Origin of the sequence: Streptomyces sp. NPDC048516, from assembly GCF_043199875.1 — a bacterium.
In the GTDB taxonomy this organism is placed as follows: Bacteria; Actinomycetota; Actinomycetes; order Streptomycetales; family Streptomycetaceae; genus Streptomyces.
On sequence record NZ_JBICWS010000028.1, the window covers coordinates 12,065 to 61,203 of the forward strand.

Annotated in this window: 32 protein-coding genes and 1 pseudogene; 18 read left to right on the top strand and 15 right to left on the bottom strand. The window is 71.4% G+C overall.

Features of this window, described 5'->3' with window-relative positions; genetic code table 11:
* Nucleotides 1-851 precede the first annotated feature (851 nt).
* The 3 genes from ACGFR7_RS34205 (at nucleotide 852) to ACGFR7_RS34215 (ending at nucleotide 4,285) form a co-directional block, all read left to right on the top strand.
* Complete coding sequence (locus ACGFR7_RS34205) at nucleotides 852-2,702, top strand: beta-galactosidase family protein (protein ID WP_393326978.1); 1,851 nt, start codon at nucleotides 852-854, stop codon at nucleotides 2,700-2,702.
* A gap of 498 nt (nucleotides 2,703-3,200) precedes the next feature.
* Complete coding sequence (locus tag ACGFR7_RS34210; RefSeq protein ID WP_393326981.1) at nucleotides 3,201-3,716, top strand: hypothetical protein; 516 nt, start codon at nucleotides 3,201-3,203, stop codon at nucleotides 3,714-3,716.
* Between the two features lie 197 nt (nucleotides 3,717-3,913).
* Entirely contained in the window at nucleotides 3,914-4,285 is a 372-nt protein-coding gene (locus ACGFR7_RS34215) for a DUF1254 domain-containing protein (RefSeq protein WP_393327056.1), read from the top strand.
* Here the strand turns inward: ACGFR7_RS34215 and ACGFR7_RS34220 are convergent.
* From ACGFR7_RS34220 to ACGFR7_RS34240, 5 genes are all read right to left on the bottom strand, one after another.
* Nucleotides 4,231-4,566, bottom strand: coding sequence for an STAS domain-containing protein (locus ACGFR7_RS34220; RefSeq protein WP_393327059.1), 336 nt, complete (start codon nucleotides 4,564-4,566; stop codon nucleotides 4,231-4,233). The two genes, ACGFR7_RS34215 and ACGFR7_RS34220, sit on opposite strands and share 55 nt — an antisense overlap.
* A gap of 65 nt (nucleotides 4,567-4,631) precedes the next feature.
* Nucleotides 4,632-5,567, bottom strand: a complete 936-nt coding sequence (locus ACGFR7_RS34225) for an oxidoreductase (RefSeq protein WP_393326984.1) — start codon at nucleotides 5,565-5,567, stop codon at nucleotides 4,632-4,634.
* Between the two features lie 289 nt (nucleotides 5,568-5,856).
* Nucleotides 5,857-6,942 carry an ABC transporter substrate-binding protein gene (locus tag ACGFR7_RS34230; protein ID WP_393327061.1) on the bottom strand — a complete coding sequence of 362 codons (1,086 nt, stop codon included), beginning with the start codon at nucleotides 6,940-6,942 and terminating at the stop codon, nucleotides 5,857-5,859.
* A gap of 454 nt (nucleotides 6,943-7,396) precedes the next feature.
* Complete coding sequence (locus tag ACGFR7_RS34235) at nucleotides 7,397-10,087, bottom strand: SpoIIE family protein phosphatase (RefSeq protein ID WP_393326987.1); 2,691 nt, start codon at nucleotides 10,085-10,087, stop codon at nucleotides 7,397-7,399.
* Between the two features lie 353 nt (nucleotides 10,088-10,440).
* The gene (locus ACGFR7_RS34240) at nucleotides 10,441-10,698 is read right to left on the bottom strand and encodes a hypothetical protein (protein ID WP_393326990.1); all 258 of its coding nucleotides are present in this window, start codon (nucleotides 10,696-10,698) and stop codon (nucleotides 10,441-10,443) included.
* Nucleotides 10,699-10,867: 169 nt separating this feature from the next.
* Here ACGFR7_RS34240 and ACGFR7_RS34245 point away from each other — a divergent pair, with 169 nt between their 5' ends.
* Nucleotides 10,868-11,722 carry an alpha/beta fold hydrolase gene (locus ACGFR7_RS34245; protein ID WP_393326994.1) on the top strand — a complete coding sequence of 285 codons (855 nt, stop codon included), beginning with the start codon at nucleotides 10,868-10,870 and terminating at the stop codon, nucleotides 11,720-11,722.
* A gap of 240 nt (nucleotides 11,723-11,962) precedes the next feature.
* On the opposite strand, the gene ACGFR7_RS34250 is transcribed toward ACGFR7_RS34245, so the two are convergent.
* Complete coding sequence (locus tag ACGFR7_RS34250; RefSeq protein WP_393326997.1) at nucleotides 11,963-12,253, bottom strand: hypothetical protein; 291 nt, start codon at nucleotides 12,251-12,253, stop codon at nucleotides 11,963-11,965.
* Between the two features lie 246 nt (nucleotides 12,254-12,499).
* Between ACGFR7_RS34250 and ACGFR7_RS34255 the strand changes: the two are divergent.
* Nucleotides 12,500-12,586: pseudogene (locus ACGFR7_RS34255) on the top strand (pyridoxamine 5'-phosphate oxidase family protein); the annotation flags it as partial.
* A gap of 47 nt (nucleotides 12,587-12,633) precedes the next feature.
* Here ACGFR7_RS34255 and ACGFR7_RS34260 read toward each other — a convergent pair.
* Nucleotides 12,634-13,227, bottom strand: a complete 594-nt coding sequence (locus ACGFR7_RS34260; protein ID WP_393327000.1) for an HAD family hydrolase — start codon at nucleotides 13,225-13,227, stop codon at nucleotides 12,634-12,636.
* Nucleotides 13,215-14,309, bottom strand: coding sequence for a zinc-binding dehydrogenase (locus ACGFR7_RS34265; RefSeq protein WP_393327003.1), 1,095 nt, complete (start codon nucleotides 14,307-14,309; stop codon nucleotides 13,215-13,217). The genes ACGFR7_RS34260 and ACGFR7_RS34265 overlap by 13 nt, the downstream gene beginning before the upstream one ends.
* 147 nt (nucleotides 14,310-14,456) lie before the next feature.
* On the opposite strand from ACGFR7_RS34265, the gene ACGFR7_RS34270 reads away from it, so the two are divergent.
* From ACGFR7_RS34270 to ACGFR7_RS34310, 9 genes are all read left to right on the top strand, one after another.
* On the top strand, nucleotides 14,457-15,302 hold the full coding sequence (locus ACGFR7_RS34270; RefSeq protein ID WP_393327006.1) for an SDR family oxidoreductase: 846 nt from the start codon (nucleotides 14,457-14,459) through the stop codon (nucleotides 15,300-15,302).
* 377 nt (nucleotides 15,303-15,679) lie between these two features.
* Nucleotides 15,680-16,459: an HAD family hydrolase gene (locus ACGFR7_RS34275; protein WP_393327009.1), complete on the top strand. Its 780-nt coding sequence runs from the start codon at nucleotides 15,680-15,682 to the stop codon at nucleotides 16,457-16,459.
* A gap of 36 nt (nucleotides 16,460-16,495) precedes the next feature.
* A complete protein-coding gene (locus tag ACGFR7_RS34280; RefSeq protein ID WP_393327011.1) occupies nucleotides 16,496-17,791 on the top strand; it encodes an aspartate aminotransferase family protein in 1,296 nt (431 codons plus the stop codon).
* Entirely contained in the window at nucleotides 17,788-18,696 is a 909-nt protein-coding gene (locus ACGFR7_RS34285) for an inositol monophosphatase family protein (RefSeq protein ID WP_393327014.1), read from the top strand. Before ACGFR7_RS34280 ends, ACGFR7_RS34285 begins: the two co-directional genes overlap by 4 nt.
* 20 nt (nucleotides 18,697-18,716) lie before the next feature.
* Nucleotides 18,717-20,018: a hypothetical protein gene (locus tag ACGFR7_RS34290; protein ID WP_393327016.1), complete on the top strand. Its 1,302-nt coding sequence runs from the start codon at nucleotides 18,717-18,719 to the stop codon at nucleotides 20,016-20,018.
* On the top strand, nucleotides 20,015-20,986 hold the full coding sequence (locus tag ACGFR7_RS34295) for a PfkB family carbohydrate kinase (protein WP_393327019.1): 972 nt from the start codon (nucleotides 20,015-20,017) through the stop codon (nucleotides 20,984-20,986). Before ACGFR7_RS34290 ends, ACGFR7_RS34295 begins: the two co-directional genes overlap by 4 nt.
* On the top strand, nucleotides 20,944-21,804 hold the full coding sequence (locus ACGFR7_RS34300; protein WP_393327021.1) for an HAD family hydrolase: 861 nt from the start codon (nucleotides 20,944-20,946) through the stop codon (nucleotides 21,802-21,804). The genes ACGFR7_RS34295 and ACGFR7_RS34300 overlap by 43 nt, the downstream gene beginning before the upstream one ends.
* A complete protein-coding gene (locus ACGFR7_RS34305; RefSeq protein WP_393327025.1) occupies nucleotides 21,801-22,775 on the top strand; it encodes a glycosyltransferase in 975 nt (324 codons plus the stop codon). The genes ACGFR7_RS34300 and ACGFR7_RS34305 overlap by 4 nt, the downstream gene beginning before the upstream one ends.
* 95 nt (nucleotides 22,776-22,870) lie before the next feature.
* Complete coding sequence (locus ACGFR7_RS34310) at nucleotides 22,871-24,046, top strand: ROK family protein (protein WP_393327028.1); 1,176 nt, start codon at nucleotides 22,871-22,873, stop codon at nucleotides 24,044-24,046.
* Nucleotides 24,047-24,213: 167 nt separating this feature from the next.
* On the opposite strand, the gene rph is transcribed toward ACGFR7_RS34310, so the two are convergent.
* Entirely contained in the window at nucleotides 24,214-26,817 is a 2,604-nt protein-coding gene (rph, locus tag ACGFR7_RS34315) for a rifamycin-inactivating phosphotransferase (RefSeq protein ID WP_393327063.1), read from the bottom strand.
* A 901-nt stretch (nucleotides 26,818-27,718) separates the two neighbouring features.
* Here rph and ACGFR7_RS34320 point away from each other — a divergent pair.
* Nucleotides 27,719-30,676 (top strand): AAA family ATPase, encoded by a 2,958-nt coding sequence (locus ACGFR7_RS34320; RefSeq protein ID WP_393327031.1) that lies wholly within the window; start codon nucleotides 27,719-27,721, stop codon nucleotides 30,674-30,676.
* 43 nt (nucleotides 30,677-30,719) lie between these two features.
* On the opposite strand, the gene ACGFR7_RS34325 is transcribed toward ACGFR7_RS34320, so the two are convergent.
* Nucleotides 30,720-31,682, bottom strand: coding sequence for a helix-turn-helix transcriptional regulator (locus ACGFR7_RS34325; RefSeq protein WP_393327033.1), 963 nt, complete (start codon nucleotides 31,680-31,682; stop codon nucleotides 30,720-30,722).
* Nucleotides 31,683-31,777: 95 nt separating this feature from the next.
* On the opposite strand from ACGFR7_RS34325, the gene ACGFR7_RS34330 reads away from it, so the two are divergent.
* Complete coding sequence (locus ACGFR7_RS34330) at nucleotides 31,778-32,521, top strand: alpha/beta hydrolase (RefSeq protein ID WP_393327035.1); 744 nt, start codon at nucleotides 31,778-31,780, stop codon at nucleotides 32,519-32,521.
* A gap of 138 nt (nucleotides 32,522-32,659) precedes the next feature.
* On the opposite strand, the gene ACGFR7_RS34335 is transcribed toward ACGFR7_RS34330, so the two are convergent.
* The 3 genes from ACGFR7_RS34335 to ACGFR7_RS34345 form a co-directional block, all read right to left on the bottom strand.
* The gene (locus ACGFR7_RS34335; protein WP_393327038.1) at nucleotides 32,660-33,832 is read right to left on the bottom strand and encodes an FAD-dependent oxidoreductase; all 1,173 of its coding nucleotides are present in this window, start codon (nucleotides 33,830-33,832) and stop codon (nucleotides 32,660-32,662) included.
* 143 nt (nucleotides 33,833-33,975) lie between these two features.
* Nucleotides 33,976-35,670 carry an APC family permease gene (locus ACGFR7_RS34340; RefSeq protein ID WP_393327041.1) on the bottom strand — a complete coding sequence of 565 codons (1,695 nt, stop codon included), beginning with the start codon at nucleotides 35,668-35,670 and terminating at the stop codon, nucleotides 33,976-33,978.
* Between the two features lie 366 nt (nucleotides 35,671-36,036).
* Nucleotides 36,037-45,762: an Ig-like domain repeat protein gene (locus ACGFR7_RS34345; protein ID WP_393327044.1), complete on the bottom strand. Its 9,726-nt coding sequence runs from the start codon at nucleotides 45,760-45,762 to the stop codon at nucleotides 36,037-36,039.
* A 651-nt stretch (nucleotides 45,763-46,413) separates the two neighbouring features.
* Here ACGFR7_RS34345 and ACGFR7_RS34350 point away from each other — a divergent pair.
* Together ACGFR7_RS34350 and ACGFR7_RS34355 are read left to right on the top strand one after the other, a co-directional pair.
* Nucleotides 46,414-47,178, top strand: coding sequence for a restriction endonuclease (locus tag ACGFR7_RS34350; protein ID WP_393327045.1), 765 nt, complete (start codon nucleotides 46,414-46,416; stop codon nucleotides 47,176-47,178).
* Nucleotides 47,179-47,494: 316 nt separating this feature from the next.
* Nucleotides 47,495-48,046, top strand: a complete 552-nt coding sequence (locus ACGFR7_RS34355) for an HAD domain-containing protein (RefSeq protein ID WP_393327048.1) — start codon at nucleotides 47,495-47,497, stop codon at nucleotides 48,044-48,046.
* Between the two features lie 297 nt (nucleotides 48,047-48,343).
* On the opposite strand, the gene ACGFR7_RS34360 is transcribed toward ACGFR7_RS34355, so the two are convergent.
* Both ACGFR7_RS34360 and ACGFR7_RS34365 read right to left on the bottom strand, forming a co-directional pair.
* Complete coding sequence (locus ACGFR7_RS34360) at nucleotides 48,344-48,859, bottom strand: NUDIX hydrolase (RefSeq protein WP_393327051.1); 516 nt, start codon at nucleotides 48,857-48,859, stop codon at nucleotides 48,344-48,346.
* On the bottom strand, nucleotides 48,856-49,023 hold the full coding sequence (locus tag ACGFR7_RS34365) for a hypothetical protein (RefSeq protein ID WP_393327054.1): 168 nt from the start codon (nucleotides 49,021-49,023) through the stop codon (nucleotides 48,856-48,858). Before ACGFR7_RS34365 ends, ACGFR7_RS34360 begins: the two co-directional genes overlap by 4 nt.
* Between the last annotated feature and the right edge of the window lie 116 nt (nucleotides 49,024-49,139).

Genomic DNA, 49,139 nt, shown 5'->3' on the forward strand with positions numbered 1-49,139 from the left:
GCGCGCGGCTGATGGCGTGGGAGGCGGGGGGCGCGCCGGCGCGCGCCGTCGCGCGACGTCGCGCACCGCCTCGCACCGCCTCGCACCGCCTCGCACCGCCTCGCACCGCCTCGCACCGCCTCGCACCGCCTCGCACCGCCTCGCACCGCCGGGTAACGCTTCGCACGGCCGCGCACCGTTGTGTGTCACTCCCGACCGCGAAGCCGGATGCTCTCCACGGCCGGAAGAGCGGTAGGCACGTCATCCGTCACCCATGCGTACTCCAGCGCAGCGAGAGTCCCCTCGTGCAGCCAGACGGGCAGTTCACCGACGTACTGGCCGGCCTCGTGCACCACCTCGGCGTGCACAGGCAGGTGGCCCGTTCGCCGAGTGGATGGTGAAGCAGTCCGTCCTCGCAGACGGAAGTCGACGCTCACGGAGCCGAGCCCCCACACTGGGACAACTTCCATCAGGCTGATCTGTGTTCTGAGCTCGGGTGCCCCTTCGAACTCTGCCTAGAGGATGCGGCGGAGCACCGCCGCTTCCTGGTCGTTCAGCGGTCGAGGGCTCACGGGCAGGGGCGTCACCCCCGCATTTTCCCGCTCCCTGGTCACTGCGGGCAACCGTCATCTTCACCGGCCAACGAGCACAGGGATGCCGTCACCATGAACAGTTCGCCCGATTGCGCCGACACCGGGGTCGGCGCAGCCGGCGGTGCGCGCATTCGTGCCCCGCCCGCCGGGTTCACCATGCTGTGTCACGAACCCTTGTGCTCGTTTCTGTTCTACATAACACTCTCAATGCACAGAACCGCGCACCATTGAACATGTTCGAACCTTGAGTGACGGTCGGTCGAGCCGAGGAGAGCAGACATGACGCAGTTCAGCCGACGTAGATTTCTGAGCGCGGCCGTGGTGGGGGGCGCATCCGTGGGTATCGCCCTCGGCGGCGGGCGTACGACCCTCGCCCAGGCCGACAGCCCGCGGGGGCTGACCATCCGCGGGGAAGAATTCCTCCTGGACGGCAAGCCGTTCCGGATCCTCTCGGGTGCCTTTCACTACTTCCGTACGCACCCCAAGGACTGGCGCGACCGGTTGCTGCGGATGCGGGCCATGGGCCTGAACACGGTCGAGACCTACGTCGCCTGGAACTTCCACCAACCGTACGAGAAGAAAGCCGACTTCAGCGGTTGGCGCGATGTCGCCGCCTTCGTACGGACCGCGGACGAGGTCGGGCTCAAGGTGATCGTGCGACCCGGACCGTACATCTGCGCGGAATGGGACTTCGGAGGCCTGCCGGCCTGGCTCCTCAAGGACAAGGACGCGCCGCTGCGCCGCTCCGACCCCGCCTACGAGCGGGCGGTCGACGCCTGGTTCGCCGAACTGCTGCCCCGGTTCGTGGACCTGCAGGCCACCCGCGGCGGGCCCATCATCGCCATGCAGGTCGAGAACGAATACGGCAGCTACGGCGACGACCATGCCCACCTGGAACATCTGCGGGAAACGATGCGGGCCCAAGGCGTGGACAGCCTGCTGTTCTGCTCCAACGGGGCCACTCAGGAGGCGCTGAAGGCCGGCAGCCTTCCCGATCTCCTGTCCACCGTCAACTTCGCCGGGGACCCCACCGGGCCGTTCGCTGAGCTGCGCAGATTCCAGCCGGACAAGCCGTTGTTCTGCACGGAGTTCTGGGACGGCTGGTTCGACCACTGGGGAGAGCCGCACCACACCACCGACCCGGCGCAGACCGCCGCCGACGTGGAGAAGCTTCTCGAAGCGGGAGCGTCCATCAACTTCTACATGGCTGTGGGCGGCACGAACTTCGGCTGGTCCGCGGGCGCCAACCTGACCGGCAGCGCCTACCAGCCCACCGTCACCAGCTACGACTACGACTCCCCGATCAGCGAGTCCGGTGAACTCACCGAGAAGTTCCACACAGTGCGGGAGGTGCTGGCCAAGTACACCACCGTGCCGAGCACGCCCCTGCCGGCCACGCCGCGCCGCCTGCCGTCCCGGAGTGTGTCCGTCCGCGGGTCGGTGCCGTTGATGGACGCGCTCGATGTGCTGGGCACTCCGCTGCGGCGTACCACTCCCGTCCACATGGAGGCCCTCGGGCAGTCGTACGGACTGATCCACTACCGCACTCGGGTGCGGGGGCCGCAGGAGACCAAGGGCTTGAGGATCACGGGCCTGGGCGACCGTGCGCTGGTGTTCGGCGACGGCAAACGCATCGGCACCTTCGACCGCAATCAGCCGGACCACACCGTCGGCTTCGCCGTGGCCGGCGCGTCCAGCACCCTCGACCTCATGGTCGATCCCACCGGGCGGGTCAACTTCGGCCAGGGACTCAACGACCCCAAGGGCATCAGCGGCAAGGTTCTGCTCGGCGACGAGGAACTGACCGACTGGGAGATCCGCCGACTGCCTCTCGACAACCTCTCGGCCCTGAAGTTCGGCAGCACGGACACACCGACCGGCCCCGCGTTCCACCGGGCCCGGATCCATGTCGACACCCCCGCGGACGGCTTCCTCGCCTTCCCGGGCTGGGACAAGGGCATGGTGTGGCTCAACGGATTCGCGCTCGGCCGGTACTGGTCCCTCGGGCCGCAGATCACCCTGTACGCGCCGAGCCATCTGTGGCGGCGGGGGCGGAACGAGCTCGTCGTCCTGGAAATGGAGCGGACGGGGGACCGGATCGAGCTACGGTCCGAGCCGGACATCGGTTAGGTTCCGCCTCGGTTGTGTTCCGCCTCTTTGATCGGTGGTCGGTGGTCGGTGGTGGGTGGTCAGTAGCGGGTGGTGACGGCGGCCCAGGCGGGAAGGCGGGGAGTCTCGCTGTCAATCCACCACCGGACGCCCTGATAGACGAACGGGGCCGAAGGCGCCGGCGGTCTGGTCCGGGTACTCGCGGGAGGGCGGAACCAGATGGTCCGGGGCGGCGGGAAACATACGTTCAGCCTGCCGCTGGAGGCCGCTGAGCTTCATGTCATTGACGGGCTTGCACGGGTACCCTCGAACATCGCCCCGTAGACCGAAGACATCGGCAGCTCGGTGAGCTCGATGGAACGGCCGGACGCGAGGGGTATGTGGCTCAGCGACATGCCGGCACCCTATGCGCACGATTCACTCCCGACTCATGGTCCAGGTCTCCTGGTCCAGTCCAAAGGAGATGACGTCTAACGATGCAGCTCAGAGCCCCTGGGCTGCCCGGCCGCAGGAGCCTTGATGAATGACCTCGATCGTCTGCAGCGGCTCTGCTCCCCACCGGAGCAGGGGCAGTCACCTTGCGAATGGACAACTGTCGAGTACGCGTTGGGCACGCAATTGCCCAGGGACTACAAAGAACTCGTCGAACGCTATGGAGCCGGCAGCTTCAAGGACTTCCTCAGTGTCCTCCAGCCCCACGCCGCGCACGAAGCCCTCGACATCGTGAAGGTGACACCAAGTGCACGCAGCGCGGTAGCGGAGATCAGCCAGTGGGCCGAACCGCCCTGCCCGCCTCGTATGCTCCAGCCCGTTGCTGTCACGAGTAATGGCGACGACATCTTCTGGCTGATGGATCCTCCGGAGGACCCTGACAGCTGGAAGGTCACGGTGAATGACATGGACGGTGACGGGTGGTTCCTTTTCGATGGTCGCGTCACTGCGTTCGTGCTCAGCTTTTGCACCAACGAGGTCAGCGTCCCGGGCTTTCCCGACGACCTACAGGGAAAGCCGGCTTCCTTCACCCCCGCCCCCTGACGGCAGGAAAACGAGCTCGGGGCGGGCGTGGGGGAGTGGGTGCGCCGGACTGCGAGAGCCGGATGCAGCAGGGTCTCAGCCGCGGGTCGGACAGCGGCGAGCAGTAGGCCGAGCCTCTGGCGGCGGGGTTCCGGTGGTCCGGAGAGCGGCGCGCCAGGTGCTGGGGCTGGTTCCGAACCGGGTGTGGAACCAGAACTCTGTACTCGCTCGCCTGGCTGGATCTGTCGGCCGGTCCTGTCACACTCGCCGTGCCCGAGACGCGCGGCCGCTACTACCCGCTGCCGCTGTACGACGCGTGGACCAATGTCTTCGCTGTTCCGGGAACGAGGACGACGGGTAGTGGCGCCGGCGAGTTCGTGATCGTAGGACCGGGAGCGCACGGCGAGGTGGCGGACGGTGTGGAGCGCATCGACGCCCCCACCAACCTCGTTGCCCTCATGGGCCGCACCCAGGTGAACGGCCGGGACGACTACCCCGCGGTACACGCCGTGCAGGCCGGCTCCGTCTCAGGCGGCTACTCCTCGATGGTCACGACGGTGTCGAGACCGGCATGCCGCAGGGTGCGCTGAACCGCGCGGCGGGCACCGCGGACGGTGACGGTGACGGTTTCGGGCGCATGGGTGACAGCGCGGAGCAGGGCGTAGGCGCATGCGAGGCCGAGCCGCTCAAGGCCGGTCATGTTCCATGCCCAGGTGGCTGCCTGCCGCAGGCGCCGGTCGCTCAGGAGCTCTTCGAGTTCGGGCAGAGCCTGTGCGTCCAGGATGCCGGAAAACGTCAGGACGGCGTGTTGCCCGTCAGCCTCGGTGAGCGCTACGGGGGCGCGCTCCGGCTGGGCGGACTGAGGGGGCATGGCTGGCACGTCGACCTCCTGGCAGCACGTCAAGGACGTTCCTCCATAGTCTCGACGAATGCGCTTCATTCGCCAAGCAGCTGCCCGCCGGCGCGTGCCGCCCCGGGAGCCGGGCCCCCCACGCCGATGAGTGCGGCGAGGTCTTCCTCTGTGAGATGCAGTGCGCCTGCCGCCAGATTGTCGATGAGGTGGTCCGGGTTGCCCGTTCCTGGGATGGCCAGGACGTGCTTGCCCTGCCGCAGGGTCCAGGCCAGGCGTACCTGCGACGGCGACACTCCATGCGCACGGGCAACCGTGAGTATCTGTGGGTGCTCGGCGCGGACGGCACCTTCCTCGCGTCCCTCACCGGCGATGGAGAAGAAGGGCACGAACGCGATGCCGTGTGCGGCGCAGGCGTGGAGCATCTCTTTGCCGGCGCGCGCGTCGATGCCGTAGCGGTTCTGGACGCACACCACGGGGGCGATCGCCTGGGCCTGCGCCAGGTGGGCGGGGCGGGCGTTGGAGATGCCGAGGTGGCGGACGAGTCCGGCAGCGCGCAGCTCGGCGAGGGCTCCGAAGTGCTCGCTGATTGAAGCCTGGCCCATGATGCGGAGATTGACCACGTCGAGGTGGTCGCGGCCGAGCTGGCGCAGGTTCTCCTCGACCTGTCCCCGCAGCTGGTCGGGCCGGGCCGGGGCGCTCCACTCACCGGACGCATCCCTCGCGGGGCCGACCTTGGTGGCGATGACCAGGTCGTCGGGGTAAGGGGCCAATGCCGAGTTGATCAGCTCGTTGGCGGAGCGCAGCCGGGAGAAGTAGAACGCCGCGGTGTCGAGGTGGTTGACGCCGCGGTCGACCGCCCGGCGCAGTACGCCGATCGCCTGGCTGCGGTCGCGCGGGGTGCCCTGGTGGAAGGCGGCGCTGCCGGTCAGGCGCATGGCCCCCAGACCGATCCGGTTGACCGTGAGGTCTCCGAGCAACCAGGTACCCGCGGCCCCGGCACGGACTGTCTCCCGCGACATCTCTTCCCTCAGCTCCCTCGGAACAGCCCTCGCCCCCATGACGGTCCGAGGCGAGGCGGCAGGCGTGGAGTATGCCCAGGTGAGGGCGGTGACGAGAAGGGATCCGGCGGCGGAGGAATGTCACAGTGAGATCGGGAATCTGTGCGGGGCGCACCGGGTTGTCAGTAGTGACGCCTTCTTCTCGATGTGGGTGGTCGAGGCGATGCCCATCCTCGGTGTCGATGCCACCCTCGGTGTCGGTATCGGTGTCGGTGTCGCCGGCGGCAGCGGTCCGGAAGGTGACGGCGAATCAGCTGCCGACGGCCTTGGCCCAGTTCTCATGGACGGTGCGCAGGGCCTTGTTCAGCTGGGCCCCGGTGGGGAACTGGGGTGTGCCCTCAACCGTCGGCAGCCGTGCCGCCAAAGCCTTGTTCAGGGTGCCGTTCTTCGCCATGACGGCCATCAGCACCGGGCGGGCGTAGTCCACGAGGCGGAGGTTCTGGCCTTCCGGACTGAAGAGGTATTCCTCCCACAGTCGCGCCGCGGCCGGATGGGGGGCGCCCTTGTTGATCGCCTGTGCGTAGTACTGGGAGAAGCTGCCGTCGAAGGGAATGGAGACCTTCCACTTCACGCCCGTACCGCGGAGCTGATCGATGTGCTGCAGGTTGAGGTAGTCCCACTCGATGCTGACCGGTGTCCTGCCCTTGGCGATCGCGGCCGGGCTGGGGTCGGCCCGGTTGTAGTTGCCGCTCTTGTCGAGCCGGGCGAAGAAGTCGATGCCCGGCCGGATGTTGTCGAACGAGCCTCCGTTGGCGAGCGCCGCCGCGTACACGGTGGCGAAGGCCGATCCCGCGGCCGTGGGCTCGCCGTGCATCGAGACCAGGCCCTTGTACTCCGGGCGGAGCAGATCCGCGAAGGACTCGGGGCAGGTCCGGACGCGGGCGGCATCGCAGCCGATGGAGATGTAGCCGCCGTAGTTGTTGTACCAGCGGGCTCCGGCGTCCTTCTGCTCCGGTGGGAGCTGGTCGAACTGCGCGACCCGGTAGGGGGACAACAGACTCTGCCGCGCCGCGGTCTGGGCGAAGGAATCCCCGAGGTCGACCACGTCGGGGGCGCGCTTTTGGCCACGGTAGCGCTGCATGGCATCGATCTCCTGGCGGCTGTGGCCGTACGGATTGTCGACGACGACCTTGATGCCGTACTTCTTCTCGAAGCCGTCGATCAGCCCGCCGTAGTTGGCCCACTGGCGCGGCAGCGCGATCGTGTTGAGCCTGCCCTCCTTCTTCGCCGCCTTGACCAGCGCCGCCATCCCGCCGACCTCCGCGGCGGACCCGGCCCGGGAGGGCTCGACCGGCCGGGTGGGTCCTGCTTCCTGGCACGCAACGAGACCGAGCATCGCAAGGCCGAGACAGCACAGGAGGGCGCCCGCGCGGACCCGATGATGTGTAGCCACGACGCCTCCAACAGGGCCGGGTGGGGGAAAGTCCGCCGGGGACCTCGAAGGCGCACCGGGCGGACGACGCCCTGGGGCACTCCCGCAGGCCGCCGATGCCTTGCGCGCGGGGGGTCCTGGCGCCACCCCGCCGCGACGGTCACCGCCGAAGCTTCTCTCTGCAGGGATGGTCCCAATCAGCCTACTCTGCCCCATTGTGTGTCCCCGTCAGGTGGGGATCGGTCCAGGTCATAGCGGCGAGTAGGCAGCACGGGCGTGGCGAGCGGGCGTCATGCCCGTGGGAGCGGCCCGCTCTTGCGCTGGCGCGACAAGGAGGCATCCCGCGCGGGGCGAGGAGGCACCCTGCACATCTGGCGGCATCCCGCTCTTCCGCCGGAGCGAGCGCGGCGCCACGGCCTCACCATCCCCCCTGCTGCTCCCAACGGCTGAGGAGGTGATCCGGTGACTCCTCCTCCGGAGGCAGGGCGTCGGGGGCGATCGCCTGGGAGGCCCAGATCGTCTTGCCCCTGGGGGAGTAGCGGGTGCCCCAGTGTTCGGCGAACTGTGCCACGAGGAAGAGGCCGCGGCCGTCTTCGTCGGTGGCCTTTGCCTGGCGGATGTGCGGGGAGGTGCTGCTGCCGTCGGAGACCTCGGAGATCAAGGTGCTGCGGGTGTGCAGGAGCCGCACGTGGATGGGCTCGGCGCCGTAGCGAATGGCGTTGGTGATCAGTTCGCTGAGGATGAGCTCGGTGCCGTAGGCGATGTGCTGCAGACCCCAGTCCTCCAATTGGCGGACACAGGTGTTGCGGACCGGACCCACCGCCGCCGGATCGCGGGGGACGTCCCACTCGGCGACGTCTGCCGGGGCCAGCCGCCGGGGCCGGGCCACCAGCAGCGCGACATCGTCGGTGGACCTGGCGGGCAGCAGCGATTGCATGACGGCGGCACAGGTGTCCTCCGGCGTACGGTCCGGTCCGGCGAGGGCCGCGCGCAGTGCCTCCAGCCCCGCGTCCAGGTCGCGGCTGCGGTTCTCGATCAGCCCGTCGGTGTAGAGCACCAGCCGCGCGCCCTCCGGCAGCGACAGCTCGGTGGCCTCGAAGGGCAGGCCGGTGCTCAGGCCCAACGGCGGGGAGACGGGAGGGTGCAGGAACTCCACCGTCCCGTCGGGGTAGGCCACGGCCGGCGGCAGATGACCGGCCGTGGCCGCGGTGACCCGCCCGGAGACGGAGTCATGGATGACGTACAGACAGGTGGCGCCGGTGATCGCCGGTCCCTCGTCGTTGTCCTCGTCCTGGATGTCGAGGCGGGTCACCAGCTCGTCCAGGTGGCCCAGCAGCTCGTCGGGGGAGAGGTCCAGGGCCGAGAAGTTGTGCACGGCGATGCGCAGCCGGCCCATGGTGGCCGCCGCATGCAGGCCGTGGCCGACCACGTCGCCGACGACCAGCGCCACCCGGGCGCCGGGCAGCGGGATGACGTCGAACCAGTCCCCGCCCACTCCCGCCTGGGCGGGAAGGTAGCGGTGCGCCACCTCCACGATGTCCTGGTCGGGCAGGCCGCGGGGCATCAGGCTGCGCTGGAGCGTCATCGCCATGGTGCGCTCGCGGGTGTAGCGCCGGGCGTTGTCGATCCCCACCGCGGCCCGCCCCGCCAGCTCCTCGGCGAAGGACAGGTCCTCGTCGTCGAAGGGCGGAGTGCTCCCCGACCGCCAGAAGTCCACCAGTCCCAGCACCACCCCCCGGGCGCGCAGCGGTACGACCGCCAGGGAATGCACCCCGTGCTCCAGGATGCGCCGGGTGCGCTCCGGGTCCTGGGCTCGCCAGGCGGACGAGTGGGCCAGGTCCGGCTCCACCATGGAGCGGACCTGGTCCAGATGTGCGCCCACCGGGGCGCCGGGGACGAACCGGATCAGCTCGCCGACGGGGTGGAGCGGATGGTCCGGCGCCAGGCCGGCGAGGGCCGCCCGGCGCAGCCCGGGTCCCGCCACGGCCGGCTCCTCGCCCTTCAGGACCGGGTCCAGCAGCTCGACGGTGACGATGTCGGCGAACCGGGGGACCGCCACCTGCGCCAGTTCCTCGGCCGTGCGCACGACATTGAGCGTGGAGCCGATCCGTACGCCGGCGTCGTAGAGGAGTCTCAGCCGCTCCCGCGCCACCTCGGCGCGCCCCGACAGCCACCTCAGTTCGGTGGTGTCGCGCAACGTCACCACGCTTCCCTGGTAGGCCCCGTGCGTGGCGGTGGACCGCTTGCTGAGAGCCAGCAGTCTGTCCTGGGCCAGGTGCACCTCGTCGGTGGCGCTGCGGTCCGACGCCAGGAGTTCGGCGGTGCGGTGGTCCAGCCCCAGGTCGCCGACGTGGCGACCCTCCGCTTCCGCCGGCAGGTTCAGCAGCCGCCGTGCCTCGTCGTTGGCCAGCAGCAGCCGACCGTCGCGCCCGACGATGAGTACACCCTCCCGCACCGCGTGCAGGACCGCATCGTGGTGCTCGTACATCCGGGTCATCTCGGCCGGTCCCAGGCCGTGGGTCTGACGGCGCAGCCGACGGCTCACCAGCCCCGCGCCGCCTCCGGCGAGAGCCAGTGCCACGACGGCGGTGCCCAGGAACATGGGTAGCTGCCGGTTGACCGACTTCTGCACCTTCTCCACCGTGACGGGTGCGGCGACGAGGGCGACGACCCTGCCCGAGGCGTCCTTGACGGGGGCCGCGGAGACCACGGAGAGGCCCAGAGCGCCCTGGAAGGTCCGGGTGAAGGGCTTGCCCCGGGCCGCCTCGGCATACGGGCCGATGACGTGCTTGCCGATCTGCCGCGGGTCGCTGTGGGTGAGGGTGATCCCGTCGAGCTTGTACACGATGAGGGCGTCGACGCCGGAGGCCTTCCGGGCCGCCTCGGCGAGCGGCTGGAGTTTGGCGGTCGGATTGTCGCTGTTCAGCGCCTCCTGGAGTCCCCAGGAGTGTGCGAAGGACTCGGCGGCGGCGAGCGTCCGGTGCCGGGCGTCGGTCATGGTGTCCCGCCGGGCCTGGACGACGAGGGCCACCACCGCCGCCGCGACCAGCAGCACCACGAGCACCAGCTGGAGGAGGAAGACTTCCCGGGCGACGCTGCGCGTGGTCATGGAGGGCCGTGCGTGCTGCGGACCTCCGGAAGCCGCGGGGCTTTCGTCCTGCGGAGGACCGCCGGTCTCCGAGGGGCCGCCGGTCTCCGCGGTACCGCCGTCCTCTCCCGTATCTCCGGCTCCCGCTGGGTGCTCCCCCTGCTGGTCGCCGGCGCTGCTCCCGGCAGGGGGCATGCCCGGAATAGCGGAATGGCCGGGCCCGCGGCTTAGCCAACGCCGGAATCGACCCGGATTTCCGCTCATGCTCACTATTTATCCTGCTTTGCCCGGATGCTGGCAAGGCACGCTACGGCAGTTGCCCACGGGGGGCGGAGGCCGCCAGGCCGTGGCCGCGACAGCCTTCGCCGTCCTGCTCAGGCTTCCGTGGGTTCGGTGTGCCGGGGCGGCGGCCCCATGCGAGATGGTGACTTGCGGGATGTCGATGAACGCAGGTCTTCGAGCAGGGTGGCGCACTCGGTCAGGTCGGCTTCGGTGATGAGGTCGTCGGCGAGGAGGGCGGGGGCCGTCTGGGTGATGAACACGGCGTCGGCCGGCGGATGGACGCCGACGCGGTCCGGCGTGGTCCGGCGTGGTCCGCCGCGGACCGCCGCGGTCACCTGCTCGTAGGACACCTCGCAGATCTCGTGGACGGAGCCGCCCGGGCCAGGGCCTCGGCGGGCGTTCCCGACCGGGGTCGGCCGCTCCCTCGCTCAGGGTGCCCTGCAGAGTGACCACTTCGCGTATGACGGGGACCCGCAATCCGGTGTTCGAACTGTTGTATGCCCTCTAGGGTGAAGCCCGATGACACTCCTACAAGTTCATGACTACGGGGGCGATGGCCCTCAACTGATTCTTCTGCACGGTTACGGAAGGTCGCTCACCGACTGGGACGCCTCGGCCGCCCTGCTTGCCTCCGGCCACCGTGTCCTCGCCGTCGACCTTCCCGGGCACGGCCGCTCTCCTGGTATCTCCCCCTGGACCATCCCCACCGTGGTGCGGCACATTGCGGACACGCTCGACGCGCATGGTGTGCCGGAGGCCGTAGTGGTGGGCCATTCCCTCGGCGGACTGGTCGCGGTCGAGTACGCCCGGGCGAACCCGGACCGTACCCGTGCCGCCGTGAATCTCGACGGCTTCTGGTGGGGACGCGACTACCCCGACGCTGACAAGGTGAGTGAGGGGCTGCTGGCGTCGGCCGGGGGCATCGCGCCACCCGAGTACATCGAGGAGCAGGTCCTCACCTCCGCCCGGTTCGGGATTCCCGCGGACCGCGCGGAGGCCGCTGCCCGCGCGGCCGCCCGCCCGTTGCCCGACGGCAGGTGGCAGACGCTGCCGGAACGGGCGGCGGGGCTGGAGATTGTCGACGAACTCCACAGGCTCGGCGCGCTCGGCGTCACCGCATGGCTGGACGGGGTCGACCGCCCGCTGCTGCTGGTACAGGCCGGCCGGCAGCTACCGCCTTCTCCCGGCATGGAGTGGTTCGGCGAATTCAGGGCCCGGTTCGCACAAGGGGTTTCCGACGAGCTGGACGCGCTCTCCCGCACCCGGCCGACCATCGGCGTCGAGCGGATTGACGCCACCCACCCCATGAACATGGAGGCTCCGGAAGCGGTGGCGACGGTGGTCGCCGGGTTCGTTCGAGGACTGCCCGGCTGAGGCATCCGGCACCGTTCACGCACCCCGCTTCGGCCCGGTTTCCTGCCCCTCCCCTGCGGAGGTGAAGGAGCCCCGTTGACCTCTGTGCGCAGATCAACGGGGCTGTCCGCCGTGAACTCGCCTGCATACCCGTGACGGGCGGCGCCGCTCTCGCGACGGGCGGCGCCGATGTCCTGCAGCAACCTCGGCACGGTCGTACGCCTCGGGCGGACAACCGTGCGTTGCCAGAGCCCGGGCCGACTACGCCATCCGTCGGGACACCACCTGCGGACGGCTCATGACACGAAGGACAGGAACCGAGGACACGACGACGAACAGTCCGAAGAGGGTGATAGGCAGCAGCCCCACCGGACGCAGCAACCATGTCGGATCCTCCTGCAACGGAGGCCAGTTGACGATCCAGTTCGCCAGGACATCCAGCACCATCACCCCCCACGCCAGCCGGACGCCTTCCGGCCGTGCGCGCACCACCAGCACGACGACCAGGGGATCCAGAACGGCCAGGCTGACGAAGAACACCTGCAGCGGCATCGGGGCGAAGGATGCATAGACGTGGATTCCGCCTCGTGCCAGGTCAAGGATGTGGGCGCAGGCCCCCTCGATGAAGCCGACGCAGTACACCACCCCGGTCCCGCGCACCCACCGTGGTTGAGCTCTCCACCGTTCACGGATTCCGTCCCTCACCGGGCAACCCCCTCAAGGCACCGAAGGCACCGAAGGCACCGAAGGCACCGAGTATCGATCATAGGAACGAGTGCGCCCCGCCATCATCCACCCATGGGAAAGAGCTGCGAGCGGATGGGCGGCAGGCTGCGTGCGTTCATCGAGGCGCAGCACATCTTCTTCACCGCGACGCCGCCACTGGACGCCGCCACTGGACGCCGCCACTGGACGGCGCCGGCACCGTCACCTCACGGAAAGCCTGCCTCGGCGATGTCCTGTCGTGCGGCGGCAGGGCCGGTCCAGTGCCGGGCCGGGACCCCTGCCGTACGGGCACTGTCGATGTTGACGCGCCGGTCGTCGAAGAACAGGCAGTCGCCGGGTGCGCAGCGCAGGCGCCGGAGAAGGACTTCCCACACGTCACGCTCCGGCTTTGCGACCCCGACCTCCCCGGAGAACACCAGGTGACGGAAGAGCGCGGACCACGGCTGCCGGCGGAAGAACTGACCGTGCGAGCGGGGGGCGTTGGACAGCAGGGCCAGGGGGACCCCCGCCTGGTTCAGCTCACCGAGCAGCGTCAGCACCTCGGGTGCGGTCTCCCGCCACCCGGCGAGGTCGACCCTGGTGAGCTGTGCGACCTGCCGTACGGTGACGCGCCGGCCGGCGGCATGCCCCACGGCCCGCCAGTAGTGCAGGTCCGACCAGCCCCGGTCATAGGCGTCCCGGAACCTCCAGTATCCGCGCGCGAAGGACTCCGGCTCGACGTCGAGCAGGGAGGCGAGCTCCGGCACGACCTCGCTCTGCCTGCTGATGACATTGCCGTAGTCGAAGATCAGCCAGCGCACCGGTAGTCCTCCACTGCCTGGTCACCGGGGAGCAGGAGCACCTTCATGGCCGCGTACGACGCCGTTTCCGGCCGGGTGGCCGCCAGGGGCACGTGGAGGGCGGTGAAGGCGTCGGCATAGCGGTGCAGAGGCAGCGCATGGGTGACCAGAGTCTCCAGCGGAAGGTCGCCTGCCAGGTCCAATGCCGTCTGGAAGAGGTGCGGGGGGTAGGGGCCGGCGCCCACGAGGCGCACTCCCCGGGTGACGAGAGACCGTACGGGAATCGTGGCGGTGGCCGTCTCCCGCTCGCCCATGGCCACCACCGTTCCGCCGGCCGCGACCACCTGCAAGGCGTCGGCAGGCAGAGCACCCGTGGTGTCGACGACCACCTCAGGACCGGAGTCCGTTCCCTCGGCCGCCGGCCACAGACCGCCGTCCGGCTCCGGCAGCACTCGTGCCGCGGCGGGAAGGATGCGGCGCGCCAGTTCCACTCTGACGGTGTCGCGTTCCACTACCGTGACGTGGTGGCCGCGGCAGGCGAGCACCAGAGCGCACAGCGTTCCGATGGGGCCCGCCCCGATGACCAGGCAGCGGTCGGTCCAGCGCAAGGACGCGGCAGTGAGGTTGTTCAGCACGCACGCCAGCGGCTCGACGAGAGCGGCGCGGGCGTAGGAGACCTCAGGCGGCAAGGGGTGCAGGAAGGGTGCCGGGACCACCACGTACTCCGCCAGGGTGCCGTCGCAGTCGACCCCGAGTTCGCGCCCGTCCTTCGACGTACAGTGGGCGGCCATACCGCGACGGCAGCGTCCGCAACCGCCGCAGTGGTAGGTCGGATTGATCACCACACGCCCGCCCGGGGCCAGGGAGGTGACGGCCGGACCCGTAGCCACCACCTCGCCGACGGCCTCGTGTCCGAGCACGACGCCGGAGCGGGCGGGGAAGTCGCCCAGGACGATGCTCCGGTCCGTTCCGCAGATACCGACGGCGGCGACCCGGACCATGACGTCGTCCGGATGGCTCAGGGTGGGCAACGGGCGGCTTTCCAGGCGCAGTTGCCCCGCTGTTTCGAAGACCAGGGCCTGCATCGTCGTGGTCGCTGTCACCGTTCATGCTCCTTCGGCCGGATGTATGGTCTGGGCTCTTGCCGGTTGCTGACAATCGGGGCGTGGCGTGGACCGGTGTCGGTAAGACCCGCCAACCGTGAACCCGCCTTGACGGGTTCCGAGAAGGAAAGACCCGGGTGATGACTGATGAAAATCCTGCTGCTCGGTGCGTCGGGCTACGTCGGCGGAGCCCTGTGGAGAGGCCTGTCGCCCCACCACACCGTCGTGGGCACCTGCTCACAGCGGACCGTGCCCGGCCTGGTGAAAGTGGATCTGCGGGACGAGGCGGCGCTGAGCGCACTCGTGGGCCAGGGCTTCGACCTGGTGATCCACGCCGCCGGCCTGGTCGATCTCGCCTCCGCCGAGGCGCAGCCCGCACTCGCTCACGCGCTCAATGTCCACTCCGTGCAGGTGCTGCTCACGGCGGTCCGGCACACCCGGACGAAGATCCTCCTGCTGTCCAGCGACAACGTCTTCGACGGCACCGGGGACGTGTACACCGAGGAGGACCCGCGGGCGCCCGTGAACGTCTACGGGCGGACCAAGTGCGCGGCGGAGGATGTGCTGCTGAGCCACGGCGGCGGCCACCTGGTGGTGCGCATCCCCCTGGTCTACGGCCGCAGTCCTTGGGCGGACAGGTTCATGGCGCGCTTCTCGGCCGCTGTCACCCGGGCGCAGACGGACGTCGTCTGCGCACCGCTGTATCTGCCGAGCCTGGCGCCCGCCTTGGAAGAACTCTGGGACCACCGGGGCCTGCTGCACGTTGCCGGGGCCGAGGTGGTGACCCGCTACGAGCTGATGTCGGGAGTTGCCGAGGCGCTGCGGCTTCCCACCCGGGTGGTACCCGTGCGGAACGACGACGTTTTCACCTCGCCCCGCCGCCCCGAACGGCTGGTGTTGCGGAGTGTTCATCACGGCTTCCTGGGTCCTGATGTGGAGACGGCTCTGGCTGACATGGCGAAGGCGAAGGGCAGCACGGAAGAGACACCCTGAGCTCCCGGCGGAACACTCCGTACTCCGCCGTTGTGCTCCCTCATGTGCTCCGCCCTGTATTCCGGCCTCGCCGCGCCCGGGCGGACCGGAAGTGTCCGTCCGGGCAGCGCCGTTCCGGGGCGGGAGGAGGTCCCCCACCGTAGGGACTCCACGGCCGGCCGCGCGCGGCACGGAGGGGAATGCCGGGGAGGAACCGTGCGGTGTGTGGTGCGGTGACCAGCGACGTCGTGGTCACCACGAGGCGGATTACGGGGCGACCGAAGCATTAGCCCCTTCTCGTTGACTCGCTGCTGGGCCCTGCCTTCAATGAGGGCCACTTGAGCCGCGGGTGGCTGATTCCTTGTGCCACCGCTTCGTCCATCACAGGGGGTTCCGCCGTGCCGTATCCACCTCCATCCGGTGCTTCCACGGGGAGAGCGCTGCCTCTGCGCGCGGTCTTCTTCGACTTCGACGGCACCTTGTGGGACCCCGAGCCGCACATCTTTCATGCGTACGGGGAGGTCTTCCGCCGGCACGGACAGGTGCTCACGGGGCGCACCTGGTCATCCGTATTGGGCACGGTCGGCTTCGACCTGTGGACGGAGCTGGAGCGGCTGACGGGCGGTTGTGTCGACCGGGAGGCGGCCGATGCCGTCGTCTCGCTCACCACCGAGGAACAGCTGGCGGGACTGGGTTCGCGCCCCGGAGTGCGCCGCTGGCTGGCCGAGTTGGACCGCTCGGGCCTGCCCCGGGCGCTCGTCAGCAACAGCCGCAGGCCCTGGATCGCCCGGTATCTCCGGCAGTGCGGCATCGACAAGGGCTGGCAGGCCATACACAGCTCCGAGGGGCTGCCCGACCGGGCCAAGCCGGCGCCGCACCTGTACCGGGAGGCGCTGCACCGGCTGGGACTGCGGCCGGAAGAGGCGATGGCGTTTGAGGACTCGCCCAGCGGCATCGCCGCAGCCAAGAGTGCCGGCCTGCGGTGCGTCGCGGTGCCCAACGCGATGACCGCCGGCCTCGATCTGAGCGAGGCGGACCTGACCCTGGCGTCCTTCGAGCACACGGATCTTCCGCAGTTGCTGCGCTCGATGGGGCTGCGGGCCGGGAGCGGCCCCCTGCCGCCCCGGGCCTCCCGCGAGCGACGGGCGAGGCGTGGCGCGGACACCCGCGAGGCATAGCGAGGAATTCCGGAACACAGGCAAGGAGCACAGCAGATGACCGTGTTGCCCTCAGTGACATCGTGCGGCGAGGACATCGATGACGTCCTGAACCACTACTACAACCCACCGCATCCGTTGAAGGCCGTCCGGGGCGAGGGGGTCTACCTCTGCGCGGACGACGGGACACGTTACCTGGACTGCTCATCGGGAACCTTCAACCTGACGCTCGGATACTCCCACCCGGAGATCGTGGCGGCGGTCCGCGCCCAGGCGGGCGAACTCATCCATGTCACGTCCAAGTTCCAGTCGGGACCGGTGAACGAACTGGTCAGCCGGCTCGCGGAGATCGCACCGGAAGGCCTGAGCCGCGTCCACCTCAAATCCTCCAGCGGCTCCGATGCCAACGAAGGTGCCGTCAAGATCGCCCAGCACCACACCGGGAATCCGGACGTCGTCTCGCTGTTCCGGGCGCATCTCGGACAGACCATGGGCATGATCGGCGCCTCGGGCGCCGCCTTCCGCCGGGCTCCCTTCCCCTCCCAGATGCCGGGCGTGGTGCACGTCCCCGACCCGTACTGCGCCAGGTGCTTCTACCGGCAGGAACGCGCCACCTGCGGCCTGCTGTGCGCCGAGCGCATCAACGACTTCATCGACTACGCCAGTTCCGGCCGCGTGGCGTGCGTGGTGGTGGAACCGATCTCCGGCAACGGGGGGAACGTGGTGCCCCCGGACGGCTACCTGCAGGCACTGCGCCGCCTGTGCGACGAACGCGGCATCCTGCTGGTGTTCGACGAGATCCAGACCGGCTTCGGGCGGACCGGCCAGATGTTCGCCGCCGACACCTTCGGCGTCACGCCCGACCTGCTCACGTTCGGCAAAGGGCTGGGCGGCTCGGGCCTGCCGATCGCGGGCATCCTCGCCCAGGAGCGGCTGACCGGCCTGGAGGGACACCACATCAGCTCTACCTTCGGCGCCAATGTGATGGCGGCCGCCGCGGCGGTCAAGACGATCGAAATCCTCCGCCGCCCGGGGTTCCTGGAGAACGTACGCACCGTCGGCGCCCACGTCATGTCCCGTCTGCGGGAGCTGGCCACACAGATCCCCTTCATGGGCGACGTACGGGGCGAGGGGCTGATGCTCGGGGTCGAGATCGTCGACCACGACGGAGCACCCGACCCCGCGCTCACCAACCACCTCGCCGCACGCGGTATGGAATACGGCCTCCTGCTGCGGACGTCGCTGTACGGCTTCGGCAACGTCGTCAAGGTCAGGCCACCGCTGATCATGACGAGGGAGGAGGCGGACGATATGTGCGACCGTCTGCGGCGACTCTTCCTGGACGCCGCATGAGGGGGCTGGTCCACGCCCTGGCGGCGCACATCCGCCACGTCGTCCGTGCGGACCGGGCCGGTGCCGGCGGCCGCTACGTGGACGGCACCACTGCCGGCGGCGACGCGGAATTCCCGGTCGACGTCCTGGCCGAGGAAGCAGCCTGGGACTACCTCATCGGGACCGGTATCCCGCTGGCCGTCTACACCGAGAGTCACGGGCTCCGCCTGACCGGGGCCCATCCGCGGCACGTCCTGGTGATCGACCCGATCGACGGCACCCGCGGGGCGGCGGCCGACCTGGAGCCGGCCTGTGTCTCGATCGCCGCGGCGCGCTACACCGACGCCCCCACCATCGGGGACATCGACTGCGCGATGCTCCTGGAGATCAAGACGGGCAACTGGATGTACGCCGACGACTCCGTGCCGGGCATCCACAGCGGCGGCTACCCGGGGCAGCTGCCGTGCCTGGGGACCACCACGGACCTCGAGCGGATGTTCTGGACCCTGGAGTTCAACGGCCACCCGGCCGAGCTGATGGTGGGCGCCTACGGTCACCTCATCGACGCGTCGGCCAACCGCGGCGGCGTCTACGTCGTCAACAGCGCCTCCTTCTCCATCTCCCGGATCATCACGGGGCAGATGGACGCCTACGTCGACATCGGCAACCGTCTGCTGCGCGACCGTCCCGAGACGGAAACCGCCTTCCGCGCGGTGGGGCACGGAAGCATCCTGCACCTCTTCCCGTACGACATCGCGGCGTCGGTGTACCTGGCCGAGCGGGCCGGAGTCGTCATCACCGACGCCTACGGCGCGTCCCTGCACGACACCCTCCTGCTGGACATCGGCGCCGGCAACCAGCGCTCCTGCATCGCCGCGTGCACGCCCGAACTCCACCAGTCCCTGCTGTCCGCCATCCACTGGTGAGAGCCACCCCGGAGGACACCATGAGCACCACCCGGCCCCGGCACACGACGGGGCACACCTCCACCGCCGGCTCCGCCGAGCGGCGTGCGATCCGAGAAGCCGCACAGCGCCTCGGCCTCGAGGTCGGCCAGGAAATCCTCGACGGCGGTTCGCCGGCCCGCGTCCACCGGGCGCGCACCGCCGACGGCACCGAGCTGGTCCTGAAGGTCCTGACCGCGGCAAGCGGCGCCGTCGACGGGCACGACCTGGCCTCCTTCCGCGGGAAACGCGAGCAGACCGAGCTCATCAGGCACACGGCACCCCAGCTGGGCGCCCGCTACCTGCCGGTGCTGGACACCATCGAGGGCAGCGGATGGGCCGCCTGCACCACGCCGTACTACCCGTCCCGGGACCTGGCGGCGTGCCTGCGGGACGGGCCGGAGGGGACACGGCTCTTCTTCGCCCGCCACGACGCCGTGGTGCAGGGCCTGTTCGTGCACGGCTACGCCACCCGCACGGCCCCCGCCCCTGCCGGCCATCTCACCGACGTCAACCTCGGGAGGTTCCTGCGCCGGCTCCCGGTGCTGCGACGCCATCTGCCCGAGGTCGCCGCGGCCGACGAGCTGGTGATCAACGGCCGGCGTTGCCCCTCGCCGGCCCGGCTGCTGCACCGCCTGTCGGACGGACACGCCGCCCGGCTGCGGCAACTGGCACCACCCCGGTTGATGTTCCCCGCCCATGGCGACGCCAACGTCCGCAACATCCTCGTCGGACGGGCCGACGGCACAGGGGCGGACGATGCCCCGGAAGACGGCCGGCACACGGACTACCGCATCATCGACCCGCGTGGCTCCGTCGACCACTGGGACCCCGTCTACGACCTCGCCAAGACGCTCTTCAGCCTCACCGTGTGGGACCCCGCCCTCCGGCTGGGTTTCGCCCTCGACGGCACGACGGTCAACGGAACGCCCCACTACCGGGCCGGATTTCGCCGGCCCGTGTACCCGGGCTACCGCGCGGCGGCCCACCACTTCCTGCCGTATCTGGAAACCTCGGAAATCCCCGGGCTGCTACGGGGCGACCCCGGCTGGCGGCAGCGGCTGCTGCTCACGCACGCCCTCCATGTCCTGGCAGAGGCACCCTGCCGCCTGTCCGACCTCAAGCCGAAACCGGACGCCGAGGGCCGGTGCGCGCCACCGGAGGAACTTGCCCTGGGCCACTACCTGATGGGCACCCTGCTCCTGGACGACCTGGTCCGCCAGCTGACGGGCGCACGGGAACCGGACGTGGACCGGCACCTGGAACTGGTGACCGGCGGGCCAGGGCCGGAGGCCGGCTCATGACAGCCCCGCCGGCCCCCCGGCACCCGCCCGCCCCTTGCTCGTATCCTTCGCATCCCTCGTACCCCCTGCGGGCAGCGGTGGTGGGACACCTGGAATGGACCACCCTCGCGCGCGTGCGGCACCTTCCGGCCCGCGGGGACATCGTGCACGCGGATGTCCTCTGGGAGGGACCGGCCGGCGGGGGAGCGGTGGCCGCCGTGCGACTCGCGGCCCTGGCCGGGGCATGCACCTTCTTCACCGCGCTCGGCGACGACCAGGTGGCCCGTCGCTCCCGGGAAGTGCTCGGCCGGCTCGGCGTGGACGTGGTGGCCGCTGTACGGGACCGGCCGACCCGGTGCGCGGTGAGCCTCGTGGACGCCTCCGCCGAGCGCACCACGACCACCCTGGGGGCGCGGCTCCAGCCGGAGGAAGAGGACGACCTGCCCTGGGAGACCCTTCGCTCCTGCGACACCGTCTACTTCACCGCCGGCGGAGCGGGCGCCTTGGCGAAGGCGCGGCGGGCTGCGGTCCTCACCGCCACCGGCCGCGAGTTCACCACCCTCGCCACGGCAGGAGTTCCGGTGGACGCCGTGGTGGGCAGCGCGGACGATCCCGCGGAGCGCTGCGACCCGGCGGGTCTGCCCCGTCCACCCGGCCTGCTCGTCGTCACCGAGGGCACCCGAGGAGGCGTGTTCCGCGCACCGGGCGAACCCGCCCGACGCTACCGGGCCGTCCGCCCCCCGCGCCCGGTGGTGGACTGCTACGGCGCGGGCGACAACTTCGCCGCCGCACTGGCCTTCGCGCTGGGCACCGGCAGCGGTGCCGCCGACGCCGTGACGTTCGCGGCGGCCGACGCAGCCCTGTGTGCGGCCACCCGCGGACCCTACGTCTTGCCCCGGACCCCGGGCCCCACCGGGCCGCACCGATCCGCCAACCGAGGAGCCCCATGCGCACCACCCTCGTTCTCTGGGATATCGACCACACACTGATGGTCAGCGGGCCGGCCGCCACGTCCGCGTACCCCCGGGCCTTCGCCCTGCTGACCGGGCGTCCACCCGTCGCCACGGTGGAGACCGAAGGCCGCACCGAGCGCGCCATCATGCAGGAGCTCCTGGCGGTCGAAGGGGTCACCGGCATCGCCGGGTCGGAGATGGACCGGGCGGTGGTGACGTCCCTGGGGGAGACGGCGAAGGAACTGCGCGACCACAGCCGCGTCCTGCCCGGCGCCGTCGAAGCGCTCACCGCACTGCGCGCCGAGCCCGGGGTCGTCCAGTCCCTGCTGACCGGCAACCTGTTCCGCAACGCCGTCCGCAAGCTCCGTGCCGTTGCGCTGCAGGACTTCGTGGAGGTCGCGCTCGGTGCCTACGGGTCCGACAGCGCCGTGCGCTCCGACCTGGTGGGCTTTGCGCAGCGGCGGGCGCAGCACCGGTACGGCGCCGACTTCGGACCCGGCAACACGGTCGTGATCGGGGACACCGTCCGGGACGTGCAGGCCGCACGTACCGGTGGAGCAAGGCCGGTCGCCGTGGCGACGGGCAAGTACACCAGCGCGGAACTGCGGGAAGCCGGCGCCGAGGTGGTCCTGCCCGATCTGCGGGACACCGACGTGGTGATCGCCGCGGTGCTGGGCGGCTCCCGGCCGGACGGCCCGCGGCCGCGGGTACAGCAGGCATCCGCACCCCCGCGTGTCACGTCCGGCACGGACACCGACTCCGCCACCGATACCACCGCGGCTTCCGCCACCGACTCCACTGCCGACTCCACAACCGACTTCACAACCGACTCGGTCACCGGGAAACTGCCGTGACGGCGGCGGACCAGCAGCAGACCGGCGGGCAGCCCGCACCCGGACCCGGACCCGCACCCGGACCCGCCCCCGGACCGGTACCCGCACCTCAGCGGCCGCCGTCGCTCCCCCTGGTCTCCGTCGTCATCCCCGCCCGCAACGCCGCCGCCACGCTCGGCCGTCAACTCGATGCGCTCACCGGCCAGGACTACGCGGGGCCGTGGGAGGTCATCGTCATCGACGACGGATCACACGACCACACCGGCGAGGTCGCCATGGCCTACCGGCACAGGCTGCCCCGGCTGCACCTCGTCCGTGTCCGGGAAGCCGGCGGAGTCAACCACGCCCGCAACATGGGCTGCCGGCACAGCCGGGGAGAGGTCCTGGTGTTCTGCGACGCGGACGACGTCGTCGCACCCGGCTGGCTCACCGCGATGGAGCGGGCGCTGCGCCGGGCACCGGCGGTCGGCGGGGCTCTCGAACGTATCTCCCTCAACGACCGGGTGGCGCTGGCCGCACGCCCGCCCAAGCCGACCGCCTCGCTCGCCGACACCTTCGGATTCCTGCCCTACCCCCTCGGCGCCAACTGCGGCGCCAGAAGGGAGGTCTGGGAACTGCTCGGCGGCTTCGACGAGAGGTATCTGTACGGAGGCGACGACGTCGAGTTCTTCTGGCGTGCGCAGCTCTCCGGACGGGAACTGGCCTTCGTCCCCGACGCGGTCGTGCACTACCAGTTGCGCTCGACCGTCTCGCAGATGGTGCGCCAGGCGTTCCGCTACGGCAGCTCCCATCCCATGCTCTTCCGCGCTTTCGCCGCCCAGGGCATGCCCCGCACCTCCTTGTGGGACCCGGTGCGCGAGGTGGGGTGGCTCCTGGGCCACGGGCTCCACCTCGTCGGCCGCACCGACCGCCGTGCCGCCTGGCTGGCCAGAGCCGCCCTGCGCGCGGGCCGGCTGGTAGGAAGCGTCCGGCACCGGGCGCGCTACCTGTAGGTGCGACACAAGGTGCGACACGCCGCCCACGCTCACGGACCACGCCACGCGGCCCTTCCGGCCGTGTCCACCCACCACCCCTCAGCGGAGGAGCGATGTCCCCTTCCCCCCGGGCCCTGCCACCGGACTCTCCCGCGGACCGGCCGGCTCCCGGGCCGCGAACGGACCCGCGCCCGGTCCTGGCCGTCGACATCGGCGGCACCAAGATCGCCGCGGCACTGGTGGATGCGGCGGCCCGGGTATCGGCCCGTATCCGCATTCCCACTCCCACCGGCACGGACCCCGACGCGGCATGGTCCGCCGTGGCCGGCGCGGTTGCTGCCCCGCTGGCGCAGGCGGACGCACGGTACGGCGGGGTCCGCGGTATCGCCGTCAGCTCCGCCGGCCCGCTCGACGTGGAATGCGGCACCATCAGCCCCGTCATGATCCCGGTATGGCGGGACTTCCCGGTACGGGAGCGGGCGGCCGCACTGGTACCGGGAAGCCCCGTCGCCCTGGTCGGCGACGGCCTCTGCGCGGCCATCGGCGAACACTGGGCAGGCGCCGGCCGAGGGGCCGACGACATGCTCGGCTGTGTCGTCTCCACCGGCGTCGGAGGCGGCCTCCTTCTCGACGGGCGCCCGTGGACGGGCCGTTCCGGCAATGCCGGGCACATCGGCCATACCGTGATCGACGTCGGTGGCCCGCCGTGCCTGTGCGGTGGCCGCGGCTGCCTGGAGCTCTTCGCCAGTGGGACCGCGCTGGCCTCCTGGGCACGCGAGGCCGGCTGGCGCGGGCCCGGCAGGCGGTCCACGGCACGCGAGCTGAGCGCCGCGGCCCGCGCCGGCGACCCCGTGGCCGCGGCCGCCTTCGACCGCGCGGGCCGGGCCCTCGGTGCCGCGTTCGCCTCCCTGTCTGCCGTCTGCGAACTGGACCGGATCGTGGTCGGAGGTGGTGTCGCCCAGGCCGGCCGGGTGCTGTTCGAGGCCATCGAGGCCGGGATGAAGGAGTTCGCCGGGCTGGCCTTCCTCCGCGGCGTGGCCCTCCACCCGTCCGCTCTGGGCGGCGACGCCTGCCTGGTGGGCGCCGCGGCGACCCTCCTCGCCCCGGACCGTTACGCGAGCCGTCCGCCGTCCGCCGAACTGGAGTTCACGCGGCTTCCGCCAGATGTACAGCGGTCACCTCAGCACACGTACGCAGATGAGCACCCCGCACGGGGCGAACCGGCGAGCGTACGAAGTTCTCGCACTCACGGGAAGATTCCGCGAACCGGGCCGGGAACTTGCCCCTGAGCCCCTCGGATCTGAGGCTCCCTCTTGTCGCACACCGCGAAGCGGAACCCGCCCGGTCTCCCCGACCGGGGCCACCCCACCCCCAGCGGGGTGCGCGCCGGGATGTCGCCCACCGTCGGCTTCCGGATGCCCGAAGGCCCCCGGACGGGGCTTCTCGGCGTGGTCGGTCAAGGCAGGATCTCGATGTACCCCTCGGTTCCGTGCACACGGATCCGCTGCCCGTCCCGGATCAGCCGGGTGGCCTGGTCCACGCCCACGACGGCCGGCAAGCCGTACTCCCGGGCGATCACCGCGCCATGGGTCATCAGGCCGCCCACCTCCGTCACCAGGCCCGCGACCGCGACGAACAGCGGCGACCAGCTGGGGTCCGTGAACGTCGTGACCAGGATGTCGCCCGCTTCGAGATCGGCCTCCGCCATGTCGAGGATGACGCGGGCCCGTCCCTCGATGGTCCCGGCGGAGACCGGGAGGCCGATCAGGGCGCCGGCCGGCACGTCGTCGCGCCGGTACGCCCCGGTGACGGCCTCACCGTCCGAGGTGAGCACCCGGGGCGGTGTGAGCGCGTGGTACGACCGGAACGCGTCCTTGCGCTGCTGGATGAGCCGGCCATCCACCCGGTGCGTGCGCACGACGTCGTGGAGTTCCTGGAACGTGAGGTAGAAGATGTCCTCCTTCTCAGGAAGCACCTTGGCCTGCACGAGGCGCCCGGCCTCCTCCAGCAGGGCCTGCTTGTAGACGAAGTAGCGGCTGACGATGCCGTACTTCGGGTACTCCCGGTACCCGATGAAGGTTCTGACCCGGTCGATCATCCGCTTGGCCTCGTCGGCTTTCCGGTCTCCGTCCGGCAGGTCCCGCAAGCGTGACAGCACGTCCTGTTCCTTCTTCTGCGCCTTCTGCCGCCCTTGCTCGAAGCGCCGCCCGGCGGCGCCCGGCTCGAAGTTCCTGACGTTGTCGAGGATCACGGGCACGAGCGTGCCGGGGCGCTCGCGCCAACGTGGCCTCGTGATGTCGATCTCGCCGACGCAGCGCATGCCGTACAGGTCGAGGTAGGCCTGCATGGCGTCGCGCGCTTCGGTCCCGCCCGCGAGCTTCGCCAGCTCGTCCAGGAAGCCCTCGTCCTCGACGCCCTGCAGGAACGCCACCACCTCCGGATGCGGGCGGATCACGTCCGCGACGTCGAGCAGCGCCAGTCCCATCTCCGAGGTGATGTTGCCGGGGGCGGACAGCGTGAGCGTGTCAGCCGCGTTCTTCTCGCCCAGCCACTCCTGCAGCTTGTCGTTGAGCCACCACGTGGCCTCCATCCCCGCCATGATCGCCTGAAGGTTCAGGGGATCACCGAGGACCCGCTTGTGCTCCTCGAAGGCCTCCAGCAGGAAGTCGAACAGCGCCGGCCCGGTCTTCGTCCGGATGTCGCGCTCCAGGGCGGCGATGGACACCCGGCTACGCTCGATCAGCTCGGTGACGATGGCCGGATCGGTCTCGATCGGGGCGGGCGCACCGCCGGCCGGCGGCCCGCCGGGACCCGCGTCAGGGAGCGACGGGACGAAATCCTCGCGGTCGAGGACGGTCTCCAGAGCGTCCCTGACCAGCGGATCGCCTCTCCCCAAGACGTCCAGGAGGCCGGCGCGGCTCGCGGGCGCGGCCAGGCGCCGGGTGACATCGACGAACAGCCTCCCGCCGGCCTCGTGCATCGGCACCATGGCCGTCAGCTGCCACATGGAGAGCCCCAGGGGCTTCATGGCGTCGGTCATCATCTGCCCGTGACCAACGGAGACATAGACGTGATTCTCCCGGTCGCCGGTCTCGGGGACGGGAACGGGGAACAGCGTCGTGATCGGCCGGCTCTGAACGATCTGGAAGCCCTCGTCGCCCAGGCACCATTCGATGTCCTGCGGGCGGCCGAAGTGCGCTTCGATCCGCCGCCCGAGCTGCACGAGCCGCACGACCTGCGCATCCGTCAGCGCCGGCTGCTCCTGGCGCTGCGAGTCGATCGCCACTTCCCGCGTACCGCCGGCCGGCAGCGCCTGCACGGCACGCTGTTTGGCGGCGATCGTCTTGGCGACGACTGCGTCGTGCCGCACCGTGAAGACGTCCGGGTTCACCAGGCCGGAGACCAGGGCCTCGCCGAGGCCGAAGCCGGCGTCCACGGTGGCGGTGTTCCGGTTGCCCGTGACGGGGTCGGCCGTGAACAGGATGCCGGCCGCCTGCGGGAAGACCATCTGCTGTACGACCACGGCCATGTGGACCGTGCGGTGGTCGATGCCGTTCCGCTGACGGTAGGTCACGGCCCGCTCGGTGAACAGCGAGGCCCAGCACCGGCTGACGTGCCGGAGGATCGCCGTCGCCCCCACGACGTTCAGGTACGTGTCCTGCTGGCCCGCGAAGGAGGCCGTCGGCAGGTCCTCCGCCGTCGCGCTGGACCGGACGGCGCAGGCGGCCCGCTCGCCGAGCCGGGCGAGCGCGCGGGTGATCGCCGCGGCGAGATCGTCCGGGACGGCGATCCCTTCGATGGTCCGGCGGATCTCCGCGCTGAGCGTGCGGACCGCCTCCCGGTCGTCCGGGTTCAAGCGCGACAACTGATCGAGCCGATCATCGATCGACGGCGCTTGGGCCATGATCCGCCGGAAGGCGTCCGTCGTCACGCAGAAGCCGGCCGGCACGCGGATGCCTTCGATCCGCGACAGCCCGCCCAGATGCGCGCCCTTGCCCCCGACGACCGCGACCTGCGTCTCGTCAATGTCTTGAAGATCCCACACGTACTGCTCGATCATCGCGATGCCTCCGAGGCAGTCGTGTCCCGTTGCACTGCGCCGGCCGATCGCCTCACCGGCGCCTCCGGCTCTGCCGAACCTCTTGTCAGGCACGCCCTCGTCTCCGGCTGCCTTCCCACCGGCGCGTCGGCCGACCGCTCCGCCCCGCCGGGCCGCGCGCACCCCCGCACCACCGTGCCGAGCGCCCGCGACCGCACTGCCGGTCCCACTGCTGGTCCGACGTCACCGCGTCCCCCATACGTCGACAACACACGCACGTCGTGCCCTCATTTCCGCAGGTTGTGGCCTTGGCCGACGATTTTGCGCCACCCCCTGGGCCTTGCCGCAAGCCCCCCGGTGCGCTATATCTTGAGAGTGGCAAGGAGAGACATCTCCTTGCCTTTGCCATGTGGGGTCCGAGGGAACTCGCAGGTTTCTCGCGAAGCGCCTTGCCGGCACGGCCCGCACGCCGTCGAGCGCGACGGCATCTCCCGGCAGTTGCCGCGGCATGCGAGTGCTCGGCCAAGCCCGCTGAACCGACGCCTCACGGCCGCCCAGCTCCGCCTCGCGGACCGTGACCGGTATTCGTGGCCGGTAATTCCGTGGACGTGCAGGACGTAGGCGAGCGTGGAGCCGCCGAGCCCGGCGCCGGTGATCGTGACGTCAGTGCTCATCGGGGCCTTCCGTCCTGATCGTGGAGTGGACCGCCGGGGTCACACGTGGTGACCGGCCGGTACCACGAGACCTGGGCACACCACCACGAGGCTGTACCGCCTGCACCACGACGCATAGGGGCTCCACACGGGCTCAACCTTGCCGAACAGGGCGGTGACGCGCCGAAAAACGATCGGTGCGGCCTCACCGGCAACCCGTGGCGCACAGCGGCCGTCTGACACACCGAGCGACAGAAGGTGAGCCCCGGATGGACAGACGGCGACGCGACACAACGAACCCGGATCTCCCGCTGCGGGTCGAACCGCACCAGGGCCGTCCGTCCGAGCACACCGCGTGGCCCTTCGTGGGCCGTGCCGAGGAGCTGACCGCGCTGGAAGCGGTGGCCGGGGAAGTCCGCGCAGGGCGGCTGCAGGTCGTACAGCTCGACGGGGACGCCGGTATCGGCAAGACGGCCCTGTTGCACCACTGGCTCGACGGGCTCCCCGACTTCCTTGTCCTGCGGGCACGTTGCCGCCCGCTCGAGCGTGATTTCGCCTTCGGTACGGTTCGCCGGCTCCTGCGTTCGCTGCTCACCACCGACTCCGGCATCGAGCGCGGGCATCCGCTGAACGACGCCGCCGACGCGGTGTCGCGCATGCTGTGCCTGGAGGATCCCCCCTACCACCCCACGGGCGCCCGCGCCGACGGGGCGGAGACCATACGGAGCCTGAACCACCTGGTCTTCCGCCTCGCGCGCCATCAGCCGCTGCTGCTGGCGATCGACGATGTGCAAGGGATCGACCCTCCGTCGCTGCGGTGGCTCGCCGGTCTGGTGCACCAGGCGGACGCACATCCCGTTCTGCTGGCCGTCACCACGCGCACCGGCGAACGGCCCCCGCCCGAGGCCCTGTTCAACGAGCTGGTCCACCCCTCGATCTCCCGCACCGTCCGCCTGAAGCCGCTCACACCGCACAGCGTGGAACGCCTGGTCGCGGAGGTGTTCGACACCCAGCGACCGGACCGGTCCTTCTGCTCAGCCTGCCACGCCGCAACCGACGGCCACCCGCTCTTTCTGCGGGCCCTGCTGTGCGATGCCCGGCACAGCGGGCTACAGCCTGACGGCAAGGGATGCGACAGCATCCAGACCTTCGGTCTGCACACGCTGCAACGAGTGATCAGGCACCGGCTCTGCCAGGGGACCAAGGACTCTGCCGCACTGGCTCGCGGGCTGGCCATCCTGGGCGACCGCAGACCGCTGGAGCTGCTGGCGGCCTACTGCGGCAAGGGCGAGGCAGTGATCCGGTGCGCGGCGGCCGAGCTGCACGCCCTCGGCCTGCTGCGGGCCGGCGACGACCTGCGCTTCGTGCACCCCGTGGTCCGGGACACCGTGCTGGCCCAGTGGTCCCCCCAGGAGGTGGGGGAGGCCCACGCCACGGCGGCACGGGTGCTCCACCTGGGCGGGCGCCCCGACGAGGAAGTGGCAGCGCACCTCCTGGCGGCCGGTCCGGTCCAGGGCACATGGGCGGTGACCGTCCTGCGACGGGCCGCCGAAGAGGCGGTGCGCAGGGGCGCCGCCGAGACCGCCGTGACGTATCTGCGCCATGCGGTGCACCAACTGCTCACGCCGGAGGAACGGGCACCGGTCCTCCTGCAACTCGCCCTCACCGCCGGCCACTACGACCCGGCTCTCGCGGTGTCGTACGCGGCGGCGGCGCTGGAGGGGCTGCACGACGACTCGCTCCGCGCGAAAGCCGTCGGCGTGATCACGTACTCCTCCCTCCTGTCCCGGGACCGCCGCGGGCTCGAAATGGGGCTGGACACCCTGACCCCCGGACCGTCCGCGCCGGCGGTTCCCGCGCCGAGTGCCCGGGAGCGGCACCTGCGCGAAGCGGCACTGCGCTGGTGGCTGGAGTTCGAGCGGCCCTCGCTGCGGAGCGCGTCAGGACGGCCGGGCGCCCTCCTCGACGGGGACCTGAGGGGCAGCACGCCCGGGGAACGACAACTGCTGGGCATCCGCGCGTTCGACGCTCTGCGGGCGGGCGAGCCGGCCGGGGAAGCCATCGAGCTGATCAACCGCGCCGGGGTCAACCTGCCCACGTTCTCCCTCGACCTGTTCCCCCTGCACTATTGCGTGGCTCGCTCCCTGCTCCTCCTGGACCAGCTCGACCGGGCCGAGCAGTTCTGCGCGCATCTGCTGCGGGAGACCAGGGAAAGGCGCCTGGACCTGCTGTCCTCGTCGCTGCTCGTCTACCGGGCAGGCATCCAGCTGTCCAGGGGGGACATCGGGGAGGCGGCCGCCACGGCCCGCGCGGTCGCCGAAGCACCGCACCCGAACGGCGAACCTCCGTACTGGCTGTCCCTGGACACCATCAGCATCGACACCCTCGTGGAACAGGGCGACCTCGACAGGGCCGAGAGCATCGCCGCCAGGCACTCCGGCACCGACCCGGCCGACAGCTCCGGGGAATGGCCCCGCTTCCTGATGAGCCTGTCAGCGCTGCGCACCGCCCGGGGCGATCTCCACGGAAGCCTGTCGCTCCTGCGGGAGTGCGGTCACCACCTCGCGGCGGCGGGAGCCCTCAGCCCGGCGATCTCTCCCTGGCGATCCCGCGCGGCGGCCCTCCAACTGGCGCTGGGCCGCCGCCGCGACGCACACGCCCTCCTGGAGGAGGAGCGTGACCTCGCGAGGCGTTGCGCGATCCCGCGCGCCATGGGACTGGTGCTGCTCGCCCAGGGGGCGATGACGGAGGGGACGAGGGGGCTCGACCTGCTGGCCGAGGCCGTGAGCACGCTGGAGCGCACGCCCGCTCGTCTGGAGCTCGCCCGCGCTCTGCATGCTTACGGCCGTGCGCTGATGCAGCGCGAGGACAACACCGGTGCCCGTACCGCTCTGCGCCGCGGGCTGGACCTCGCCGTCACCTGCGGGGCCACCTCGCTCGCACAGCGCCTGCAGCAGAGGCTGTACGACGCCGGCGGCCGCGCCACCACGCGCACGGCGCACCCCGGTGGCAGCCTGACGGTCAGTGAGGAGAGGGTCACCACGCTGGCCGCCCAGGGCTACAGCAACAAGCAGATCGCGCAGAGCCTCTTCGTGTCCCTCCGGACCGTGGAGACCCACCTCACCCGTGCCTACCGGAAGTTGCAGATCGCGGGGCGTCCCCAGCTCGTCGCCGCGCTCGGCGGCGTCGCACCCTGCGCACCCTCACGGATCGGCGACCACGGCTGACACGGGCGGGCCCGCCAAGAGCCTGGATTCCATGAGGCGCCGTCTACTTCGGGGTGTCCCCGGGCGGTCGTTCGGCGGCGGCCGTGAGCTGTCGGGCCAGGTCTTTGAGCGAGTGGCGCAGTTGGTCGGGGCGGTGGACGGTGAAGGGCCATTCCAGGGAGGCGAGCAGGCGGGCCACGCTGTCCAGCCGTGCGGCCTGCGCACGCATCAGTACGCCGGCGGGCGTGGCGGTGAGGGTGACGATCGTGCGTGGCAGCCGGCGCGCGATGTCATCGAGGGGGCCCTCGATCAGTACCTCGACCTGCCACGGCGCGGGGGTCCGGGCCAGGGACGCGGTGAGGTGGGTCACCGGATCGAAGTCGTCGGGGGCGGTGAACGTTGCCGCGCCGGGCGTGGCGGAGGCGATCCGGTCGATGCGAAAGGTGCGCAGGCCCTCCCGGAGGTGGTCGTGGCCGACGAGGTACCAGCACCCGGAATGGAAGACCACGCCGTACGGGTCGACCTCGCGCTCCGTGTGTTCCCGGTGCCAGGAGTGGTAGCGCAGGCCGACGGTGTGACCGGAGTGGCATGCCTGCGCCAGGGTCAGCAAAACGCCTGTCTCGGGAGCCTGCGCGAGCACGGTGTGGGTGGTGAAGGACAAGGTGTCCCGCATGGCGGCCAGCGGGGCACGCAGCGGATCCGGAAGCACTCGTTCGATCTTGGCAAGGGCGCCGGCGCCGGCCGGAGCGGTGGTGCTCATGCCCAGGCGGTCCCCGGCCAGCAGACCCAGCATGATCACGAGGGCTTCTTCGTTGGTGAGCATCAGCGGCGGCATCCGGTAGCCGCGGGCCAGCCGGTAGCCGCCGAAGCGGCCCCGGTCCGACTCCACCGGAAGGCCCAGCTCGCGCAGGCGTGCCGCATAGCGCCGCACCGTGCGCACATCGGTCCCCAGACGGCCCGCCAGCTGTGCACCGGTCAGGCCCGGCTGTGTCTGGAGGAGTTCCAGCAGGGCCAGTACACGCGTCAAGGGGTATGACATGGATCACTCGGCATTTCAGGGCGGAAACTGTCCTCTATGGACTCTACTCTCGGCGCAACCCCTTAAATCCAAGGAGAAACCGTATGGCTACCTTCGTACTCGTCCCTGGCGCCTGGCTCGGAGCCTGGGCGTGGGAGGACACCGCGCAGGCGCTGCGGGAGCGAGGCCACCGGACGCTGCCGGTGACGCTGACCGGCCTGGGCGAACGATCCGCCCTCGCCACCCCGGAGGTGGGCCTGGACACGCACATCGACGACATCACCGCGTTCGTCGTGGAGCAGGACCTGCGCGAGGTCACCCTCGTCGCGCACAGCTATGCCTCGGTCCCCGTCACCGCCGCCGCGGGCCGCCTCGGGACGCGCCTGGAACGTGTCGTCTATCTGGACAGCGCTCCCTTTGCCGAGGGCATGGGCCTGCTCGACGTCATGCCGGAAGACGTGGTCAGCCGACTGCACCAGGAGGTCGCCGAGCACGGAGACGGATGGCTGCTGCCCTTGCCGCCGGTCGGACTTCTCGGCACGTTCAGCTCCCTCGAAGGGCTCGATCAGGACCGGCTCGACCTCATGCGCACCCGGGCCACGCCGCAGCCCTTTCGCACCTTCCAACAGCGGCTGGCCCATCCTGGAGAGCTCGGCCCCGACGTCGACCACGTGGTGGTCGCCTGCCACGATGCCCAGGCCCTGCTGGACGCCGGGGTGCCGGAGCTGGCATTCCTGAACCAGGCGCCGTGGCGGCGCTTCCACCTGCCCACCGGGCATTGGCCCATGCTCTCCACACCTGTCGAACTCGCCCGGACCCTCGACGCGGCCGTCGCTTGCGGACACTGACAGCCGGGGCCTGCTGCGCTGCCTGCCCTGCGCATGGCGGATCGCCTGTCATGTGTCCTCGCCCTCGCCCTCAAGGGCCCGAGCCGGCCCGGGCCTTCAGGGACCGCACGGCAGCGCAACGCGACCCGGCCGCTTGGCTCAGCCCGCGTTGCCGGAGACGGCCTTCATATCGAGGTCCCAGTCCAGTTGGCGGGCCAGCGTGTCATCGCCGGGACGCTGAGGGGAAGGTGCCCGGCCGGTGCGCGCGGGGGTGCGGGTGCCGCGGGAGATCTCTCCGCTGGCGGTGATGTTGTGCTCCACGCGGGGGCGGCGGCATGACTCGTAGAGGGAGAGCGCGCTGTCCAGGTCGGGCATGTCCCGCAGGGACTTGGCGAGGATGACGGCGTCCTCCAACGCCATCGAGGCGCCTTGCCCCGTCGCGGGTGACGCCGCGTGCGCGGCATCACCGATGATCAGCGTCCGCCCGGACCGCCAGGGAGTTCCGAGCGGGATCTCGGTGGCGTTGGTGGCCAGGATGCCGTCGGTGGAGGCCGCGACGATGCCCGCAGCGGGGGTGGCGTCCTTGCCCAGCAGCTCGACGAGTTGCTGCCGCCGGCGGGCGGGCGCGGGCTGTGCGAGTTCATCGGCGGGGAGGGCCTGACCGGGGACGCGCGCGAACCAGTACGTCTCCCCGTCCGGCGAGACCGCGTAGCCGAAGGCGGCGCTGCTGCCCCGCACCATGGTGATGTGCCCCGTTTCCTCCGCCACCGGGGCGCTGTGCGTGTAGCCGTAGAAGACGCTCTGCCCCGCGTAGACGGGATCCGCGCCGGGCGCGATCGCTTGCCGGACGGTCGAGTTCAGGCCGTCGGCGCCGATGAGCAGATCACCGGTCGCGACGCCACCGTCGGCAAATCGCGCGGTCACGGTGCTCGGGCCGTTCTCGACGGACACCAGCCGCGCCCCGTGCGACAGCTCGATTCCCCGGCGGAAGGCCTCGGCCTGCAACGCGGCGTTCAACTCGCCACGGCGCAGGCACCGGTACCGCAGGGACGCGTCGTCGGCCTCCCCGAGCGGAACCTGGGCCACCTCACCACCCCGGCCGTCGAGCACCCGCATCGAGCGCAGCGGGAAGCCGAGCGCGGTGACCGCATCCGAGGCGTCGAGCTGAGCCAGCGCGCGCATCCCGTTGCTCGCCAGGGTTAGAAACGCCCCGATGTCCTCGGCCGTGTCGGGATGCGCCTCGTGCACGGCGACGTCGAACCCTGCCTTGTGCAGGGCCAGTGCCGTCGCCGTACCGGCGACCCCGCCGCCGATGACCAGTATGCGTGTCACGTACCGCTCCATTCGTCCGCGCAGGCCCGCTCGGGCCTCCGGGTAAATGATGTACCCGGCCGGCCCGGCGTTTCAGGAATCCGCGGCCAATGGCCCGGGCACGCTCCGGGGTGCCTCGGGCGGATGCCCTCGGACGGTCGCCCTCAGACGGAGGCCTTCGGGCGTGCGTCGTCGAGGGCGCCGGTGGGGTGCGGGGTGGCTTCGGCGGCGGACGGAGCGCCGGTCAGGCCCCGTTCGTGGGCCCTGATGCCGGAGCGCACCGCCCAGAAGTAGAAGACCGGGGCGGTGACCGCGATCAGGACGGTGCCCAGCACACCGGGGAGGACGCCCCGGCCGCCGAAATCGCGGCCGCCCAGCGCGGACACCGCGGCCGTCCACACCAGGAAGGTGATCATCCACCAGGCCGGAGCGAACTGCCGCAGCAGGCGCGTGCCGCGCCCGCCCTTGCCGGACGCCTCGCGTCCCTTTCCGAGCTCTCCCCGGCGCCACAGCACCAGCGCCGCGACCGGCGCGGACACCAGCGTCAACAGGGTGATCTTGCCGGTCTCCGGCCACTTCGACCAGTACAGCGCACAGGCGGCGAACGCGAAGGTGACCGGGCACAGCACTCCGGCGGCCGGCAGCCGGAACGGACGGGGCAGCTCCGGCCGGGTCCGCCGCAGCACCCCCACCGCGACCGGGCCGATCAGATAGGAGATGACCATGGCCGCCGACACCACGCCGGCCAGCGCCTGCCAGCTGCGGCCGACGGTGACCAGCAGCACCACGGAGAAGCCGAGGTTGAGCCACATCGCGGGACGGGCGGTGCCGTAGCGGGGATGCACGGCCGCCAGCTTCCGGGGGAAGAACCCGGTCTCGGCGAGGTTGGTGACCATGTACGCGGCCGATGCGACATTGGCGATGTTGGACCCGGCCGGCGAGATGAACGCGCCGAACTGCAGCATGGTGACCACCCAGTGCAGCATCAGCAGCCCCGCCAGGTCGGCGAACGGCGAGTTGAAGTTCACGCCCTGCCAGCCGCCGGCCCGCTCCAGCAGCTCCGGCGGCACCGAGCCGAGGTAGGAGACCTGCAGCGCAAGATAGATCACCAGGCCCAGCGCGAGCGCACCGACCAGGGCGAGCGGGATCGCCCGGCCCGGATTCCTGGCGGCTCCGCCGAGGTTGACCACGGCCTGGAACCCGTTGAAGGCGAAGACCACACCGCAGGTGGTGACGGCGGTGAGCACGGCCGGCCAGCCGTACGGGGCGAAGCCGCCGTGCGCGGTGAAGTTCGAGGTGTGGAAGCCGGACCCGACCAGGGCGAGCACCGCCAGCACCGGGATGGCGAACTTGACCAGCGTGAGCACGGTGTTGGCACGGGCCAGCAGCTGGACCGACCAGAAACAGGTCAGCCAGAGCGCGAGGGTCAAGACCAGCGCCACCGCCGTGCCGGAGACGGTCAGCTGGTGGGTCCCCGGATCGACCAGGCCCTGCGCCCAGCCGAAGCTCCAGGAGGTCATGTACTGGGTGGCCGCGATCGACTCGATCGGGATCAGCGAGGCGGTCGCGATCCACACCGCCCAGCCGGTGAGGAAGCCCAGGACCGGGCCGTGCGAGAGGTGCCCGTAGCGGGCCATGCCGCCGGGGATCGGGTAGGCCGAGCCGACCTCCGCGTACGACATCGCGATCATGCCGATGAAGATCACGCCGATCACCCACGCGACCAGCGCCGCGGGGCCCGCCACCTGGGCGGCCGAGCCGGCTCCGAAGAGCCATCCGGAGCCGAAGATCGAGCCGATCCCGATCATGATGAGGGCGAAGAGGCTGAGCCCCTTGCGCTCGCCGGCGCTCATGTCCATGGGAGGTGATGTCCGTCCTGGTGTTGCGCAGGCCCCCCGCACTGCCGAGGGGCCGCTGTCCTCTGCTGCCGACCACCCTATTTCCGGCCCGGTGCCAAGAACGCCGCTGCGCTGCGGGAACACCACGGGGACCGGCCCCGGCGGACCACGGATTCAGGGCCAACGGGCCGGGGCCGGCGGCCTGTTCACCTCCCGCCCGCTGCGCGTCGGCAGCCCGGGAGGTCCCTGCATGAGACGCGTCACAGCGAGGGGGAGCGGGCGCCCGTCCGCGCGGACGGTGACGTGGGTTCCGAGGGCCCGGTGCCGGAGGCGGGGCGCGTCGGCCAGGTGGCGCGGGTCACCTGGCCGACGGCAGTCCGCGGTGCCTCAGTTGACCACCTGGCTCGTGGTCCCACTGGACGGTGCGTAGCCCACGTCGCCGTTGTAGTTGCCGGTGACCAGGTGGGTTCCCTTCGGCAGGGGGGTGAACTCCGCGCTGGCCCGGCCGTTGACCAGGGTCACGGTCTGGGGGGTGCGCCCGGCGATGGCGAGGGTGACGGTCCCGGTGGGGGTGCCCGTTCCGGGGGCCACCGCAGTGACCGTCGCGGTGACGGTCACCCGGTCGCCCGTCGTCGAGGGGTTCGGCGTGGACACCACGACCGTGGAGGTGGTCGCCTTGTTGACCGTCTGGGTGTCGGTGCCGCTGGACGCCGCGAAGCTGTCGTTCCCGCCGTAGGCGGCCGAGATGGTGAACGGGCTGCCCGTGGTGCCGGTGTAGGTGTGGGTGACGGTCGCGACGCCGGCGGACACCGGTGCGATGGCGGAGCCGGTCCCGTCGCCGAAGGTGAAGGTGACGGCGCCGGTGGGCGTACCGGACGCGGCGGACACCGTCGCCCTGATGGTGACCGACTGACCGGACACGGACGGATCCGGGGTCGAGGTCACCGTGGTGGAGGTCGTGCTCTTGTTGAGAGTCTGGGTGTCGCTGCCGGTGGAAGCGGTGAAGTTGCCGTCCCCGTTGTAGGTGGCGGTGATCGGGAACGGGCTGCCGGTGCGGGTGGCCCAGGCATGGGTGGTCGTGGCGGTGCCGGCGAAGAGCGTGGCTGTGGTTGCGCTGGTGCCGTCGCCGAAGGTGAAGGTGACGGTGCCGGTGGGGGTGCCCGCTCCGGGGGACACGGGTGCCACGGTGGCGGTGAGCGTGACGCTCTGGCCGGCGACGGAGGGGTCGGGGGCGGAGGTCACGGCTGTCGTGGTGGCGGCCCTGTTGACCGTCTGGGTGTCGGTGCCGCTCGACGTCGCGTAGTTGGTGTCCCCGTTGTAGGCGGCCGTGGCGGTGTACGGGCTGCCGGAGGTCCCGGCGTAGGTGTGGGTGACGGTGGCGGTGCCGCCGGACAGGGGGGCCGTGGTCGCGCTGGTGCCGTCGCCGAAGGTGAAGGTGACGGTGCCGGTGGGGGCGCCCGTTCCCGGTGCCTGCGCGGTGACCGTGGCGGTGAGGGTCACGCTCTGGCCGGCGACGGAGGGGTCGGGGGCGGAGGTCACGGTGGTCGTGGTGGCGGCCTTGTTGACCGTCTGGGTGTCGGTGCCGCTGGAGGCGGTGAAGTTGGTGTCCCCGTTGTAGGTGGCGGTCAGGGCGTACGGGCTGCCGGAACGGGTGGTCCAGGTGTGGGTGACGGTGGCGACGCCGCCCGAGAGGGTGGCCGTGGCCGGGCTCGTCCCGTCGCCGAAGGTGAAGGTGACGGTGCCGGTGGGGGTGCCCGCCCCCGGGGCGACCGGTGCCACGGTGGCCGTGAGGGTGATGGACTGGCCGACCACGCCGGCGTCGGGGGAGGAGACCAGGGACGTCGTGGTGGCGGCCTTGTTGACCGTCTGGGTGTCGGTGCCGCTGGACGTCGTGAAGTTGGCGTCGCCGTTGTAGGTGCCGGTGAGGGTGTACGGGCTGCCGGAGGTCCCCGCGAAGGCGTGGGTGACGGTGGCGACGCCGCCCGAGAGGGTGGCCGTGGCCGGGTTCGTCCCGTCGCCGAAGGTGAAGGTGACGGTGCCGGTGGGGGTGCCCGCCCCCGGGGCGACCGGTGCCACGGTGGCGGTGAGGGTGGTGGGTTGGCCGGCGACGGTGGGGTCGGGGGAGGTGACCAGGGACGTCGTGGTGGCGGCCTTGTTGACCGTCTGGGTGTCGGTGCCGCTGGACGTCGTGTAGTTGGCGTCGCCGTTGTAGGTGCCGGTGAGGGTGTACGGGCTGCCGGAGGTGTCGGTGTAGGTGTGGGTGGTCGTGGCCAGGCCGTTGCTGAGGGGCGCGGTCACCGTGGGGGTGCCGTCACCGAAGGTGAAGGTGACCGTGCCGGTGGGGGTGCCCGCCCCCGGTGCCTGGGCGGCGACCGTGGCGGTGAGGGTGGTGGGCTGGCCGGCCACGGTGGGGTCGGGGGAGGAGACCACCGCGGTGGTCGTGGCGGCCTTGCCGACGGTCTGGGTGTCGGTGCCGCTCGACGCGGTGAAGCTGGCATCCCCGTCGTAGCTCGCGGTCGCGGTGAACGGCCCGCCCGCGACGGTGTACGCGTGGCTGGTCCGGGCCACCCCGCCGGAGAGCGGCGCCGATGCGACCGGTGTCCCGTCGCCGAAGTCGAAGGTGACGGTGCCGGTCGGCACCCCGGCCCCCGGACCGACCGGTACCACCGTCGCGGTGAGGGTCACCGGCTGGCCGGTCACCGACGGGTCCGGGGCGCTGACCAGCGTGGTGGTGGTCGCCGCCGGCAGCACGGTCTGGGTGTCGCCGCCCGAGGAGGAGCTGAAGTTGGCGTCCCCGCTGTAGCCGGCGGTGATGCTGTACGGGCTGCCGGTCGCGCTGGTGTAGGTGTGCGCGACGGTCACCGCGCCGCCGGACAGCGGCGCCGTGATGGCCGCCGTCCCGTCGCCGAAGTCGAAGGTGACGGTCCCGGTGGGCACCCCGGCGCCGGACGGCACGGGAGCCACCGTCGCGGTGACGGTCACCGGCTGGCCGGTCACCGTGGGGTCGGGCGAGGAGATCACCGTCGTCGCGGTGGTGGCGGCGCCGGCCGTCACGGCGTGCGGGGCGGTGGCCGTGGCGGTGGTGAAGTCGGCGTCGCCGCTGTAGGCCGCGGTGACGGTGTAGGGACTGCCCGCCGTGGTCGCATAGGCGTGGCCCGTCGTCGCGACCCCGTCCAGGACCGGAGCGGTGACCGGTGCGCTGCCGTCGCCGAAGTCGAAGGTGACCGTTCCGGTGGGGGTGCCGGCCCCCGGGGGAACCGCCGAGACCCGCGCGGTGAAGGTGACGTTCTGTCCGGCGGTGGACGGTTCCGGGGAGGAGACCAGCGTCAGCTCCGTGGTGGCCGGGCCCACGGTCTGGGTGTCGCTGCCGGTGGACGAGCCGAAGTCGCCCTCACCGTGGTAGGTAGCGGTGAGGGAGTAGGGGCTGCCGGTGGTGGTGGTCCAGGTGTGGGGGGTAGTCGCGGTGCCGTTGGCCAGTGGCACGGTGGCCGGCGCGGTGCCGTCACCGAAGTCGAACGTCACGGTGCCGGTGGGGGTGCCGGCCCCCGGGGCGACGGGCGCCACGGTAGCGGTGAGGTCGACGGACTGGCCCGGCACCGAGGGGTCGGGGGAGGAAGCGAGGGTGGTGCTGGTCGCCGCCGGGGTGACGGTGTGGGTCCCGGTCCCCGCGGACGCGGAGAACCCCGGGTCCCCGCTGTAGGAGGCCGTGACGGGGAAGGGGCTGCCGGTGGTGGTGGTCCAGGTGTGGGGGGCGGTGGCGGTGCCGTCGGTCAGCGGCACCGCCACCGGGCCGGTACCGTCGCCGAAGTCGAAGGTCACGCTTCCGGTCGGTGTCCCGGCGCCCGGTGCCACCGCCGCGACCGTGGCGGTCACCGTTACCGCCTGCCCGGTCGCCGACGGGTCGGGTGAGGATGCGACCGACGTCGTCGTCGACGCCGGCTGCACGGTGTGGGTCGCTGACCCCACCGAGGCGATGAAGTCGTCGTCGCCGCTGTAGCCGGCGGTGACCGTGTACGGCCCGGCCGCCCCGGTGAAGGCGTGCACGGCCGTCGCCAGGCCCTGGTTCAGGATCGCCACGACCGGTGCGGTGCCGTCGCCGAAGTCGAAGGTCACCGTGCCGGTCGGAGTGCCGTCCCCCGGCGCGTCCGGCGTCACCCGCGCGGAGAACGTCACCTGCTCGCCCGTCACCGACGGCTCGGGAAGGCCGCTGACGCCGGTGGTGCTCGCACCCGGGCCGACGGTCTGGCTGGTGGTGGAGCCGGAGGGACCGAAGTCGGCGTCGCCGCTGTAGGTGGTGGTCACGGTGTAGGGGCTGCCGCCGGTGCCGGTCCAGGCGTGGGTGGCGGTGGCGGTGCCGTCCGACACGAGAGCGGTGACCGGCGTGGTGCCGTCGCCGAAGTCGAAGGTGACGGTGCCGGTCGGGGTGCCGGCCCCGGGGGTGATGGCGGAGACCGTCGCCATGACGGTGACCGGCTGGCCCGGCACCGAGGGGTCCGGGGCGGAAGTGACGGAGGTGGTGCTCGCGGCCGCGGTGACGGTGTGCGAGCCGGTGGCGGAGGTGGGCCCGAAGTCGGCGTCCCCGCTGTACGCCGCGGTGAGGACGTACGGGCTGCCGGCGGTGCCGGCCCAGGCGTGGGTCACGGTCGCCGCCCCGCCGGTCAGCGGCACCGCGACCGGCGCCGTGCCGTCCCCGAAGTCCACGGTGACGGTGCCGGTCGGTGTGCCCGCGCCCGGTGCGGGCGCGGTGACCGTCGCGGTCACGGTCACCGGCTGACCCGACACCGAGGGCTCGGGCGCCACCGTGATCACCACGTCGGACGCCGCCCGGACCACCGAGTGGCCGGTGCTGCCGGCGGAGGCGGTGAAGTCGGCGTCGCCGCCGTAGGCCGCGGTGACGGCGAAAGGGCTGCCGGCGGTGCCGGCGTAGGCGTGCTCGGCGGTTGCCACCCCGGCCACCACGGGCGCGGCCAACGGGTCGGTGCCGTCGCCGAAGTCGAACGTCATGGTGCCGGTCGGCGCGCCGGCCCCCGGCTCCGCCGGCGTCACCGTCGCGGTGAAGGTGACCGGCTGACCGGTCACGGATGACTCCGGCGCGCCGGTCACCGCGGTCGTCGTGGCGTCCGGCAGCACCGTCTGGGAGGTGGTGGCCACCGCGGTGGTGAAGTCGCCGCTGCCGTTGTAGACGACCCTGATCGCGTACGGGCTGCCCAGGCTGGTGGCGTAGGCATGGGTGAACAGCGCGGCCCCGCCGGCCAGCGGCACCGTCATGGGGGCGGTGCCGTCGCCGAAGTCCACGGTGACCGTGCCGTCGGGCACCCCCGCTCCCGGCGGCACCGCGGCGGCCGCCACCGCGACGGTCACCGGTTCGCCCACCACCGACGGACCTCCGCCGGTGGTGACCGTGAGCGCGGTCGCGGTCTGCACGACGGTCTGCGTCGTGGTGCCCGCGGAGGCGCTGAAGTCGGCGTCCCCGTTGTAGGAGGCCGTCACGGTGTAGGGGCTGCCGGCCGTGGTGGTGTACGCGTGCACCACCGTGGCCAGTCCCGCGACCGCGTCGGTGGTCACGGTCGGGGAGCCGTCGCCGAAGTCGAAGGTGACCGTGCCTGTGGGCTCCCCCGTCGCCGGGGACACCGTGGCGACGGCCGCGGTCACGGTGACCGGCTGGCCGACCGACGACGGCTGGGGCGAGGCGATCACCACGGTGGAGGTGATCGCCGGGTTCACGGTCTGGGTGTCGGTGTCCGAGGAACCGGTGAAGTTCGCGTCGCCGTTGTAGGAGGCCGTCACGGTGTAGGGGCTGCCGGCGGTGCCGGTGTACGGGTGGACGGCGATCGCGGCCCCGTCGGCGACCGGTACCAGGACGGCCTCCGTGCCGTCGCCGAAGTCGAAGGTGACGTATCCGGTGGGAGTGCCGGCGCCGGCCGTGCCGGACGCGACGGTGGCCGTGAAGGTGACCGGTTCGCCGGTCACCGAGGGGTCCGGCGCGGAGACCAGCGTCGTGGTCGAACCGGCCTGGTCGACCGTCTGGCTGTCGAGCCCGGACGACCCCGCGAAGTCGGCGTCACCGCTGTAGGCCGCGGTCACCGAGTAGGAGCCGGCGGTGGTGTACGTATGGGTGGCCGTCGCCGTGCCACCGGCCAGCGGCACCACGACCGTGGGGGAACCGTCGCCGAACGCGAAGGTGACGCTGCCGGCGGGGTTGCCCGAGGCCGGGGGGAGGACCGCGACCGCCGCGGTGAAGGTCACCTCCCCGCCGACGACGGACGGGTCGGGGGCCGAGCTCACCGTCATCGTGGTGGTCGACACGCTCATCGCCACGCTCTGCGCTGCCGTCCCGACCGAGGCCGCGAAGTCCCCGTCCCCGGCGTATGACGCGGTGACGGTGTACGGGCTGCCCGCGGTGCTGGTCCAGGCATGGGTCACCGTCGCCAGGTTGTCGACGACCGGTGCGGAGACGGTCGGGGAGCCGTCGCCGAAGTCGAAGGTGACCGTCCCCGTCGGGGTGCCGGCACCCGGCGGAACGGGCGTCACCCGCGCGATCAGCGTCACGGTCTGGCCCACCGCGGAGGGCGTGGCCGACGAGAGGACCGTGGTGGTGGTCTCGGCCGGTGCGACGGTGTGCACGATGGTGTCGTCGGACGGGGCGAAGTTGCCGTCACCGCTGTAATGGGCGGAGATCGTGTAGGGGCTGCCGGAGGCGCTGGTGTAGGCGTGGGTGACGGTGGCCGAGCCGTCGACGAGCTGGGCGGTGAGCACCGGACTGCCGTCGCCGAAGTCGAAGGTGGCCTCGCCGGTCGGGACGCCGGCCCCGGGCGCGACGGGGGTCACGGTGACCGTCACCATCTCGCCGGTCACGGTCGGGTCGGGCGTGGCGGTGACCGTGGTGACCGTGGCGGCCTGCTCCACGCTGTGCAGGGAACTCCCGCTGGAATCGGTGAAGTTGGCGTCTCCGCTGTAGATGACGGTGACCGCGTACGGGCTCTGGGAGGCGTTGGCGTAGGCGTGGGTGGTGCCGGCGGTGCCGCCGCTGAGGGGGACGGTGACCGGCGCCGTGCCGTCGCCGAAGTCGAAGGTGACGGTGCCGGTCGGGATGACCGAGGACGCCGGGACGCCCTCCACGGTGGCGCTGAAGGTGACGGACTGCCCGGTCACCGAGGGGGACGGCGCGGTGCTCACGCTCGTCATCGAGGTGGCCCTGGTGACCACTTGGCTGTCCGCCCCGGCCGAAGGGTGGAAGTTGCCGTCGCCGCTGTAGGTCGCGGCGACCGTGTACGGACTGTCCGACACCTCCGGATTGCTGTGGCTGATCGCCGCCGTGCCGCCCTCGACCGGCACCGTGACCGGCGGGCTGTCATCGCTGAACGTGAAGGTCATGGTGCCCGTCGGGGAACCGGCGGCCGGCGCCTCGGGGGTGACCTCGGCGACGAAGGTCGTCGACTGTCCGACCGTGGAAGGGTCGGGCGTCGAGGTCAGGTCGGTGGTGGTGTCGGCCGGCTGCACGGTCTGGGCCCCGGTCCCGGCGGACGAGGTGAAGTCGTCGCCGCCGTTGTAGGTGGCGGTGACCGCGTAGGGGGTTGCGGACGCGTCGGAGTAGACGTGGGTGGTCTCGGCGGTGCCGCCGGTGAGGGCCGCGGTGACGGTGGGGGTGCCGTCGCCGGAGTCGAAGGTGACGGTGCCCGTGGGGGTGCCGGCCCCGGGCGGGACGGCGGTGACCGTCGCACCGAACGTCACCTCCTGCCCCACGGTGGAGGGGTCGGGCGTGGAGACGAGGACGGTAGTGGTGCCGGCCGGCTGCACGGTCTGGGTGACGGTCCCCGTGGACGGGATGACATCGGCGTCGCCGCTGTAAGTGACGGTGGCCGTGTACGGGCTCTGCGCGGCGCCGGTGTAGGCGTGCGAGGTGGCGGCGGCCCCGTCGGTGAGGGGGACGGTGACCGGCGTGGTGCCGTCGCCGAAGTCGAAGGTGACGGTGCCGGTGGGGGTGCCCGCGCCGGGCGGGACGGTGGTGACCGTCGCGCTGAACGTCACCGGCTCACCCACCGCGGCGGGGTTGGGCGAGGCGGTGACGGCCGTCGTGGACGCGGCCTGACCGACCGTCTGCGCGGCCGTCCCCGTCGAGGCGGCGATGTTCCCGTCGCCGTTGTAGGTGGCGGTGACGGTGTACGAGGTCGCGGCCGCGTCGGCGTAGGCGTGGTCCACGGCCGCCACCCCGTCGACCAGCGGGGCGGTGACCGGCGCCGTGCCGTCGCCGAAGTCGAAGGTGACGCTGCCGGTGGGGGTGCCGGCCCCGGGCGGGACGGTGGTGACCGTCGCGGTGACGGTGACCGGCTGACCGGCCACCGACGGGCTCGGCGCCAGGCTCACGCCGGTGGCGGAGGAGGCCTGTTGGACGGTCTGGGTGTCGGTGCCCGTCGAGGCGGTGAAGTTGCCGTCCCCGCTGTAGGCGGCGGTGATCGTGTAGGGGGCCACCGCCGCGTCGGGGTAGGCGTGGGTGACCGTTGCGGCACCGCCGCTCAGCGGAGCGGTGACGGTGGGGGTGCCGTCGCCGAAGTCGAAGGTCACCGTGCCGGTCGGCGCTCCGTCCCCCGGCGCCACGGAGGTGACCCGCGCGACGAGGGTGACGTCCTGCCCGGCCACCGAGGGATCCGGGGAGGACTGCACGGTGGTGGTGGTCGAGGCCTCCTCGACCACCTGGCTGTCCGTCCCGCTGGACGGGGTGAAGAAGACGTCGCCGCCGTAGGTGGCGGTGACCGCGTAGGGGGTTGCGGCCGCGTCGGTGTAGACGTGGCTGACCGTCGCCGTGCCGTCGGCGAGGGCCGCCGGCACGGGCGCCGAGCCGTCCCCGAAGTCGAAGGTGACGATGCCCGACGGGGTGCCGGTGGTGGGCGGAACCCCCGTCACCACGGCGGTGAAGGCGACCGGTTCCCCCACGACGGCGGGGTCGGGCGTGGAGCTGACGGCTGTCTCCGTGGGCGCCTGGTAGCCGAAGGCGCCGGACACGGTCACGCTGCCGCCCGGGGTGGTGATGACGAGGTCGGCCGGGCCCGGCGTCCCCGGGGGCGTCACCACCAGCAGCAGGGTGTCGGAGTACGCACGGAAGGACACCGCGGGCAGACCGCCGACGGTGACGGCGGTGACCTGGCTGAGGCCGGTGCCCGTCACCACCAGGGTGGTACCGCCCGCGATCGGCCCGGTGCTCGGGCTGACACCGCTCACCGACGGCGCCGCGACATAGGTGTACAGCTGCCGGTTGCTCACTCCGCCGACGGTGGTGACGTAGACCGGGACGGTACCGGGCCCCGCGACCGGGGGAGCGGTCACCAGCAGCTGCCCCTCGGAGACCACGGTGGGGAAAGCGATCGCCGCACCGAAGTGCACCAGCAGCGCGGTGTTCAGGTTGGTGCCCACCAGCTCCACCACATTGCCCCCGCCGACCGGTCCTGCGGAGGGGATGAGCCGCGAAAGGCTGGGCCAGTACAGGTAGAAGAAGTACCCGACGCGGGCGCTGCCGCCGGGCGTGGTGACGGTGACCGGGACCGCCCCGCTGCCCGCGGGGGTCACGGCGAGGATGGTCCGGTCGTCGAGGACGGAGAAGCCGAGCGCCGGCCGGGTACCGAAGTGCACCGCGGTGGCGCCGGTGAAGTGACGTCCGACGATCGTCACCAGGGTGCCGCCGCTGTAGGAGCCCTGGTCGGGGAAGACCCCGGACACGCTCAGCAGTCCGGGCGCATCGCCCCGGCCGGTGAGACCGGTCCGCCGCAGCAGCCCCGGTGTGCCAACCAGCCCCGGTGCGCCAACCAGCCCCGGTGTGCCAACCATCCCCGAGGCGTCAATCAGCCCTGATGCGCCGGGCGGCCCCGATGCGCCGGCCGCCCGGGCCAGTGCGCCGGGCAGGGCGTGCAGCAGCGTGCCGCTGTCGAGCACTCCCGGCAGGTCCGCGCGGTCCACCGCGGTGCAGCGCACCAGGTCGCCCCCCGCCCCCCGCGCCACGAGCGGGACCGGGGCGCTCAAGGTGGGCACGACCTTGTGGGAGACCGGGTCGATGACGGCGATGCAGTTCCCGTCCCGGTCGGTGATCAGAAAGGGCCCGTTCGGGGGCTCCGGTGTCAGCATGAGACCGTCCTCGCTCGCATCGCGCTTCTGATGACCGCATCGACGGCTCCCACGGGGCGGCGCATCGAAGGAGGCGGAGCGGGCCGGAGCGGGAGCGGGCGGGCTCTGCCGGCCGCGGGGCGCGGGACGGTGAGGTGCCCGGGGCGAACAGGGCGGACAGCATGCATGACGGCTCCAGACCAGTTCGCGGGCCGGGCCGCACCATGTGGCGCACGCTGCGGCGCCGAGACGGCCGTTACCTGCATGCCTCAACGGAGGAGCGCGTTCGGACGCCTCGTCATGACGAACGAGACTCCGATACGGGCAGGGCGCCTTTCACTCCCCCGGAAAGGATGGGCGGCCCACCGGAATCGGACGGACCAAGTAACCCATTCCGGTGACGGCGAAGGCAACACTCCGAGCGCGAGGTCACCCGAAAGGCCGATCGCGTGGCGCGGTGCGTGCCGTTGCCGGTCGCTGAAGCCCTGGCTCCACCCCGGCCCCGGACACAGCCGGGCGATCCGCATCAACGCCAACCACGAAGCACAATCAGCCAACCTCACCGGGTCCGCCCACCGAAGGTCCGTCACCACACAACACTGAACAGAAGGAAGGCCTGAACAGAAGGAAGGCCTGAGCAAACAGAAAGACAGCATCTTCGGGGGGAACCGCATGGCCACACCCGCACGCCGCCGCTCCGCCACCACCCGTCGCTCCGCCGCTCGCCGCTCCGCTGGTGCCCGACGTGCCGCCGCCCGACGGGCCACCGCCGCCCGACGTGCCGCCGCCCGGCGCCCGACCCGCCCGAAGCGCCGGCCCCGTGGCCAGGCGGCCCGGCGCCGCGCACGCGAAGCCACCGCCTTCACGGTCCTCCTCATCGCGGCCTTCGTGATCGCGGCCGTGAGCACCTACCCCGTCACCAGCACCCTTGTCATCGTCCTCGCAGCCGCCGCGGCCCTGACCACCCACCTCGCCCGCACCGGCAGGCTCCGCCTCCCCGCGGGCCTGGCTGGCGCAGCGGGAGCCGGTCCGCGCCGGGACTTCGCCCACACCATCGCCGCCTACCAGGCCATGAACTACACCGAGTTCGAGCACGCCATGGCAGACCTCGCCCGCCGCGACCCCGCCGTCCGCGGGACCGACGTATCCGGCGGCAAGAACGACCGCGGCCTCGACGTCCTGGTCCATCTCCACAGCGGCGACCGCTACCTCCTGCAGTGCAAGCGCTGGAAAGGCCGCGTCGGCTCCGAAGAGGTCATGAAGATCAACGGCACGTACCGGGACATCCACCACTGTGTCGGCGCGGCCATCATCACCACCAGCGCCTTCACCGCGGACGCCGAGCGCACCAACGCCATGCTGCCCAATGCGCTGCGCCTCATCGACGGCCGCGGCCTCGCCCGCTGGGCCTCCGGCGGCAGACCTCCTTGGGCGTGAGGCCGTAGTGGGCGGGGCCGCACGACGGACACCATGCCTTGAACTCACCGGCCCCGCAGGAACCTTGACGATGGCTCGCTCGACAGTGATCTGGCCTGCCCGTCCGGTCACGTCAGCGGCCTGGTCTTCTGGCCATCGGAGCGGGAGTTGTCGGCCGAGGATGTGGTCGACCGGGCCTTGGTGTACCGACCGATTGCCGTGTGACGCCGGCGATCAGCCGCCCCCCACCAGCCGTCAGCCCTCCTCATCGAGGCGACCAATCGAGGCGGCCAATCGAGGCGACCAAGGGGGCTGCCTGTCGCTATCCTGTGCCGCTGTGACTGGCTCTGTGCGGCGTCCGCTGCTGTTCCTTGATGTCGACGGTCCGCTCATCCCCTTCGGCGCGGAGCCGCAGCACTATCCGACCTATGCGACAGCCCTCGATCTGCGTAAAGGCGACGTGCATCCGCTCCTGACCAGGATCAATCCTGAGCACGGGGCCAAGCTGGCCGCGCTCCCGTGCGAGGTCGTCTGGGCCACGACATGGATGCATGACGCGAACGAGTGCATCGCTCCCGTGATCGGTCTGCCGAAGCTGGCCGTGGTCGTGTGGCCGGAGCCGTCCGACGTCGATGACCAGGACGAACGCGCCGGACTGCACTGGAAGACCCGCGCCCTCGTCGAGTGGGCGGCGGGGCGGTCGTTCGTCTGGGTCGATGACGAGATCACCGACACCGACCGGGCCTGGGTCGCCGCCCACCACTCGGGACACGCCCTGCTGCACCGCGTCGATGCCCGCCATGGTCTGACCGATGGCGACTACGCGGCTCTCGACTCATGGCTGCGACAGCCGTTCGCATCGGAGGAGCCCGGCAGCAGCCGAGGGTGACGACCTGGCGCCCGCAGGCCGGCCGCCCGCAGGCCGGCCGCCCGCAGGCCGGCCGCCCGCAGGCCGGCGTCCGCAGGCCCAGGGCCGTCGCAGACGGGCGGCCTCCACGGAGTGGGAGCTGGAGCGATCAGCCGGCCTGGGCCAGTTCGAGTTCCTCGGCGCGGGCTCATATACCGGGGAGACGGCAGGCGTCAGTTCCGGTCTCGGGGGGCGTGCCGTCGATGGCGAGATGGCCGGCAAGCTGGATGGCCGCAGGAGCCACGATCAGAAGCCACCCTCGCGGGTCCTGCACGCGGGCTACGTGACCTGCTCGCCGTTACGGTTATCGACATGTGGGTCCCTCGCCGGCGTTTCGGTGGAGGTCTTCCAGGTGTTCAGGACTGCCTTCACGGCCGGTGACACCTGCTCCTGCCCTTCTGCGTCTGCCCACAGATAAGCGTCGTGCTCGTCCGGGGAGAGCCGCACGGGCACGCCGAGGTCCGCCGAGGCGGCGAAGGTGAACTGGCGGGCACGCTTTCCGGAGCCGGAGGCGTAGTCGAAGTGGCCGAGGTAGCCGTCGATGGAGACCAGGGGTAGGCCGGTCTCTTCCCGCACTTCGCGATGGAGAGCGTCGAGCAGTCCCTCCCCGGGGTCCACGCCGCCGGAGGGGAGTTCCCACAGGCCTCCCATGAAGTCGCCGGAGGCACGGTGCATGAGCAGCACGTGGCCGTCGCGGTCGGGGATGACTGCACCGACAACGTGCTTGGTGATGGCGTCCCGGTCAGCGGCCGCCAAGAGGCCGTCGATCAGATCGGTATGGACAGGCGGAGTCACAGCAGGTCCTTGTGGTTGAGGGCGACCTTGGTGATGGCCGCGGCGTCATCATTCGCGAGGGTGAGGCCCTGTGCACGACGCCATCCCGGGACTCCATCGTGCTGCCGCGCACCGGCCAAATACGCCCGGGCAGGCACCGGGGGAGTCGTCTGCGGCGGCGCCATGGGTGTCAGTGCCGGTGTCAGCCTAGTGATCTGGTTCGGAGATGCGTGAGCAGTAGCGGCAGATCCGGTCAAGGATCTGGTCGGCGGTCTTGGTCCATTTGAAGGGCCGGGCATCG

Bases quoted from the DNA above. Each gene is read 5' to 3' on its own strand.
- ACGFR7_RS34205 (WP_393326978.1), top strand. From the start codon at position 852: ATGACGCAGTTCAGCCGACGTAGATTTCTGAGCGCGGCCGTGGTGGGG.
- ACGFR7_RS34210 (WP_393326981.1), top strand. From the start codon at position 3,201: ATGAATGACCTCGATCGTCTGCAGCGGCTCTGCTCCCCACCGGAGCAG.
- ACGFR7_RS34220 (WP_393327059.1), bottom strand. From the start codon at position 4,566: ATGCCCCCTCAGTCCGCCCAGCCGGAGCGCGCCCCCGTAGCGCTCACC.
- ACGFR7_RS34225 (WP_393326984.1), bottom strand. From the start codon at position 5,567: ATGTCGCGGGAGACAGTCCGTGCCGGGGCCGCGGGTACCTGGTTGCTC.
- ACGFR7_RS34230 (WP_393327061.1), bottom strand. From the start codon at position 6,942: ATGCTCGGTCTCGTTGCGTGCCAGGAAGCAGGACCCACCCGGCCGGTC.
- ACGFR7_RS34235 (WP_393326987.1), bottom strand. From the start codon at position 10,087: ATGACCACGCGCAGCGTCGCCCGGGAAGTCTTCCTCCTCCAGCTGGTG.
- ACGFR7_RS34245 (WP_393326994.1), top strand. From the start codon at position 10,868: ATGACACTCCTACAAGTTCATGACTACGGGGGCGATGGCCCTCAACTG.
- ACGFR7_RS34250 (WP_393326997.1), bottom strand. From the start codon at position 12,253: ATGCCGCTGCAGGTGTTCTTCGTCAGCCTGGCCGTTCTGGATCCCCTG.
- ACGFR7_RS34270 (WP_393327006.1), top strand. From the start codon at position 14,457: ATGAAAATCCTGCTGCTCGGTGCGTCGGGCTACGTCGGCGGAGCCCTG.
- ACGFR7_RS34280 (WP_393327011.1), top strand. From the start codon at position 16,496: ATGACCGTGTTGCCCTCAGTGACATCGTGCGGCGAGGACATCGATGAC.
- ACGFR7_RS34285 (WP_393327014.1), top strand. From the start codon at position 17,788: ATGAGGGGGCTGGTCCACGCCCTGGCGGCGCACATCCGCCACGTCGTC.
- ACGFR7_RS34290 (WP_393327016.1), top strand. From the start codon at position 18,717: ATGAGCACCACCCGGCCCCGGCACACGACGGGGCACACCTCCACCGCC.
- ACGFR7_RS34295 (WP_393327019.1), top strand. From the start codon at position 20,015: ATGACAGCCCCGCCGGCCCCCCGGCACCCGCCCGCCCCTTGCTCGTAT.
- ACGFR7_RS34300 (WP_393327021.1), top strand. From the start codon at position 20,944: ATGCGCACCACCCTCGTTCTCTGGGATATCGACCACACACTGATGGTC.
- ACGFR7_RS34310 (WP_393327028.1), top strand. From the start codon at position 22,871: ATGTCCCCTTCCCCCCGGGCCCTGCCACCGGACTCTCCCGCGGACCGG.
- rph (WP_393327063.1), bottom strand. From the start codon at position 26,817: ATGATCGAGCAGTACGTGTGGGATCTTCAAGACATTGACGAGACGCAG.
- ACGFR7_RS34320 (WP_393327031.1), top strand. From the start codon at position 27,719: ATGGACAGACGGCGACGCGACACAACGAACCCGGATCTCCCGCTGCGG.
- ACGFR7_RS34330 (WP_393327035.1), top strand. From the start codon at position 31,778: ATGGCTACCTTCGTACTCGTCCCTGGCGCCTGGCTCGGAGCCTGGGCG.
- ACGFR7_RS34340 (WP_393327041.1), bottom strand. From the start codon at position 35,670: ATGGACATGAGCGCCGGCGAGCGCAAGGGGCTCAGCCTCTTCGCCCTC.
- ACGFR7_RS34345 (WP_393327044.1), bottom strand. From the start codon at position 45,762: ATGCTGACACCGGAGCCCCCGAACGGGCCCTTTCTGATCACCGACCGG.
- ACGFR7_RS34350 (WP_393327045.1), top strand. From the start codon at position 46,414: ATGGCCACACCCGCACGCCGCCGCTCCGCCACCACCCGTCGCTCCGCC.
- ACGFR7_RS34365 (WP_393327054.1), bottom strand. From the start codon at position 49,023: ATGGCGCCGCCGCAGACGACTCCCCCGGTGCCTGCCCGGGCGTATTTG.